Source organism: Kitasatospora sp. NPDC004745 (genome assembly GCF_042873275.1).
Lineage (GTDB): Bacteria > Actinomycetota > Actinomycetes > Streptomycetales > Streptomycetaceae > Kitasatospora.
Genome location: NZ_JBIALK010000022.1, coordinates 54,398 through 110,474, shown reverse-complemented (window position 1 = coordinate 110,474; position 56,077 = coordinate 54,398). Strand labels below are relative to the sequence as shown.

52 protein-coding genes and 1 pseudogene (1 of these 53 only partly in view) are annotated in these 56,077 nt (G+C 74.0%); 14 read left to right on the top strand and 39 right to left on the bottom strand.

Annotation, left to right across the window (positions count from 1 at the left end):
* A protein-coding gene (locus ACFYUY_RS29545; RefSeq protein ID WP_360213221.1) for an MFS transporter crosses the window boundary here: on the top strand, positions 1-459 show its final stretch. Its footprint begins 783 nt before the window's first position; 459 of the gene's 1,242 nt are visible here — the last part of the coding sequence; its start codon lies off the left edge, out of view; it ends in the stop codon at positions 457-459.
* A gap of 82 nt (positions 460-541) precedes the next feature.
* Here the strand turns inward: ACFYUY_RS29545 and ACFYUY_RS29540 are convergent, their stop codons facing one another.
* From ACFYUY_RS29540 to ACFYUY_RS29525, 4 genes are all read right to left on the bottom strand, one after another.
* Positions 542-1,258, bottom strand: a complete 717-nt coding sequence (locus tag ACFYUY_RS29540; RefSeq protein WP_360213223.1) for an ABC transporter permease — start codon at positions 1,256-1,258, stop codon at positions 542-544.
* Positions 1,259-1,382: 124 nt separating this feature from the next.
* A complete protein-coding gene (locus ACFYUY_RS29535) occupies positions 1,383-2,300 on the bottom strand; it encodes an ABC transporter ATP-binding protein (protein ID WP_387905138.1) in 918 nt (305 codons plus the stop codon).
* A 26-nt stretch (positions 2,301-2,326) separates the two neighbouring features.
* On the bottom strand, positions 2,327-3,229 hold the full coding sequence (locus ACFYUY_RS29530) for an ABC transporter permease subunit (protein ID WP_360213227.1): 903 nt from the start codon (positions 3,227-3,229) through the stop codon (positions 2,327-2,329).
* Entirely contained in the window at positions 3,213-4,211 is a 999-nt protein-coding gene (locus ACFYUY_RS29525; protein ID WP_387905135.1) for an ABC transporter ATP-binding protein, read from the bottom strand. Before ACFYUY_RS29525 ends, ACFYUY_RS29530 begins: the two co-directional genes overlap by 17 nt.
* Positions 4,212-4,385: 174 nt before the next feature.
* Between ACFYUY_RS29525 and ACFYUY_RS29520 the strand changes: the two genes are divergently transcribed.
* From ACFYUY_RS29520 to ACFYUY_RS29505, 4 genes are read left to right on the top strand one after another with little or no spacing between them, the layout of a single operon-like run.
* Complete coding sequence (locus ACFYUY_RS29520; protein WP_360213231.1) at positions 4,386-4,820, top strand: hypothetical protein; 435 nt, start codon at positions 4,386-4,388, stop codon at positions 4,818-4,820.
* Positions 4,821-4,851: 31 nt separating this feature from the next.
* Positions 4,852-7,143: a hypothetical protein gene (locus tag ACFYUY_RS29515; protein ID WP_387905132.1), complete on the top strand. Its 2,292-nt coding sequence runs from the start codon at positions 4,852-4,854 to the stop codon at positions 7,141-7,143.
* On the top strand, positions 7,140-7,691 hold the full coding sequence (locus tag ACFYUY_RS29510) for a hypothetical protein (RefSeq protein WP_387905130.1): 552 nt from the start codon (positions 7,140-7,142) through the stop codon (positions 7,689-7,691). Before ACFYUY_RS29515 ends, ACFYUY_RS29510 begins: the two co-directional genes overlap by 4 nt.
* On the top strand, positions 7,688-8,209 hold the full coding sequence (locus tag ACFYUY_RS29505) for a hypothetical protein (protein ID WP_360213237.1): 522 nt from the start codon (positions 7,688-7,690) through the stop codon (positions 8,207-8,209). The genes ACFYUY_RS29510 and ACFYUY_RS29505 overlap by 4 nt, the downstream gene beginning before the upstream one ends.
* A 65-nt stretch (positions 8,210-8,274) precedes the next feature.
* On the opposite strand, the gene ACFYUY_RS29500 is transcribed toward ACFYUY_RS29505, so the two are convergent.
* The 4 genes from ACFYUY_RS29500 to ACFYUY_RS29485 form a co-directional block, all read right to left on the bottom strand.
* Positions 8,275-8,871, bottom strand: coding sequence for a hypothetical protein (locus ACFYUY_RS29500; RefSeq protein WP_387905127.1), 597 nt, complete (start codon positions 8,869-8,871; stop codon positions 8,275-8,277).
* A 129-nt stretch (positions 8,872-9,000) separates the two neighbouring features.
* Positions 9,001-9,690 carry a hypothetical protein gene (locus ACFYUY_RS29495; protein ID WP_387905125.1) on the bottom strand — a complete coding sequence of 230 codons (690 nt, stop codon included), beginning with the start codon at positions 9,688-9,690 and terminating at the stop codon, positions 9,001-9,003.
* A gap of 94 nt (positions 9,691-9,784) precedes the next feature.
* On the bottom strand, positions 9,785-10,624 hold the full coding sequence (locus ACFYUY_RS29490; protein WP_387905122.1) for a hypothetical protein: 840 nt from the start codon (positions 10,622-10,624) through the stop codon (positions 9,785-9,787).
* Positions 10,621-11,196, bottom strand: coding sequence for an RNA polymerase sigma factor (locus tag ACFYUY_RS29485; protein ID WP_387905120.1), 576 nt, complete (start codon positions 11,194-11,196; stop codon positions 10,621-10,623). Before ACFYUY_RS29485 ends, ACFYUY_RS29490 begins: the two co-directional genes overlap by 4 nt.
* A 56-nt stretch (positions 11,197-11,252) precedes the next feature.
* Between ACFYUY_RS29485 and ACFYUY_RS29480 the strand changes: the two genes are divergently transcribed.
* Positions 11,253-12,176, top strand: a complete 924-nt coding sequence (locus ACFYUY_RS29480; RefSeq protein ID WP_387905118.1) for a serine/threonine-protein kinase — start codon at positions 11,253-11,255, stop codon at positions 12,174-12,176.
* A 102-nt stretch (positions 12,177-12,278) separates the two neighbouring features.
* On the opposite strand, the gene ACFYUY_RS29475 is transcribed toward ACFYUY_RS29480, so the two are convergent.
* Both ACFYUY_RS29475 and ACFYUY_RS29470 read right to left on the bottom strand, forming a co-directional pair.
* Complete coding sequence (locus tag ACFYUY_RS29475) at positions 12,279-12,680, bottom strand: DNA-binding protein (RefSeq protein WP_387905116.1); 402 nt, start codon at positions 12,678-12,680, stop codon at positions 12,279-12,281.
* Positions 12,677-12,925 (bottom strand): hypothetical protein, encoded by a 249-nt coding sequence (locus ACFYUY_RS29470; RefSeq protein WP_387905114.1) that lies wholly within the window; start codon positions 12,923-12,925, stop codon positions 12,677-12,679. Before ACFYUY_RS29470 ends, ACFYUY_RS29475 begins: the two co-directional genes overlap by 4 nt.
* A gap of 62 nt (positions 12,926-12,987) precedes the next feature.
* Between ACFYUY_RS29470 and ACFYUY_RS29465 the strand changes: the two genes are divergently transcribed.
* Positions 12,988-13,875: an LLM class flavin-dependent oxidoreductase gene (locus ACFYUY_RS29465; RefSeq protein WP_387905113.1), complete on the top strand. Its 888-nt coding sequence runs from the start codon at positions 12,988-12,990 to the stop codon at positions 13,873-13,875.
* Between the two features lie 36 nt (positions 13,876-13,911).
* On the opposite strand, the gene ACFYUY_RS29460 is transcribed toward ACFYUY_RS29465, so the two are convergent.
* Positions 13,912-14,187 carry a hypothetical protein gene (locus ACFYUY_RS29460; RefSeq protein ID WP_360211912.1) on the bottom strand — a complete coding sequence of 92 codons (276 nt, stop codon included), beginning with the start codon at positions 14,185-14,187 and terminating at the stop codon, positions 13,912-13,914.
* 231 nt (positions 14,188-14,418) lie between these two features.
* Here ACFYUY_RS29460 and ACFYUY_RS29455 point away from each other — a divergent pair, with 231 nt between their 5' ends.
* The gene (locus tag ACFYUY_RS29455; protein WP_387905111.1) at positions 14,419-15,270 is read left to right on the top strand and encodes an HAD family hydrolase; all 852 of its coding nucleotides are present in this window, start codon (positions 14,419-14,421) and stop codon (positions 15,268-15,270) included.
* A gap of 64 nt (positions 15,271-15,334) precedes the next feature.
* On the opposite strand, the gene ACFYUY_RS29450 is transcribed toward ACFYUY_RS29455, so the two are convergent.
* From ACFYUY_RS29450 to ACFYUY_RS29385, 14 genes are all read right to left on the bottom strand, one after another.
* On the bottom strand, positions 15,335-16,234 hold the full coding sequence (locus ACFYUY_RS29450; RefSeq protein ID WP_387905109.1) for a phosphate ABC transporter ATP-binding protein: 900 nt from the start codon (positions 16,232-16,234) through the stop codon (positions 15,335-15,337).
* A 38-nt stretch (positions 16,235-16,272) separates the two neighbouring features.
* Positions 16,273-17,187, bottom strand: a complete 915-nt coding sequence (locus tag ACFYUY_RS29445) for a class E sortase (RefSeq protein ID WP_387905107.1) — start codon at positions 17,185-17,187, stop codon at positions 16,273-16,275.
* Positions 17,184-19,088, bottom strand: coding sequence for a phosphate ABC transporter substrate-binding protein PstS (locus tag ACFYUY_RS29440; RefSeq protein ID WP_360211920.1), 1,905 nt, complete (start codon positions 19,086-19,088; stop codon positions 17,184-17,186). The genes ACFYUY_RS29445 and ACFYUY_RS29440 overlap by 4 nt, the downstream gene beginning before the upstream one ends.
* Before the next feature lie 173 nt (positions 19,089-19,261).
* Positions 19,262-20,488, bottom strand: coding sequence for a phosphate ABC transporter permease PstA (pstA, locus tag ACFYUY_RS29435; protein ID WP_360211922.1), 1,227 nt, complete (start codon positions 20,486-20,488; stop codon positions 19,262-19,264).
* Positions 20,489-20,636: 148 nt separating this feature from the next.
* Positions 20,637-21,668, bottom strand: coding sequence for a phosphate ABC transporter permease subunit PstC (gene pstC, locus ACFYUY_RS29430; RefSeq protein ID WP_360211924.1), 1,032 nt, complete (start codon positions 21,666-21,668; stop codon positions 20,637-20,639).
* A 183-nt stretch (positions 21,669-21,851) separates the two neighbouring features.
* Complete coding sequence (locus ACFYUY_RS29425) at positions 21,852-24,569, bottom strand: hypothetical protein (RefSeq protein WP_387905103.1); 2,718 nt, start codon at positions 24,567-24,569, stop codon at positions 21,852-21,854.
* A 235-nt stretch (positions 24,570-24,804) separates the two neighbouring features.
* The gene (locus ACFYUY_RS29420; RefSeq protein WP_387905100.1) at positions 24,805-25,395 is read right to left on the bottom strand and encodes a hypothetical protein; all 591 of its coding nucleotides are present in this window, start codon (positions 25,393-25,395) and stop codon (positions 24,805-24,807) included.
* 90 nt (positions 25,396-25,485) lie between these two features.
* Positions 25,486-26,523, bottom strand: a complete 1,038-nt coding sequence (locus ACFYUY_RS29415) for a PstS family phosphate ABC transporter substrate-binding protein (protein ID WP_387905097.1) — start codon at positions 26,521-26,523, stop codon at positions 25,486-25,488.
* 325 nt (positions 26,524-26,848) lie between these two features.
* Positions 26,849-27,253: a hypothetical protein gene (locus ACFYUY_RS29410; protein ID WP_360211932.1), complete on the bottom strand. Its 405-nt coding sequence runs from the start codon at positions 27,251-27,253 to the stop codon at positions 26,849-26,851.
* Positions 27,243-27,578: a hypothetical protein gene (locus ACFYUY_RS29405; RefSeq protein WP_387905095.1), complete on the bottom strand. Its 336-nt coding sequence runs from the start codon at positions 27,576-27,578 to the stop codon at positions 27,243-27,245. Before ACFYUY_RS29405 ends, ACFYUY_RS29410 begins: the two co-directional genes overlap by 11 nt.
* Before the next feature lie 329 nt (positions 27,579-27,907).
* Complete coding sequence (locus ACFYUY_RS29400) at positions 27,908-29,731, bottom strand: GAF domain-containing protein (RefSeq protein WP_387905093.1); 1,824 nt, start codon at positions 29,729-29,731, stop codon at positions 27,908-27,910.
* Between the two features lie 52 nt (positions 29,732-29,783).
* Positions 29,784-33,287, bottom strand: coding sequence for a thiol reductant ABC exporter subunit CydD (cydD, locus tag ACFYUY_RS29395; RefSeq protein ID WP_387905090.1), 3,504 nt, complete (start codon positions 33,285-33,287; stop codon positions 29,784-29,786).
* Between the two features lie 4 nt (positions 33,288-33,291).
* Complete coding sequence (cydB, locus tag ACFYUY_RS29390; RefSeq protein ID WP_360211940.1) at positions 33,292-34,317, bottom strand: cytochrome d ubiquinol oxidase subunit II; 1,026 nt, start codon at positions 34,315-34,317, stop codon at positions 33,292-33,294.
* A 19-nt stretch (positions 34,318-34,336) separates the two neighbouring features.
* On the bottom strand, positions 34,337-35,881 hold the full coding sequence (locus tag ACFYUY_RS29385) for a cytochrome ubiquinol oxidase subunit I (protein ID WP_387905088.1): 1,545 nt from the start codon (positions 35,879-35,881) through the stop codon (positions 34,337-34,339).
* Between the two features lie 416 nt (positions 35,882-36,297).
* Here ACFYUY_RS29385 and ACFYUY_RS29380 point away from each other — a divergent pair, with 416 nt between their 5' ends.
* Positions 36,298-37,119: a DUF4037 domain-containing protein gene (locus tag ACFYUY_RS29380; protein WP_387905086.1), complete on the top strand. Its 822-nt coding sequence runs from the start codon at positions 36,298-36,300 to the stop codon at positions 37,117-37,119.
* Here ACFYUY_RS29380 and ACFYUY_RS29375 read toward each other — a convergent pair.
* The 8 genes from ACFYUY_RS29375 to ACFYUY_RS29340 form a co-directional block, all read right to left on the bottom strand.
* Positions 37,116-38,477 carry an EF-hand domain-containing protein gene (locus ACFYUY_RS29375; protein WP_360211944.1) on the bottom strand — a complete coding sequence of 454 codons (1,362 nt, stop codon included), beginning with the start codon at positions 38,475-38,477 and terminating at the stop codon, positions 37,116-37,118. The two genes, ACFYUY_RS29380 and ACFYUY_RS29375, sit on opposite strands and share 4 nt — an antisense overlap.
* Positions 38,470-39,081, bottom strand: coding sequence for a Uma2 family endonuclease (locus ACFYUY_RS29370; protein ID WP_387905084.1), 612 nt, complete (start codon positions 39,079-39,081; stop codon positions 38,470-38,472). The genes ACFYUY_RS29375 and ACFYUY_RS29370 overlap by 8 nt, the downstream gene beginning before the upstream one ends.
* 233 nt (positions 39,082-39,314) lie before the next feature.
* Complete coding sequence (locus ACFYUY_RS29365) at positions 39,315-40,322, bottom strand: LAETG motif-containing sortase-dependent surface protein (protein WP_387905082.1); 1,008 nt, start codon at positions 40,320-40,322, stop codon at positions 39,315-39,317.
* A gap of 206 nt (positions 40,323-40,528) precedes the next feature.
* Entirely contained in the window at positions 40,529-42,031 is a 1,503-nt protein-coding gene (locus ACFYUY_RS29360) for a sensor histidine kinase (RefSeq protein ID WP_387905079.1), read from the bottom strand.
* 12 nt (positions 42,032-42,043) lie between these two features.
* A complete protein-coding gene (locus tag ACFYUY_RS29355) occupies positions 42,044-42,871 on the bottom strand; it encodes a response regulator transcription factor (protein WP_387905076.1) in 828 nt (275 codons plus the stop codon).
* A 188-nt stretch (positions 42,872-43,059) separates the two neighbouring features.
* Positions 43,060-43,533 carry a carboxymuconolactone decarboxylase family protein gene (locus ACFYUY_RS29350; protein ID WP_360211954.1) on the bottom strand — a complete coding sequence of 158 codons (474 nt, stop codon included), beginning with the start codon at positions 43,531-43,533 and terminating at the stop codon, positions 43,060-43,062.
* A 163-nt stretch (positions 43,534-43,696) separates the two neighbouring features.
* Entirely contained in the window at positions 43,697-43,888 is a 192-nt protein-coding gene (locus ACFYUY_RS29345; protein ID WP_387905073.1) for a DUF397 domain-containing protein, read from the bottom strand.
* The gene (locus ACFYUY_RS29340) at positions 43,881-44,747 is read right to left on the bottom strand and encodes a helix-turn-helix domain-containing protein (RefSeq protein WP_387905071.1); all 867 of its coding nucleotides are present in this window, start codon (positions 44,745-44,747) and stop codon (positions 43,881-43,883) included. The genes ACFYUY_RS29345 and ACFYUY_RS29340 overlap by 8 nt, the downstream gene beginning before the upstream one ends.
* A gap of 248 nt (positions 44,748-44,995) precedes the next feature.
* On the opposite strand from ACFYUY_RS29340, the gene ACFYUY_RS29335 reads away from it, so the two are divergent.
* Both ACFYUY_RS29335 and ACFYUY_RS29330 read left to right on the top strand, forming a co-directional pair.
* Complete coding sequence (locus tag ACFYUY_RS29335) at positions 44,996-45,358, top strand: ATP-binding protein (RefSeq protein WP_360211960.1); 363 nt, start codon at positions 44,996-44,998, stop codon at positions 45,356-45,358.
* A complete protein-coding gene (locus ACFYUY_RS29330; protein WP_360211962.1) occupies positions 45,355-45,498 on the top strand; it encodes a hypothetical protein in 144 nt (47 codons plus the stop codon). Before ACFYUY_RS29335 ends, ACFYUY_RS29330 begins: the two co-directional genes overlap by 4 nt.
* Positions 45,499-45,559: 61 nt before the next feature.
* Here the strand turns inward: ACFYUY_RS29330 and ACFYUY_RS29325 are convergent, their stop codons facing one another.
* The 5 genes from ACFYUY_RS29325 to hisC form a co-directional block, all read right to left on the bottom strand.
* A complete protein-coding gene (locus ACFYUY_RS29325) occupies positions 45,560-46,270 on the bottom strand; it encodes a hypothetical protein (RefSeq protein WP_360211964.1) in 711 nt (236 codons plus the stop codon).
* 7 nt (positions 46,271-46,277) lie between these two features.
* Complete coding sequence (locus ACFYUY_RS29320; protein WP_387905066.1) at positions 46,278-47,498, bottom strand: ABC transporter permease; 1,221 nt, start codon at positions 47,496-47,498, stop codon at positions 46,278-46,280.
* Positions 47,495-48,298 (bottom strand): ABC transporter ATP-binding protein, encoded by an 804-nt coding sequence (locus tag ACFYUY_RS29315; protein WP_360211968.1) that lies wholly within the window; start codon positions 48,296-48,298, stop codon positions 47,495-47,497. Before ACFYUY_RS29315 ends, ACFYUY_RS29320 begins: the two co-directional genes overlap by 4 nt.
* A 2-nt stretch (positions 48,299-48,300) precedes the next feature.
* On the bottom strand, positions 48,301-49,713 hold the full coding sequence (locus ACFYUY_RS29310) for an efflux RND transporter periplasmic adaptor subunit (protein WP_387905063.1): 1,413 nt from the start codon (positions 49,711-49,713) through the stop codon (positions 48,301-48,303).
* 332 nt (positions 49,714-50,045) lie between these two features.
* Complete coding sequence (gene hisC, locus ACFYUY_RS29305; protein ID WP_360211972.1) at positions 50,046-51,125, bottom strand: histidinol-phosphate transaminase; 1,080 nt, start codon at positions 51,123-51,125, stop codon at positions 50,046-50,048.
* 334 nt (positions 51,126-51,459) lie between these two features.
* On the opposite strand from hisC, the gene ACFYUY_RS29300 reads away from it, so the two are divergent.
* The 3 genes from ACFYUY_RS29300 (at position 51,460) to ACFYUY_RS29290 (ending at position 55,075) form a co-directional block, all read left to right on the top strand.
* Entirely contained in the window at positions 51,460-52,617 is a 1,158-nt protein-coding gene (locus ACFYUY_RS29300) for a LacI family DNA-binding transcriptional regulator (RefSeq protein WP_078859964.1), read from the top strand.
* A 113-nt stretch (positions 52,618-52,730) separates the two neighbouring features.
* Complete coding sequence (locus tag ACFYUY_RS29295) at positions 52,731-53,963, top strand: metallophosphoesterase (RefSeq protein ID WP_360211974.1); 1,233 nt, start codon at positions 52,731-52,733, stop codon at positions 53,961-53,963.
* 251 nt (positions 53,964-54,214) lie between these two features.
* Positions 54,215-55,075: a hypothetical protein gene (locus ACFYUY_RS29290; RefSeq protein WP_360211976.1), complete on the top strand. Its 861-nt coding sequence runs from the start codon at positions 54,215-54,217 to the stop codon at positions 55,073-55,075.
* Positions 55,076-55,470: 395 nt separating this feature from the next.
* Here the strand turns inward: ACFYUY_RS29290 and ACFYUY_RS29285 are convergent.
* Positions 55,471-56,077, bottom strand: a pseudogene (locus ACFYUY_RS29285) (hypothetical protein); the annotation flags it as partial.

Genomic DNA, 56,077 nt, shown 5'->3' with positions numbered 1-56,077 from the left:
GGCATGGACCGCGGCGAGGCCGGGCTGGTCTTCGCCTTCTCCAACCTGGTGCAGGTGGCCGGCGCCTTCCTGGTGCCGCTGCTGGCCGGCCGGATGACCGACCAGCGCGTGCTGGCCGTCGCCATGGCCGGGCTGAACGGCCTCGGCATCGCGCTGCTGCTGGTCGCGCCGGTCTCCGGCGCCTGGGTGGCGGCGGCGATCCTGGGCGTCGCCCAGGGCGGTTCGCTCGGCCTGGGCCTGGCCTTCATCGTGCTGCGCACCCGCAGCGCGGCCGGTGCCGCCCAGCTGGGCGGGATGTCGCAGGCGATCGGCTACCTGGTCGCGGCGGCCGGACCGGTCGGCGCCGGGGCGCTGCACCAGCTCACCGGCGGCTGGACGACCACCCTGGTGCTGATGCTGGCGCTGGTCACCGTGGTCGGCGCGGCCGGCTGGGGCGCGGGCCGCAACCGGACGCTCTGAGCACCGACCGTCCGGCGCCCCGGACCGGGGCCGCCGGGCGGGAGCGCCGGACAGGGGCGCCGGACAGGGGCGCCGGCAGGCCCTACTCCTCCCCGGCCAGGGTCAGCCCGGCCAGCTTCACCGAGGCCAGCACCGTCGCCGCGACGGTGACCACCAGCAGCAGCGGCACGGCCACCCCGAAGGACACGTCCGCGCCGATCGCGGCGTCCCCGGCGACCGCCTCGGCCACCGACCGGCCCCACTGCTGGACGCTCAGCGTCCGGGCGCCCGAGACGAAGTTGCCGATCAGCGACTCCCAGACCAGCGCGTAGGCCAGCCCGGCCACCACCGCGTGCCGGGTGACCACGCCGAGCAGCAGGAACAGCGCGCTGTAGGCGGCCCCGGCGACCAGCACGGCCACCGTGTAGCCGAGCGCGACCCCGTCCCGGGTGCCGTACAGCAGCAGGCCGGAGAGCAGCGTCGGGACGGCGGCGAACACCCAGGTGGTGCCGATCGCCACGGCCAGCTTGGTGGTGACGATCTGCCACCGCGGCAGCGGCTTGGCCAGCAGGTAGACGATCGAGCCGTCGTCGATCTCGGTGGCGATCACCCCGGTGCCGACCACCAGGCCGAGGATCGGCACCAGGGTGCCTAGGCCGAGCTGGCCGAGGATCTTGACGGTCAGCTCGTGCGCGTTCCCGTCGGAGCCGCCGGCCAGGGCGGACACGAGCAGCAGCAGGGCGGGGACCACCAGCAGCAGGAGGCCGCGGCGGCGGCCCAGCAGGCCGCGCAGGGTCAGCCGGGCGACGGTCGGGTTCATGGTCGGTCGGCCCTTTCCTGGGTCCGGTACGGGAGGGGGTCGGCGGCGTGGGCGGGGCGGCCCGGGCGGCCCGGGTGACTCGGGCGGCCGGCGCGGCCCGGGCCGACGGCGCGGCGCGGGCGGCTCACGTCGAGACCAGGTAGGAGAAGACGCTCTCCAGGGACTCGTCCGCCGGAGCGACGGTGAACAGCCGGATGCCCGCGTCCCGGGCGACCCGGGGCAGCAGCGTCGTGAAGCCCTGGAAGTCCACCGCCTCGATCCGCAGCGCCCGCTCCCGCTCGTCCACCTCGATGCCGGTGGTGGAGCCGTCGGCGATCAGCGCGGCCGCCAGCCGGCGGTCGTCGCCGGACCGGACGAGGTAGCGGTGCGGGCGGTCCGTCATCAGTCGGCGGATCTTCCGGAAGTCGCCCGAGGCGGCGTGCCTCCCGGCCACCACGACCTCGATGTGGCGGGCCAGTTGCTCGACCTCCTCCAGGATGTGCGAGGAGAACAGCACCGTCCGGCCGTCCGCGCCGAAGCGGCGCAGCAGCTCCATCAGCTGGAGGCGCTGGCGCGGGTCCATGCCGTTGAACGGCTCGTCGAGCAGCAGCACGGCCGGGTCGTGGACCAGGGCCGAGGCCATCTTGACCCGCTGCTTCATGCCCTTGGAGTACGTCCCGGTGCGGCGGTCCTTCGCGTACGCCATCTCCACCAGGTCCAGGGCGCGGCGGGCGGCGGCGCCGGGCTGGGCGAGGCCGTGCAGTTCGGCGTTGGCGAGCACGAACTCCCAGCCCGTCAGGTAGTCGTACATCGACTCCCGTTCGGGCACCAGACCGATCTGCCGGTACACCTCCTGGTTGCGCCAGGTCGGCGCGCCGTCCAGGGTGACCGCCCCGCCGGACGGCGCCAGGAAGCCGCTCATCATGTGGATCAGGGTGGACTTGCCCGCGCCGTTCGGCCCGAGCAGGCCGGTGATGCCGGGCCCGATCGACATGCTGATGTCGTTGACGGCGACCACGTTCCCGAACCAGCGGGAGACCTTGTCGATGCTGATGGTGGCCATGGCGCCCTCTCACACTCCTCGGTTCGTCAGACGCTGCGGTAGCGGCGCAGCAGCAGCCCGTACGCGGCGGCCGGGACGGCCAGCGCGGCCACCAGGAAGACGGCCGCGCCGAGCCCGCCGGGCGCGTGCATCCGGCCGTCCACGCCGCCGACCGAGAAGAGCTGGTTGGTCAGGCTCTCCACCAGGTCGTTCGGCGAGAGCAGCGCCGCCCACTGGACGGAGTCCGGGACGGTGAGCTCGGTGGCGGTGCCGATCCTGGTCAGCACCGCCACCACGACCGAGCTGATCGTCAGGTAGCCCATGATCCCGGCCACCCCGAAGCCGCGGCGCGGGGTGGCCGCGGCGATCACCATCGCCACCGAGGTCGGCACCAGGGCGTACAGCGCCGCGGCGAGCAGGCCGGACAGGAAGTGCCCGGTGTTGTGCCCGAAGTCCAGCCGGCCGAGCAGCGCGCCCAGGTAGAGGACCGTCAGCGGCGCCGCCATCAGCAGGAACTGGGCGCAGACCATGGCCGCGAACTTCGCCCGGACGTAGTCGGCGCGGGTGATCGGGCGGGAGAAGTACAGCGGGACGGTGTGGTACCTGAGGTCCCGGGAGAGCAGCACCGGCGCCTGCGAGGCCAGGAAGATCGCCACGATCGGCCCGAACAGCGACAGGTAGCGCGCGTAGTCCAGCGGCAGCTCGGCGGCGCCGGTCGCCAGCGCGACCGCCACCATGACGACGGCGGGCATCGACACCACGCCGAGGACCAGCATCGGCAGCACCTTGGACCTGCCGGAGCGCCCCAGCCCGTACGCGGCGCGCAGGCTCTGGGTGAACAGCGAGCGGGTCGCGTAGCCGCGGCCGAGCCGGGGGCCGGTGTAGCCCCGGTAGCCGATGTCGTGGATGACGCCGGAGTCGGCGGCCCCGGTCTCAGGAGGCAGCGGCATCGTCCGTCCCTCCCCTGCTGTCGTCGGTGAAGAGTTCGGCGACCCGGTGGCGGCGCTGCTCCAGCCGGACCAGGCCGAGGCCCAGGCCGGCGACGGTGTCGCGGATGGTGTCGTAGGTGTCCTCGCCGGCCAGCCGGACCAGCAGCAGGTGCGAGCCCTCGGACTGGACGGACAGCCCGGCCGCGGCCAGCCGCTCCCGGACGGCCCCGCCCGGCTCCGGGAGCCGGTCCTCCGGGTGGTCGGTGACCTCGACGGCGAGCACGGCCGTCGCCTCCGTGAAGGAGGCCGTGGACGAGGACCGCAGCAGCGTGCCGCCGTCGATGACGACCAGGTGGTCGCAGGTGCGCTCCAGCTCGCCGAGCAGGTGGGTGGTGACCAGCACCGAGATCCCGAAGTCGGCGTGCACCCGGCGGATCAGCGCCAGCATCTCGTCCCGGCCGGCCGGGTCGAGGCCGTTGGTCGGCTCGTCCAGCAGCACCAGCCTCGGGTCGTGCACCAGCGCCTGGGCCAGCTTGACCCGCTGCTTCATGCCGGTGGAGTACCCGCCCATCGGCCGGTACCGCTCCTCGTACAGGCCGACGTGACGCAGCACGTCGGCCGTGCGCTCGCGGGCGGCGGTGGCCGGCAGCCCGGCCATCCGGGCCATGTGCACCACGAACTCGGTCGCCGAGACGTCCGGCGGCAGGCAGTCGTGCTCGGGCATGTAGCCGACCCGCTCGCGGATCTCCGAGCCGCGGGTGGCGACGTCCAGCCCGAGCACCTCGCCGCGACCGGAGGTCGCCGGGGCCAGCCCGAGCAGGATCTTGATGAGGGTGGACTTGCCCGCGCCGTTGGCACCGACCAGGCCGACCACGCCCGGCTGCACCTCGACGGTGAGCCGGTCCAGGGCGGTGACCCGGGGGAACCTCTTGGTGAGGCCGTCCGTCTTGATGACAGCAGTGGACACGCCCTCAACGTAACGGCGTTGCGGGGAAAGGGCCATGAGCTGGAATGACGAGCCGATCTGCTGCTGCGGTATGACGGCGCGGGCCCGCTCCCCTAGGGGGTGCGCTCGTGCGCCACCGGTCGGCAAACCCCGAACGCGCTTGTACCCTGGTCGAATTCTTTGCCAACGGGGGTGCCGGAGCGCTGCGCCGGCACGGAGGGGGAGAACGACATGGCGGACCGGGCGACGGCCTTCGACCGGATGATGAACCCCTGGGCGTACGACGCGGACGGCAACCTCACCGCGCAGGCCCGGGCCCAGGAGAGCGCCCGCACGCAGATCAACTCGGCCCAGGCGCCCGGCGGCGGGGACGGCGGCGGCTTCGCCGCGGACCCCACCGTGCTCGCCACCGCGGGCGGCAACTCCGACCAGATCCACGCCCGGCTCAACACCGACGGCCGGGGCGCCGACGAGGCCACCGCCAAGGTCGCCACCGGGCTCGCCAACTGGAGCACCGGCCGGGCCGCCCAGGCCGCCGCCACCACCTGGGACCAGCAGGTCGCCGCGCTCGGCGCGACCATCGGCCAGATCACCCAGGCGCTGAACACCAGCGCCGCCAACTACCGGCAGAACGAGTCGGCCGTGCAGCACGACCTCAACCCCTGAGCCGGACCGGACTCCTGAGAGGACGACAGCCGTGGTCGACTTCCACGAACTCAGCACCGCCCGGTTCGACGTGCTGGAGAACGCCGCCACCGCCTGGACCACCGCCGCCCAGAAGCTCAAGTCGATGGACGACGACTGGAACACCACCGTGGTCGGCAAGATCTTCTCCGTCTGCTGGGCCGGCCCCGCGGCCGACCAGGCCAGACCGGGCCTCAAGCGCACCAACGAGCAGCTGACCGCGGCGGTGACCGAGGCCAACGCGCTCGCCTCGCTCTTCAAGGACGCCGCCACCGAGTTCCAGGCGGCGAGGTCCAAGCTGGAGAAGGCCGTCGCCGACGCGGTGGCCGCCGGACTGACCGTGGGCCCCGACGGCACCGTCAGCTGGCCGCCGGCCGACCAGGCCACCCGGCACGACCCCGACGGCTACCGCGACTACCAGAACGAGTACCGGGGCAAGGCCGAGACCGCGCGCAACGCGATCGACGCCGCCGTCCAGGAGGCCACCGCCGCCGACGAGCGGATCGCCTACGCGCTGCGCTCCGACACGAGCACCGACCCGCAGAAGTCCTTCAACGCCCGGGCCATCGGCGGCGGACCGGAGGCGGACGGCAGGCGCGCCGCCCTCCTCGCCGCCCGCGGCGGCGACATCGGCGACGCCGAACTCACCGAACTCAACTCGCTGCTGGCGGCCCACTCGGGCGACCCGAAGTTCGCCGTGGCGTTCTACCAGGACCTCGGACCGGGCGGACTGATCAAGTCCTGGAACAGCATGGTCGGCGACCCGGCGCACTACCGGGACCCGAACGACCCGCGCTGGAAGGCCTACCAGGAGCTCCAGAAGAACCTCGGCCTCAACCTGGCCACCGCCACCCGCACCGGCAACGAGCCGCACCTGTCCGACGAGTGGGCCGCCGCCCTGCGCAAGGCCGGCGCCCAGCCCGTCTGGGACAAGCCGATGCGGCCGACCGGCCTGGACTACGTGCCGTACGGCTACCAGGTGCTCTCCGGCATCCTGGCCACCGGCGACTACGACCCGCACTTCCTCGGCCCGATCGCCGAGCACGTCACCCAGCTCGACACCAGGGACGACAAGTACTGGCCCGCGCCGCCGCCCTCCGTCGCCGACCGGGTGCACGGCTTCAACCTGCTCGGCGGCCCCGAGGCCGGATCCGGCTTCCGGCCGACCACCGCGATCCTGGAGGCGCTCGGCCACAGCCCCGAGGCGGCCAACGCCTTCTTCACCGGCCAGGCGACCGCCTACCACGAGGACGGCACGGTCGACCCGGGCGGCCGGCCCAAGCCGGCGGACTACTTCGACTACTACGTCCACGACAAGGAGTGGATCCCCGACACGGGCTCGCGGGACCCGGACCTCGCGGCCAAGACCCGCCTCGGCGGCCCCGCCGCACTCGGCCACGCCCTGGAGGCCGCCACCACCGGCCACCCGTACGACGGCCCGGCCGCCGTCCCGCCGACCCCGCACACCGCACAGCAGGCGGGCCTGATGCAGCGGGTGGTCGACACCTTCGGCACCCACGGCGACCACGGCGCGCTCGACGAGATCAAGGGCGACGGCAGCCTCGCCCCGATGCGGACCAGCCTCGGGCACATGACCGCCGAGTACATCGGCGACGTCCAGAACGCGCTCTCGCACACCACCGACCTGCCCGTCAACGGCTCGCCCGCCTCCCTGCGGGACGCGCCGGTCAGCGGACTGCTCGACGCGCTGGGCCGCGACCCGGACGCGTACGGCGCGGTGACCAACGCCAACCAGGCCTACACCACCGCCGTCATCCGCGGCCACATGGACGCCGGGCAGACCGACTTCGCCCGGCTGCAGGCCGACATCGACCACACCAGCCGGGCCGGCGGGGTGGTCAACGGCGTCCTCAACGAGGCCCGGGTCGACGAGGTGCACAACCAGCACGCCGCCTCCGACAAGGAGTACAACGACGCGCTGGAGACGAACGTCGGGTACGCCAAGGACGCCTTCAACAGCACCATCGGCTCGGTGACCGAGAAGATCCCGCTCGGCGGCGAGATCTCGGGCGCGATCGTCGACTCCATCGCCGACAGCGTGATCGAGGCCAACTCCCGCGACACCACCGAGGACGGCCGCCAGGAGGCCCGCAACTTCAACGACGACGCCAAGAACGGCGCCGCGACCGGCGCCCAACAGGCCGTCCGCGACGCGGCCGTCGGCTCCGGCCTCGGCTACGACGACGTCCGGCGGCTCGCCGACAGCGCCGGCGACCGGGCGCTCGACGGCTACACCACCGGGGTCGCCGACGGGCTCAGCGCCAACGCGAAGGGGAGTTCGTGACCGGGCCCGGAGGCCGGTGGGTCCTGCCCGCCGCACTCGCGGCGGCGGTGGTCGCCGCGGGCGCCGTCGGTTACCTGGACTGGCGGGGCCACCGCCCGGCCGACGCACCCGGCCGCGCGGCCCGCCTCTGCGGGCTGCCCACCGGCGCCGGCACCCCGCTCGGGCGCCTGCTGCCGGCCGGCGGCCAGGACGTCGAGGAGGAGCGGACCGGCCGCACCGGCGTCGACCCGCGCAGCTGCACCATCCGGGTCGACGGCCGCACCGCGCTCACCCTCACCGCCGTCCGGCGCGACGGCGAGGCCGTGCTCCCCCCGGAGGCCGCCGGGCACCCGGACGCGCACGCCTTCGACGCGGGGAGCGTGGCCGCCTCCTGGAGCGGCGGCGCCGCCGTCTCCGACTACTGCACGGGCGGCCACGTCGCCCACGTCCAACTGGCGGTCACCGCCGACGGGGCCGCCCCGGCGGGCGGCGACGGCCCGCGGCGGACGGACCTGGAGCAGATCGCCCGGGACGGGCTGCCGACGAGCAAGAAGGACGTCTGCCGGTGAGGCACCCACGACCACTGACCGCGGGCCTGACGGCCCTGCTGCTCGGCGGCGGCCTGCTCGGCTGGCACGCGTACCTCGACCGCACCGGGTACCGGCCGCCGGCCGTCTCGCTGTCGCACGACGAGTGCCGGGGCGCCCTGGCCGACCCGGGGGTCGCCGAGCTGCTGGGGCGCACCCCCCGGGTCTTCGCGAACACGCGCTACCTGGCGCCGCAGCCGGACTCCCGGCCCGTCCTCGACTGCGACGTCACCGGGCAGGGCGGCCGGACGCTGTTCGCCTCGGTGACCGACGGCGCCGGCGGCATCAGCGGCGACGGCATCGGGGTGGCGGTCTTCGGCTGCACCCTGAACGGCCGGACCGAGCCCTACCAGGCCGTCCTCAGGCTCACCGAGGACGGCGTCCGGCCGGCCGGCGGCCCCGGCCGGGAGCGGATGGGCGAGCTGGTGACCGGCTTCGCGGAGCGGGCCGCCGCGACGTTCGGCTGCGCCGGGGGTGCCGGGTCGCTCACCGTGCGGTGAGCGACCCGGCGCCCTCTGCCCGACCCGGCACCCTCTGCCCGACCCGGCGGCGGGTGCGCGACCCGTCAGGAGTGCGCGCGCTCCCACAGCTCGGTGACCTTGCCGGAGGCGTCGATCGCCACCTTGTAGTCGCCGACCGAGCAGGGGTAGGAGCCCTTCTCGTTGTACGGCGAGGCGAGGCACTCGCTGATGTGCTTGACCAGGTCGGCCAGGTTGACGTCCTTCGGCGGGGCCAGCACCGAGCTCAGGTGGCCCTTGGCGGTGGGCGCGAACGGGGCGGTCTTCTCGGCGCCCACCGGGTCGAAGCCGACGTCGTTGACGCCGCAGACGTCCTTGGTGTCCTTGTAGACCAGGGCGGTCGCGCTGGTGCCCTTGACCGGGTAGATCCACTTCTGCCCGGCCGGCAGCGGCCCGTGGGTGCAGAAGCCCTCCGGCTCCCCGTCGGCCGTGCCCGACGGCTTGGCGGTCGGCGCCGGCTTGCCCGTCCCGGCGGGGGACGGTGCCCCCGTGCCGGGCGCGGCCCCGGTCGGCGCGGCCGTGGCGGCGGTGCTCGGCGCGCTGCCCTGGCCCTGGTCCGACGCGTTGTCCGGCCCGCAGGCCGAGAGCCCGAACGCGGCGGCGGCGACCAGCGCGGTGGTGAGCAGTCTCCTGGAAGAAGGCATGACGAATGAACCCCCGTTTAACACATGATCAGATTGAAGGTGCGGCCGACAGACTAGCGCCTCCCCCGCGCCCCCTTCCGGAAGATGTCCGGGGCCGGCTCCGCCCGGCGGCGGAGCCGGCCCCGCCGTTCAGGAGGAGAGCCGCTTCAGGGCAGCGGTGGCGATGCTCTCGACGGAGTTCGGGGCGCCGGCGGCCCGGCCGGTGAGCTCGACGACGGCGACCTTGCTGCCGCTGCGCAGGACCGCGACCCCGCCGCCGGCGACGCCGTCGCCGCTGTAGGCCGGGTACCAGCGGGCGGTACCGCCGGGGACGGTCAGGGTGTGGGCCGCGCCGTAGTGCCAGTGGCCCGCGGGCTCGTCCTGGCAGTCCTGGACGAGCGCGACGAGCTGCTTCTCCCAGGTGGCGGCCTCGGCCCCGGTGGGGGCGCTCGCGGCCGACTCGGTCAGGAGGCCGTCGGTGTCGAGGGTCCAGGCCACGGAGGCGTACGCGGTGGCCCTGCCCTCGGTCAGGTCGCGCATCGTCTCCTCGCCGGAGCACGCGGACAGACCCTGACGCCCGGTCAGCACGACGGTCGCGCCGACCGGGTTCAGCCCCTGCCGGACGGCGTCCTCGCTCTGGACGAGGGCGGCGGAGCCGAGTCCGGGCGCGGGGGCCGCGACCGCAGCCGGACGGGCGGCGCCCTGCGCGGCCCCGTCGGCGGTGGCCGACGGGGTGCCGACGACGCCGACCGTGATCAGTGCGGCGGCGAAGCAGGCCGCGGCGGCGGCGACCCGGTTGCGGCGAACGGACTTCTGCTGGACGGCCTGGTTCTCGGTCATCTGGTCCCCCTGCTGGTCGGGACGCCTGCTGCGTCCTCGTACAACCGGGGAGATGCCGCCGGAGGAGGGAATGTTGGAGCCCCGACCGGCTGTTTCACAGCTGTGACAGAGCGGTCCTGACGACGCGGTCCATCGCGGCCGTCCCCAGGCAGGCGTGGACCTCCAGCACCCCGTAGTGGCTGCCGCTGCGCAGCACGGCGATGCCCCCGCAGGGCTCCTTGCCCTCGGGCGCCCTGCCGGTGGTGTTGAAGGCTCCCGGGTAGAGGCCCATCCAGCTCGCGGTGACGTCCGGGGCGAGCTGCAGCGTCGTGGTCCTTCCGTAGACCCAGTGCCCTGGCGGTTCCTCCTTGCAGGGCACCTCCTCCAGCAGCAGACGCTCGGTGAGGCTCTGCGCCAGGGAGGGGCTCGGGGCCTCGGCGGCGACCTCGCGGGCGACCTGGTCGACGCGGTCGGCGGCCGGCGGGGGGTCGCCCGGGTTGGTGCGGGGGCTGGTCACCAGTTCGCGGGAGTGGGCGCCGGGCCCGCCCAGGGTCTTCTTCTCGCCGGAGCAGGCCGTGTCGGCGTAAACCCCGTCGCCGTACCGGTCGGTGACGTGGATCTGCCCGATGCCCACGTCCGGGCTGAACGCCGCGGGTTCCAGGAGGTTCGCGGTCGTCACCGGCCCGGTCGCATCGGTCGGCGAGGCGGAGTCGGATCCGGAGGCCGAGGACGCGGGCGCCGACCCGCCGGGCGTCGCGGGAGCGGAGGCGGCCCGGGACGCCCCGCCGACCGTGGTGGCCTGCCCCGCTGCCGGGTGGGCGGTGGTGCCGGGTGGCGGCGGCAGGACGAAACGGCCGGTCGCCAGCCCGAGCGCGGCGGCTGCCACCAGGGCGGCGACGGCGGACCGGGGCCGGACGACGGCACGGCCGCCGCCCGCCACGGGGCCGCCGTTCACAGGCCGGGGGCCAGACGCCCGCGCATGAAGCGACGGGCCTGGTGGATGCGGTCCCTGACCGTGCCCAGCGGGGTGTCCAGCTCCTCGGCCACCTGCGCGTAGGTCAGGTCGCCCAGGTCGCGCAGCACGAAGGACTCCACCAGGGTCGGGTGCTGACGTTCCAGCGCGCCCAGCGCCTCCATCAGGTCCAGCCGCGTCCCGGCGATGACGCTGGTGGTGCGCGGGTCGACGGAATCGGGGAGGTCGGCGTGGCTGTCCTCGGCGCGCCGGCGCATCGAGCGGTAGGTGGACCGGGCGGCGTTCGAGGCGATCACCGTCACCCAGCCCAGGAAGGAGCCGCGGCCGCCGTAGTCGCCCAGGTGCGTGCTGATGGACAGCAGCGCGTCCTGCGCGGCCTCCTCCGCGTCGGCGTGGTGCGGCAGGAAGCGCGAGCAGCGGCGCAGCACCACCGGCCGCAGTTTGGCCAGCAGGTACTCCCTCGCCCCCGGGTCCCCCGCCTGAGCAGCCGCCACGAGCCGTTCCAGCTCGCCGTCCTCGAACACCCGGATCCCCCGTTCCGTCCCGCCCGGCATCCCGCTCGTCGAACGGGAGTTCCGCGCTCCCCCCGACTCCGGCAGAATGCTGCCACATGCGCAAGCTCGGCCGTTACCTCCTCACGGAGCGGCTCGGAGCCGGCTCCTTCGCGACGGTCTGGAAGGCCTACGATCCGGAGCTCGACACCGAGGTCGCGGTGAAGGTGCTGGCCGAGAACTGGGCCGCCAACGCCGATGTGCGCGAGCGGTTCCTGACGGAGGCGAGGCTGCTGCGCCGGATCGCCAGCCCGCGGGTGGTCCGGGTGCACGACGTCGGGGTGCAGGAGGACCGGCCCTACTTCGTCATGGACTACGTACCCGGCGGCACCCTCGCGGACCGGGTCGGGCGGTGCGACCCGCAGGAGGCGCTGCGGCTGGCCGCGGAGGCGGGCTACGCGGTCCAGGTCCTGCACGAGGCGGGCGTGGTGCACCGCGACGTCAAGCCGTCCAACCTGCTGCTCGCCACCGGCCCGGTGCCCGCCGCGGTGCTGGTGGCGGACCTGGGCAGTGCGAAGCAGCTGGCCGACGCGTCCGGGCTGACGGTGACCACGGGCACACCCGCGTACATGGCACCGGAACAGGCCTTCCAGACCGGCGGGTTCGACGGGAGGGCCGACGTGTACGCGCTGGCCGTGGTGGCCTACGAGCTGCTGACCGGGCAGAAGCCCTTCGGCCCCGGCGGGCGCGCCACGGCCCTGATGACCGACCGGCCGACCGCCTCGACGCTGTCGGCGCTCCCGGCCGGAACGGAGCTCCCACCGAACGTCGCCCTGCTGCTGCGGACCGCGATGTCCGTCGATCCGGCGGACCGACCGCCGACCGCCCGGGCCTTCGCGGACGCGCTGCTGGCTCCGGCCCCGCAGCCCCCGCCTCCGCGGCCGGCCCCGGAAGGCCCCGGGTGGCTGACCCCGCGCGCGGTCTGCCTGACGTCGGGCGCGGTGTTCACGGCGACGGCCCTGCTGAGCTGGCTCCAGCGCTGATTCCGACGGTGACCCGGTCCGCACCGCCGGATCCGGGAGCCGGCCACCGGACACGCGATCCGTCAGGACGGAGTGCGCGGCCCGTCCGGGCCTCGCTCCGACTCAGATCCCGACGAGCCGAACCCGGGTGCCGCAGAGCTTCGCCATGTCGTCGACGTCCGACGTCAGCACCGCTACCGGTCCGGGCTGGCGGAGCGCCATCTCGGCGACGGTGGCGTCGATCGCGTACTTGTGGCCGTGCAGGCCGGCCTGCTTGAGCAGTGCCGCAGCGGCCCGAGCCGCCTGTTCGGTGACCGCCTCCACCTTGACCTGGGAGAGAATCCAGTTCAGCCGGGGAGTGTTCACTCGTGCGTGCGCCACCTCCACGATGGTGTTGGAACAGACCACCAGGTCAGCCGCCATGGTGTGGAAGGACCGGAGCATCGCGAGCACGCCCCGGTCCTGCGAGATCCAGGCGGACAACCCCTGGGAGTCCAGGACGACGGTCTCGATGCGGTTGGTCACGCCGCGTTCGCCGAGGACTCGGACTCGGCCGATCCGAAGATCCGGGATTGGGCGGTCGCCAGTTCCTCATCGGTGAACTCGCCGTGCTCGTCCTCGTGGCGGCGTAGTTCCTCCGCGAGCAGTTGGTGACGGATCTGGCGGGCGACGGCTTCCGCCACATAGCCGGAGACGTTGTCGGTGAGCTTCTTGAGCTCGGCCACCTGCTCGGACGGCAGAGTGACCGTGATGCGGGTAGTAGCTGCCATGAGGCGAGCATACTGCGGTGTGCGCCACGTCGGCGGCCGTTGGGCGGCGTAGGGTCGGCCCTATGCGTCTGAGCACCGTGATCCTCCCCATCCACCGGTGGAGCGAGGGGCAGAAGATCTGGCGGCGGGCCGAGGACCTCGGGTTCCACGCCGCGTACACCTACGACCACCTGTCCTGGCGGTCGTTCCGCGACGAGCCCTGGTTCGGCTCCGTCCCGACCCTGACGGCGGCGGCGTGCGCGACCGAGCGGATCCGCCTCGGGACCCTGGTCACGTCGCCGAACTTCCGGCACCCGGTGACCCTGGCCAAGGAGCTGATCACGCTGGACGACGTGTCCGGCGGGCGGGTGACGCTGGGGATCGGGGCCGGCGGGACGGGCTTCGACGCGACGGCGATGGGGCAGGAGGCGTGGTCGCCGAAGGAGCGGGCGGACCGGTTCGGCGAGTTCCTGCCGCTGCTGGACGAGCTGCTGCGCACCGACGCGACGACCCGCGAGGGCACGTACTACTCGGCGGTCGAGGCGCGGAACGTCCCCGGGTGCGTGCAGTCGCCGCGGGTGCCGTTCTACGTCGCCGCGACCGGGCCGCGCGGGCTGCGGCTGGCGGCCGAGCACGGGCAGGGGTGGGTGACGTACGGGGACCCGAAGGGGCCCGCGGACGTGCCGGTGGAGCAGGCGCCCGCGGTGATCGCGCAGCAGATCGCGAAGCTGACGGCGGCCTGCGAGGCGAAGGGCCGGGACGTGGCCGCGCTGGAGAAGGTGCTGCTGCAGGGCTCGACGGCGGAGAAGCCGCTGGCCTCGCTGGACGCCTTCGTCGACTGGGCCGGGACGTACCGCGAGCTGGGGATCACCGAGCTGGTGGTCCACTGGCCGGTGCCGGACTCGATCTTCGAGAACGACCTCGCGGTGTTCGAGCGGATCGCCACCGAGGGCCTCGCCCAGCTCACGTAGTCGGCGGCCGGATCGCCGGGGCGGCCGGACGCCCGGCTACGGGTGCGGGCGGGTGCGCTGGGCCGGGAACCGGGACTCGGGGGCGCGGCGGGCGATCTCGGCGAGGGCGTGGAAGAGGACGTCGCCGAGCAGGACCGGCTCGCGCGAGGCCTCGGGCGCGAAGTCGGGTGCGACGTCGGACGGGGAACCGGACGGGGAGCCGGACGGCGGGTCGGGCGGGGAGTCGTCCCGTACGTCCGGCGGGCGGCCGGGGCGGGCGGCGGCGGGCGGGGCGGTCACGGGGTGCTGCTGTCCGAGCTGGCGAGTGGGCATGGCTCTTCCTGCCGACGGGGACACCGTCCACAGTCCTGCCCGCCGCCCCGGGCAGGACACGCCGGCCACCGGGGAATAGGCCGGAAACGGCGCCTCGGGGACCGAAAGCGGGCTCGCGGGCGGACGGCACCCGGCCGTGACGCGGACGGCGGGCGGCCGGGAGGAGTCCGGGAGACGGCCCGCGGGCCCCGCCGGGCGACCGCAACCTCGGCGGTGACCGGCGCCGTACCCATGGGCGAAGATGGACCGGTGACCGAACCGCGCACCGCTCCCCGCCTCATCGCCACCGACCTGGACGGCACCCTGCTGTGCGCCGGCGGCACCGTCAGCGAACGCACCGCAGCGGCCCTGGCGGCGGCGGAGGCGGCCGGGGTGCAGGTGGTGTTCGTGACCGGGCGGCCGCCGCGCTGGATGCAGCAGGTGAGCGCGCACATCGCCGGCCACGGGCTGGCGATCTGCTCGAACGGGGGCGCGGTGGTGGACGTCCGGCGCGGCGAGCTGCTGGAGTCGTTCCCGCTCCCGGCCGCGACGGCGCTGGAGGTGGTGGAGGTGCTGCGGGCCAAGCTGCCCGGCACCTCGTTCGCCTTCGAGTACCCGGCCGGGTTCGCCCGCGAGCCCGGGTACGAGGTGCCGATGTGGGGCGAGGACGAGGACCATCCGATCGGCCCGGCGGAGGAGCTGCTGGGGGCCGGTGGGGCGGTCCGGGGCCTGTTCAAGCTGCTGGCCAAGCACCCGGACCTCGACCCGGACAAGCTGCTCTCGGAGGCCCGGGAGGCGGCCGGGCACCTGGCCGAGATCACCCGCTCGGCGCCGATCCCGCTGCTGGAGATCAGCGCGCCCGGCGTCACCAAGGCCAGCACGCTGGCCCACTGGTGCGCCGGGCATGGGATCGACCGGAGCGAGGTGGTGGCCTTCGGCGACATGCCGAACGACCTGGAGATGCTGGACTGGGCGGGCACCGCCTACGCCGTCGCCAACGCGCACCCGCAGGTGCTGGCGGCGGTGGCGCGGCACACCGTGAGCAACAAGCAGGACGGCGTCGCGGCGGTGCTCGAGGAGCTCCTCGCCCTCCCCCGGAGCTGACGGCCGGGCCCGGCCGGCGGATCCCGGCGGCCGGCTCCGGTCCCGCCGATCCCGGCGGCCGGCCCTACCCGAAGCGGCCGTTGACGTAGTCCGAGGTCCGCTGGTCGCGCGGGTCGCCGAAGACCTGTGCGGTCGGCCCGGCCTCGACGATCCGCCCCGGGGTGTCGTGGGTGGCCAGGAAGAACGCGCAGGTCTGCGAGACCCGCTGGGCCTGCTGCATGTTGTGGGTGACGATCACGATGGTGAGCCGCCCGCGCAGTTCGGCGATGGTCTCCTCGACCCGCCGGGTGGAGGTGGGGTCGAGCGCCGAGCACGGCTCGTCCATCAGCAGGATGTCCGGCGAGACCGCCAACGACCTCGCGATGCACAGGCGTTGCTGCTGCCCGCCGGAGAGCGCGCCGCCCGGGGTGTGCAGCCGGCCGGAGACCTCCTCCCAGAGCCCGGCCCGGCGCAGGCTGGTCTCCACGAGGTCGCGGCGTTCCTCCTTGGACACCTTGATCCCGGCGAGCTTCAGCCCGCTGGCCACGTTGTCCTGGATGGACATCGCCGGGAACGGGTTGGGGCGCTGGAAGACCATGCCGATCCGGCGCCGCACCTCGGCGGGGCGCCGCCCGGGGCGGTAGACGTCGTCCCCCTCCAGCAGCACCTCGCCGGAGAGGGCGGCGCCGCGGACCATCTCGTGCATCCGGTTGAGGATCCGCAGGTAGGTGGACTTGCCGCAGCCGGACGGGCCGATCAGCGCGGTGACCTCGCCGGCCGGCATGGCGAGCGAGACCCGCTCCAGCACCTTGTGGGTGCCGAACCAGGCGGAGACCTCGCGGGTCTCCAGCCCGGCCAGCGGCCCGCCGGGGTGCGCGCCGGGTGGCGTCGGCGGGAGGGTGAGGGTGTCGGCGACCGGGTCCACGGCCCCGGCGCCGGTCGTCGGGCCGGCCGCCGGGAGGTCGGTGATCGGCAGGTCGGTCATCGGTGCATCCGTCATCGGTACGGGCCTCCGGGCGCGCGTCAGTAGAGGTTGGGCAGCAGGGCGGCGGCGTTCTCGTAGACCGCCCAGAGCAGGGCGGCGACCACCGGCGCGGCGCTCAGGTAGGCGGCCGAGCGCCGCCAGTGGCGGGCCAGCAGGAGCGCGCCGACCACCGCCCCCAGCAGGCCGAGCGACCACAGCTGCAGCGCGGCCAGCGCGCCCTTGTCGGCGGCCAGCGCCTTGTCGTAGGCGACGGTCGCCGGCCGTCCGCCGGGGTTCTGCTCCGGGTCGCCGTCCAGCCGGGCGCCGATCATCACGGTGGAACCGGGGATCCAGTCGGAGTCCCCGGTGACCAGGACGAGCCGGTTGCGGACCGGGTCGCTGATCGGGTGGTCGCCGTCGCCGTACACGTTGACGGTGTAGCTGAACTTCCCCTGCCCGGTGGTGGCCTCGATCCGGTCGCCGACCCGCAGCTCGGAGAGCCTGGCGAACGGCGCGCCGAAGGTGGCGCCGCGGCCGAACACGACGGCCACGCCGCCCTGGCCGGGCAGCGCGGTGTCGCGGCGGTGGCCGGGCCCGCGCATGAGGTCCCGGCCGGTGGTGCCCTCGACCACGACGGCCTGGTGCAGCCCGATCGCCGGGATGTCCAGCAGGGCCACCGGGGCGCCGTCGGCGGCCGTCCCGGTGGGTGCGACGGCCCGGGCGAGCTGGTCGCGGAAGGTCTTGTGGGCGGTGGACTGGTAGTGCCGCTCCTGCAGGTGCGAGAGCGTGAACAGGTAGCCGACGAAGCCGAGGACGAGCGCGGCCAGCAGGCTGGCCGCCCAGGCGCCCTGGAGGAAGCGGCGGCGGGCGGGGGTGACGGCGGGCCGGGGTGCCGGGCCCGCGGGCGGTGCGCCGGCGGGCCCGGCCGGCCGCGCGGGGGCGGCGGCCGGCTTCTCCAGCACGGGGGCGGTCACGAGGTGCCGTCCGAGGACTTGCGCCGGCGCAGCAGGCGCCGGCCGAGCAGCGGCGGGACGAGCACGACGGCGAGCAGTTCGACGGCGGTGAGGGTGCTCAGCGTCCAGTCCTCGGGTTTGCCGGCGACCTCGACCACGTTCGCCGCGACCTCGCCGCCGGCCCGGGCGCGGGCCACCACCTGGCCGGTCTGCGGGTCGATCACGTCCTCGGTGGTCGGGTCCTCGCCCGGGGCCGCTCCGCCGGCCGCGTTCGGGTCGCCGGCGGCGGCCGCGTCGCCGCCACCGGCGGCACCCGCCCCGCCGGACCCGGCGGTGCCGCCCGTCCCGCCGGTACCGCCCGCACCACCGGTGCCGGCCCCGCCGGACCCCCCACCGGTGCCGCCGCTGCCGCCGGTGCCGCCCGCGGCCGTGCCGGCGCCGGTGCGCGCACCGCTCCCGCCACCCGAGCCGCCGGTGCCGCCGGCCCCGCCCGCCGCCGCCGAGCCGCCCGTGCTGCCGGCGCCGCCGGTCGAGCCACCGGAGCCCGAACCTGTCTTGACCGGCTGGCCGTTCTGCACGGTGCAGTCCAGCGGGGTGCCCTGCTTGTCGCAGGGGCTGGGCTGCGGGGCGTTCTTGAGGACGGTCAGTTCACCGGCCGCGTTGAAGGTCGGGTTGGGGCAGTTGGCGAGGGTGTTCGGGTCGACCTTGCTGGCGTTGCCCGGGATGCTCTTGGTCTGCAGCAGTCCGCCGCGGACCAGTCCGCGCGGGATCGGCGAGTAGCCGAGGCCGTCGGCCTCGCCCTGGCCCTCGCAGAGCACGTAGTCGAGGAAGCGGCTGAGCGCGCCGCCCTTGTCGTTGGTGAACCGCGGCGGCGGGGGGAGGGCCGCCCCGGCCCGCGGCACGATCAGGTAGCTGTAGCTGGAGATCGGGTAGGCGCGCGGGTCGTCCATGGTGTAGACGCCGTCGAGGTTCTGCTGCAGGTAGTTCGGGTCGTTCGGCGCGGTGCCGTCGTCGACGCCGCGGATCCTGGCGGCGGTGAGCGCCACGGCCACGTTGGAGGCCGTCGGCAGGGAGTAGTACCCGGCCTGGTTGAGCACCTTCACGACCGGCCAGTTGCTGCGCTTGGCGAAGGCGTACTCGTCGTAGCCGATGGTGCCGACGTTGGAGGAGGCCTTGATGTAGCCGGCCACCACGTCGGAGCCGTTCTGCGCGACCATCCGGCCGGAGGACGGGAAGAACTCGGTGTAGTCGCCGCAGGTGACGCCGTTGACCGACGTGCAGTAGTCGTCCCACTGGGCCTTGTGGGTGTGCTCCATCCACCGGGTGAACTGCGCGGTGGCGCCGGAGCCGTCGGAGCGGATCACCGGGGTGATCTGCAGGCTGGGCAGGGCCTTCCCGTAGTCGGCGGTGATCCTCGGGTCGTTCCAGTTGGTGATCTTCCCGGTGAAGATGTCCACCACGCTCTGCGGGGAGAGCCGCAGGTCGCGGACCTGCTTGCCGCCGACGACCAGGTTGTACATGAAGGTGGTGCCGCCCGCGGTGATCGGCACGTAGGAGAAGCCGTAGGTGGGGTTCTCCGGCTCGCCGGAGCCGGAGCTGTGGCCGGACTGGCCGAGGCCGGTGTCCGGCGCGGAGCGGAACGGCACGTCGGAGGCGGTGAAGTCGTCCTGGCCGATCGACCACTGGTTGCGGCCGGCCGCCGAGCCGACCGGGTTGAAGTTGATCTGGATGCCCTGCGAGGCGACGTCCTGGCGCCACTGGTCGATCGCCGGACCGGCCCAGCTGGAGCCGTCGGCGCTCAGCGCGACCGCCGCGTACGCCGGGGTGCTCAGCCCGGTCAGCAGGGAGGCCGCGGCGAGCAGCAGGGACAGCAGCCCCGCGAGCAGCCGGGCCACGGAGCGCCTTGCGGCCTCCCGGAACATGGGAACTCCTCTGGTACGGAGGGTGGTCGGTCGGGTCGCCGGCACCGGGCCGGCGGATCGGGGCGCCGGCGCTGGGCCGGCCCGGTGGGTCTCCGGCAGGTCGCCGGCCCGGTGGGTCGCCGGCAGGTCGCCGGCCCGGTGGGTCGCCGGCAGGTCGTCGGCCCGGCCGGACATCAGCGCCTCCTCGGCCGGAGCCCGTACGGGGTGGCGACGGCGTGCGCGGCGGCCGCCTCCAGGCGGCGGGCCTCGCGGGCGATCCGGCGCTTCTGGGCGCGGGTCAGCTGCCCGGGCCGGCGGCCGCCGAGCACCCGTGCGGTGACGAAGAGGATCAGCACGACGCCCATCAGGGTCAGTCCGGCGGCGAAGCCGCGCGCGATCATGCCGTCGTAGGGCTGCTTGACGTAGTTCCAGATGTACAGCGGCAGCGAGACCTGGTGCTCCTCGAACGGGTTGCCGTTGAACTGCGAGGTGAAGCCGGAGGTGAGCAGGACCGGCGAGGTCTCGCCGACGCCGCGCGCCATGCCGAGCACCACGGCCGTCACCAGGCCGGGCCGGGCGGTCGGCAGCACCACGTTCCACACCGTCCGCCACTGGCTGCCGCCCAGCGCGTACGAGGCCTCGCGCAGGGTGCCCGGCACCAGCCTGATGACCACCTCGGCGGCCCGGGTGACGATCGGCATCATCATCACGGTGAGCGCCAGCGAGGCCGCGAAGCCGCTCTTCTCGAAGCCGAAGGTGATGATGACGACGCCGAGGATGAAGAGTCCGGCCACGATGGACGGCAGTGCGGTCATCGCCTCGACCAGGGTGCGCACCGGGCGGGCCATCCGGCCGCCGACCTCGGACATGAAGACCGCCGCGGCGATCCCCAGCGGAACGGCGAACAGCGTCGCCAGGCCCAGCTGTTCGAGCGATCCGACGACGGCGTTGAGGGCGCCGCCCGAGGTGATCGGGTTGAGCGGCCCGGTGTGCTCCATCGACTCGGTGAAGAAGTTGAGGTGCTGGGCGGCCTCGTAGCCGCGGCTCGCCACGTAGCCGATCTGGTCGACGATCAGGGCGACCACGAGCGCGCCGGAGCTCCAGGCGACCACGCCGACCAGGCGGTCCCGGACCATCATCCGGTTCCACTGCAGCCGGCCGAGGCCGTAGTAGCCGAGCAGGAAGAGCAGGTACCAGCAGACCAGGAAGCCGAAGGCGCCGCTGAACGGCAGGATCCGCTCGTACAGCATCCAGACCAGGCCGAGCGAGCCGGTCAGCGCGCCGGCCACGGTGAGGACGTCGTCGCGGGTGACGCCGCCGAGCCGGACCCGCTTCTCGGGCCGGGGCGGGGCGGGCGCCGCGGGCGCCGGGTCGCCGGCGGGCCCGGGCGCCGCGACCGGCGGCAGGTCGAGCGTGGTCATCGGGTGGTCCCTTCACGGTGGGTCTCGCGGTGGGTCGCGCGGGCTGCCCGCCGGTGCGGGTGGCGGTCCTGGTGACGGTCCCGGCGGTGGCCCGGTCGACGGCTCGGGTGGCGGCTCGGGTGGCGGTCCTGGTGACGGTTCGTCATGGTCAGTCCGCCGTCGCCGAGCCGGAGCGGGACCGGTTGATCACGAAGCCGGCCGCCACGTTCACCAGCAGGGTGAGCGCGAACAGCACTAGCCCGGCCGCCATCAGCGCGGAGAGGGAGAGCCGGTCCGACTCACCGAACCGCAGCGCGATCAGCGCGGAGATCGAGTTGGCGCCGTTCTCCAGCACGTGGGTGATGGCCTTGAAGTTCGGCGAGATGATCAGCGCGACGGCGATCGTCTCGCCCATCGCCCGGCCGAAGCCCAGCATCACCGCGCCGATCACCCCGCCGCGGCCGAACGGCAGCACCACGGTGCGGACCATCCCCCAGCGGGTGGAGCCCAGCGCGTAGGCGCCCTCCCGCTCGCCCTGCGGCGCCTGCGAGAAGACCTCCCGGCTGAGCGAGGTGATGATCGGGATGATCATCAGGGCGACCACCACGCCGGCGATGAAGGTGGACGAGGTGTACGAGGTCCCGATGTCACCGGTGCGCACCTTGAGGAAGGGGACGGTGTCGCCGAGGTGGTTGGCCAGCCAGCGGACGAACCCGATGATCCTCGGCTGCAGGAAGAACAGGCCCCACAGGCCGTAGACGATGCTGGGGATCGCCGCCATCAGGTCGACCAGCGAGATCAGCGCGGCCCGCAGCCGCACCGGCGCGTACTCGGCGATGAAGACGGCCGTGCCGAGCGCCACCGGGACGGCGATGACCAGCGCGATCACCGCGATCAGCAGGCCGTTGGGCAGGACGGCGGCGATGCCGAAGTTGTGGGCGGCGGTCTGCCACTTCTGCTCGGTCAGGAAGGACCAGCCGACGACCCGCAGGGCGTCGGTGCCGCGCAGCACCAGGAAGAAGGCGATCAGCCCCATGATCGCGAAGACCGAGAGGCCGGCCAGCCGCAGCACCCCGCGGAAGACCCGGTCGCCGGGGGTCGCGGGGGAGGTGATGGCGCGCGGGACGTCGGGGTCGGGGCGGCCGTCGCGGCGCGACGGTGCTCCGTCGTGCGGTGCCGCGGGCTCGGCGGCGGCTGTCATGGTCTGCTCTCCGTGCTCGGGAACGGGGTGCTCGGGAACGGGGTGCTCGGGGAACGCGCTCGGGGAACGCGCTCGGGGAACGGCGCGCTCGGAAACGGCGGATCCGACGAACGGCGTGCGCGGCGGGCCGCGGGCTCGGCGGGGCCGGGACGGCGGCCCCGCCGAGCACCGCGCGCCGCGGTCTCAGCCCCTGCGGCGCAGTCGCGCCCACTGGGCCCGCACACCGGCCAGGGCCTTGGCCCCCGCCGGGGTGCCGCCGAGGAACAGCGCGGCCGGTCCGCCGACCAGCAGCACCAGGCCGGCGATCAGGGCGACGGGCAGCAGCAGCCGGGCGGTGCCGGGCCGGTCGGGCGCGGGGGCGCCGGCCGCGACCGGGGCGGCGGCCAGCGGGCCGCCGGTGGCCGCGGGGGTGGCGCCCGGGGTGGCCTTGGCCGCCACCGGGGCGGAGGTGGCCGCGCCGCCGGCCGTCGCGGCGCTCCCGGTGCCACCGGAACCGAGGCTGCTGCCGGTGCCCGTGGAGCCGGTCGTGGAACCGATCGTCGAGCCGGTGGTGGAGCCGGTGGTGGAGCCGCTGCCGCCGGTGGCGTCCCCGGTGCCGGTCGCTCCGCCGCTCCCCGTGGCACCGGTGGCGCCGCCGTCGCCGGACTGGCCGGTGCCGCCGGTCGCCGCGGTGCCGCCCGCGGTGGTACCGCCCGTCGAGCCGGCGCCGGTGGCGGTCCCGCCGCCGTCGGGAGCGGTGGTCGGGGGCTTCGGCTCGGTGGTGGGCGCGGGCGGCGTCTGGTTGCCGGGGTAGCTGCCGTCCTGGGCCGAGACGTGCTTCACCGCGTCCTGGGCCTGGGCGAGCTGGGCCTGCGTCAGTCCGAGGAAGCCCGGTGCGAGCCGGCCGGGCTCGACGCCGTAGAGCTGGCCCCAGCCCGGGTCGGTGACCTTGCCGAGGAAGGTGGCCACGGCGGCGCTCTTCTCGGCGGACAGGCCCGCGGTGGGGACCATCGCGTACTGCACGGCGGTCAGCGGGTAGGCCCGCTGGTCCCGCGCGAAGTCGCTGCCGGCCTGCCCGTAGGGGAGGGTCTGGGTCCCGGTGAGGGCGTCGACCGGCATGTCCGCCACGGCGGCGGCGAAGCCGGACCGGTCGGGCTGGACGAAGCCGCCGGCCGGGTTCCTCAGCGCGGCCTCCGGCAGGCTGTAGGCCTGGGCCTGGCCGGCGTCCATGATGGCGAACAGCCGTCGGCTGCCCTGGGGTTGCGCCGGGCGCTTCTGGTAGTTGCCGTTGAGGATGTTGGAGGAGAGCGCCGTCATCCGGTTCTGCAGGATGGTCCGGGAGACGTCGACCAGACCGCCGAGGGTCGGGTTCCACTCCAGCTGCTTCCAGATGCCCGCGGCGTCCTTGCCGCCGGGGACGCCGGAGTTGTCCTGCCGCTGGAGCGCCTCGACCGGGTAGCCGGTGAACGCGGGCCGCAGGTAGAAGGTGTCGACGTGCATGCCCCACTGGTCGGGCGCGCCCTGCAGGAACTGGGCGGCGTCCGGGTCGGCGGCGATCCAGGAGGTCAGCTGGTAGGTGAGGTCGGTGGTGCCGCCGACCACGGTCGGGGTCAGCTCCTCCGGCGAACTGCAGTTCGGCCAGTGCAGGTTGGCGCTCTCGGGGTTGAGCGCGCGGAACTCCGGGTCGGCGAAGAGGCAGTTGGGGTTGCCCTCCACGGAGGGGATCACCGGGCCCAGCGCGGCGTACGACTGGGTGAGCATCTTGGCGAGCAGCCGAGCGTTCAGCTTCATGTCCCGGATCTGGCGGCCGGTGGTCGGGTCGTCGACCACGTACACCACGGAGATGCCGGTGCTGGCCAGCGGGGCGTAGACGTACGGGCGGGGCGCCGGCGAGCGGTCGGGCCGGGCGACCAGGGCGAGGTCGGTGCCGGTGCCGGCCAGGAAGTCGGCGCGGGCCTGCGGCTCGCCGGTGGCGATGATGTACTGCAGCGACATCGGGGAGCTGCCCAGGCAGAGCCCGGTCCGCCACTGCTGCATGGTCCGGTTGGCCATCTCCAGGCCGGCGGTGCTGAAGGACGCCTGCTGGACCTTGCAGTCGGCGGGCGCCGGGGCGAAGTCCAGCGGGACCACCACGTGGTTGCGCCAGGCGCACTGCTCGTTGGCGTTGTTCCCGGTGACCCAGTTCTCCACGCCCTGCATGACGCTGTCGGTCGCCGCGTAGAAGAAGAAGCCGTCGTCGTCGATCGCGTGGTTGTCGCAGTTCGGGACGCCGTTCTGCTCCTGGTGGAGGTCGAGCGGGTCGCCGCCGTAGTTGGGCTCGACGACGATCGAGCACTTGTGCTGCGCGTCGCAGCCCAGCGTGGGGGCCTGCTGGCCGGTGAGGATCTCGATCGAGGCGGCGCCGGAGCCGTCCGGGCCGGTCGGGGCGATCACCGCGTTGGACGGGAAGTCGGGGGCGTTGCCCGCCGCCGGGAACTTCTGCTCGAAGCCCTTGTCCCGGTCACCGCCGTACAGGGTGCTGCCGTAGCAGTCGGTGATCGCCGGGTCCTCGCCGCGGCACTGGTAGATCCGGACGGGGTACATCGCCTTGTCCGAGTAGGGCTGGACGACCGTCACGGGCTCGCCGCCGGGCCGGCCGACCGTGGGGGTGAAGCCGCTCCAGGAGACCTGCACCACCTGGTTGGTCAGGTTGCCGGTCTGCGAGACCGTCACGCTGCCCTCGGGGCCGTAGCTGCCGCTGGCCGGCTGCCACACCTTGGGCCCCGTGACCGTGGTGGAGCCCGCCGCGTGCGCCTGCGGGGCGGTGCCCAGGCCGAGCGGGACCACCGCGATCGCCGCCACGACCGCCCAGACGAGGGTCAGCGCCGACAGGCGCCGGCTCCACCTCCCCCGGTGTCCGGGGTCGGGTTCGCGGATTCTCATGGCGGGCACCTCCGGGGGTTGCGGCCGCCGCGGCGGCACGAGGGTCGGTCGCGCTGTGATCGATGGCTCCGGTGCGTACCATTCGGCCAGCCGGACATGGCCGGATCGGGTCGACCGGGTGTACGAGACCACAACGCGACGACTCCGCACCGGAGTTGGGAACTCCGAATGCGGACGGGCCCGCGCCGAGGCGCGGACCCGTCGACCTGCGGCGAAGCCGCCCCGAAACTGCCGGTCAGCTTCCCTGGGTGAAGGTCAGCGCGAGCGAGCCGACCGACTGGCCCTCGGTGAAGAAGCTCGTCCCGAGCTTGGCGTCGAGGTACTGCGCACCGGCCGCGTCCACCTGGAGGCTGGAGGCCGAGAGGTTCTGGGTGGTGCCGGTCCGGCCGATCACGTTGTCGCCCGCCGGGTCCAGCAGCGCGACGGACGTGGTGCCGCCGACCGGGACGGCGTTGATCTGCCAGGTGTCGACGTGGAAGTCCAGCTGCTTGAACGTCACGCTCTTGCCGTTGGCGAGGTTGACGAAGAGCAGGCCGCCACCGAGGTTCACGTCCCCGTAGAACTGCGGGATGTTCGCGGCGCCGCCGGTCACCGGGAAGGTGGTGGTGAGGCCGGTGGTGCTGTCGTAGGCCGGCGCCGCCGGCTGCAGCGGGACGACCAGGATGCCCTTGAGGGCGGCCTGGGCCAGGAAGGTGGCGTCGTTGGTGATCACCGCGCTGCCGGTGGACGGCGTGGCCGCGTCGGCGGCGGCCGCACCGCTCAGGCCGGTCACGGTGAGGACGACGGCGGCGCCGGCTGCGGCCAGGCGTGCGCGCGATCTTGCCATGCGGAGCTCCTTGGGAGAGGTGGTGTGGCTGTCGGTGCGGCCGGCGGCCACGGGCGCGGGGCCCGTGGCCGCCGGGTGGAGCGGGACGGCTCAGGAGTGGGTGGCGCTACCGCAGGCGAAGGACGGCAGCGGCAGGAAGCCGTAGCTCTTGATGTCCGCGGAGCCGCTCTTGCAGATCCAGCCGGTCGGGCCGAAGATCGCGCGCAGGGCGGTGCCGTGGGTGTCGGTGGCGATCCACTCGGCGTGGCGCACGACGTTGTAGACCACGCGGCCGTACGCGGTGGCGGCGTAGCTGGAGCTGATGACCTTGTTCACGGTGTCGACCGGGGCGATGCCGTTCACGCTGCGGATGGTCAGCGGGCCCTGGACGTCGGAGCCGCTGCCCTTGCCGAAGTACACCTGGCCGATGTAGTGGGCGACGGAGTAGGGCACCAGGATGTCGGCGTCGTTGAGGACCGGGTCGGAGCCCTGGTTCTCCTGGACACCGGTGGTGACGCAGGCGCCCGGGGTGACGGCGGTGCCGCCGCCGATGGCCTGCAGGAAGAAGGAGCGGGTGCCGGAGCTGGCCTGCGGCAGCTGGGGCTTGATGGTGGCGGAGGAGAGCGACGGGTCGATCTGGTTCCACTTGGTGACGGCGCAGGTGTAGATGTCCTTCAGGTTGGCCGTCGTCAGGTTGGCCGGCGCGTGGCCGCCGGTGCCCAGGGCCGCCCAGGAGACCGCGTCCTTCGCGTAGGCGATGAAGTCGTCGGTGGTCGGGTCGGTGGCCGCCGGGCCGCGCGAGGAGCGGGCGAAGTCGACCGTGGCGCTGGTGTTGGTGTTCAGCGCGGTGATGCCGGCGCCGGAGCCGTTCGGGCGGGCGATGGAGGTGGCGCCCGTCTTGGTGGTGATCGGCGAGGTGCCGGTGGCGTCCCAGCTGTAGAGCCGCGGCGCGGTGGTGCCGGCCACCGTCGCGTTGTAGTCGGTGGAGAACTGGTTCAGCAGCGCCTGGGTGGTGTCCGAGCCGACGCCGACGATGTCCTGCGCGGCCGGCAGCGAGGCCGGGTCGGCCAGGGCGGTGCCGCTGGCGACGGTGGCCAGGGAGGTCGCGAGGGCGGCGACGGTGAGCAGCTTGGCAGCGGTCTTACGCATGTTTCTCTTCCTCCGGTGGGAGAGACGTCCATCGCGTGACCCGGACTCCGGTGGGAGTGCGGGGCCGGTGGCCGCGTCCGCGGCGGCCGCTCCGGCAGTGCCGATCCTGTCCGGCGGGCAGGTTCCGCCGGAAGGGTGGTCGAGGGCGGGTCGGGAATGTCGACTCATCGCTTCGACGAGGTTTAGCCACTGGTCAGGAGGCTCGCGGTGGACCGGTGACGGGTGCCCCGGCGGCCGGTGACGTTCTTCTCCAGGTGGCGACTCGGGGTGTTGCCGGATACCTGCGCTTTACCCGGACTGCACGTGCGGACCGGCCGGGCACGGCCTACAGCGGCCAGCGGGCGTCCCGCCCGGCGCGCCGCGACTCCTGCCCGAGCCACTGGAGTCCGGCCAGGAAGCCCTCCACGCCGGCCTGGCACTGGTCGCGCCGGAGGTACCCGCGCGCGCTGCGGGCGACCGGAGCGGGTTCGACGGCGGCCCGCCGGGTGCTGCGCACCGGCAGGTGGGCGGACCACGCCCACTGGCGGCCCTCGGACTGGACGACCGAGCACCGCAGTGCAGCCCGTTCGATGAGCAGTTCCCGTACCGCCTCGGCGAGTTCCTCCTCGCTGCGGTAGGTGCGCACGCCGACGCCGAGCGGCCGGCCGTTGGCGGCGCGCAGCGCCCAGCCGAGGCAGCGGTCGGGTGCGGGGACGATCAGCAGCCGCGGACCGCGCCGCTCAGCGGCCATCGGGGCGTCTCAACGGCACCGTCTTCGAAGGGAGTTCGCGGGGCGGTAGCTCGCGCGCGGGTTGTTTGGCGAGCAGCACGACGAAGCGCCGGAAGGCGTTCTGACAGGTCGCGTACCGCTCGTACGCGCGGCTGGAGCGCACCTCCGGGAGGGTGCGCGAACCGGGGATGACCCAGATCCAGCCGATGCCGTCCCGGACGTGGGTGATCCGCGCGGTGAGCTCGGCGGCGCCCGCCCGCAGCCCGTCGAAGCCGCGTTCGGCCTCGCCGGGCGTGTCGAACGTGGCCGGGGTGATCGCCACCACCCGCCCGTTCGGCGCCTTCAACTGCCAGCGGTACCGACCGTCCGGGGCTCGCTCGGCCCTGAACCCGCCTCGATGTGCCCCTGCTGCGGTGTGACCGCGGCCCGACGCGTCCACTGCTCCCCCCGTCCGGTTTCCCCTCCGAGACGGGAGCAAAGCTATGTGTGCACACAGACCCACGGAAAGCCCAAAACGTTCACAACTTGCGCTGTTGGTCGGGAAGTTCTCCCTCGTTTAACTTTCACCCGCCGGCGGGGTGAGGGTGGTGCGCCCGGGCCGGGAGGGGCCCCGGAGCACCCCCGGAGCGACCCGCAAGCGGAACCGGAACCGACCGCTCCAGGGTGCGGAACCGGTCAGAACCGGGCCGTCCAGCGGACCCTGGTGCCCCTCCCGTGCGGCCCGGCCTCGTGCCAGGCGTCCCCGCCGAGCGCCTCGGCCCGCCGGGTCAGGTTGCGCAGGCCGCTGCGCCGGCCGCCCTCCGGGATGCCGACGCCGTCGTCGGTCACGGTGAGCAGCACCCCCGGCCGGCCGGCCCGCTCCAGCGACTCCGGATCGCCGCTGACCGGCCGGCCGGTGTCGCCCAGGTGCACGGTCGCGTCGATCTCCACCCCGACCCGGGAGGCCCGCGCGTGCCGGGCCGTGTTGGAGAGCATCTCCCGGAGCGCAGCCAGGAGTTGACGGCCGGTCCGCTCGCCCACCAGGCTCTCCACCGGCCCGACGAAGCTCACCGAGGGCTTGAACCCGAGCGCCGCCGCGGCCTGGCTGGCCTCCCGGAGCACCCGGGTGCGCAGGGTGTCCGGGGCGTCCCCGTGGTTGTCGTGCTGGAGCGCGTAGATGGTTGTGCGGACCTCCTGGATGGTGGCGTCCAGCTCGTCCACCGCGTTGCCGATGCCGACCTTCACCTCCGGGACGACGGACCTGCGGGCCGCGCTCTCCAGCATCATCCCGGTCGCGAACAGCCGTTGGATCACCAGGTCGTGCAGGTCCCGGGCGATCCGGTCGCGGTCCTGGAAGACGGCCAGGCGCTGCTGGTCGCGCTGGCCCTCCGCGAGCCGCAGGGCCAGCGCGGCCTGCGAGGCGAAGGTCTCGGCGAGCTGCTTCTCGGCGTCGGTGAACGGCAGCGCACCGCGCGGACGCCAGACGCAGAGCCCGCCGAGCACCCGGCCCGCGGCGACCATCGGGACGGCCATGGACGGGCCGAACCCGCGGGCGACCCGGATCACCACCGTCGGATCGCTGGACATGTCGTCCAGGTAGACGCTCTCCCCGGCGAGCAGCCGGGCCGCGAGGCCGCCCTCGGGCAGCAGCTCGCCGCGGACGAACTCGGCGGCCTCGCCGGAGGCGTGGGCGACCCGCATCTGACCGTCGCCCGGCCGGCCGTCGCCGCCCTCCACCGGGCCGGTCGGCAGCAGGATCATGCCGAGCGCGGCGTCCGCCAGCTCCCGCACCTGTTCGGCGGCGACGGTCAGCGCGGTCTCGGCCTGGTCGGTGGAGAGCAGCGCGGTGGTGACGGCGGCGGCGCCGGCGATCCACCGCTCCCGCCGCCGGCCCTCCTCGTACAGCCGCGAGTTCTCGATCGCCACGCCGGCCGCGGCGGCGAGGGCGTGGACCACCTGCTCGTCCTCGGGGGTGAAGGCGCCGCCGCCCAGCTTCTCGGTGAGGTAGAGGTTGCCGAACACCTCGTCGCGGATCCGGATCGGCTCGCCGAGGAAGGTCTTCATCTCCGGGTGGTGCGGCGGGAAGCCGGAGGAGCGCGGGTCGGCGCCGAGGTCGGTGAGGCGCAGCGGTTCGGGGCGGTCGATGAGCGCGCCGAGGATGCCGCGGCCGGCCGGGAGTTCGCCGATGGCGGCGGCGGTGGCGTCGTCGACGCCGACGTGGATGAAGTCGGCCAGGCCGGTGCCGCCGGGGGCGATCACGCCGAGCGCCGCGTAGCGGGCGTCGACGAGCTCGGCGGCGCCGGTGGCGATCCGGTGCAGGGTGGCGTGCAGGTCGAGCCCCGCCCCGATCGAGACCACCGCCTCCAGCAGCCGCTGCATCCGGTCGGTCACCGCGGCGGCCGACTGGAGGCGTTCCGCGACCTCGGTGACCAGCGTGTCCAGGCCGAGCGAGGCGATCTCGGGCACCCGGTGGGGGGTCGGCTCGGGGGCGGCCGCGGGGAGGTCTGGCGTGGGGTCCATGAAGAAGAGCCTAGTTTGTACGGTTTTCAGCCGAAGGACGGCACGACGGCGGTCAGGACCCCACCGGCTCCAGCAGCCCGTCCGCCTCCCGCTCCCGCCGCCACATCGCGTGCAGCCGCCCGTCCCGGTCCGCGAGCAGCTCCGACCAGCGGCCCCGCTCGGCGACCCGGCCGCCGTCCAGCACCAGCACCTCGTCCACCGTGGTGTCGTCCAGCCCGGCCAGCCGGTGGGTGATCAGCACGGTGCTGCGCCCCGCGGTGGCGGCCAGCAGGTCGGCGGTGAGCGCGTCGGCGGTGGGCAGGTCGAGGTGCTCGGCGGGCTCGTCCAGGACGAGCACCGGGAAGTCCGCCAGCAGGGCCCGGGCCAGGGCCAGCCGCTGCCGCTGGCCGCCGGAGAGCCGGGCGCCGTGCTCGCCGACCATGGTGTCCAGGCCCTGCGGCAGGCGCTCCGTCCAGTCCAGCAGGCGGGCGGCGGCGAGCGCGGCGCGCAGCTCGTCCTCGCCGGCGCCCGGGCGGGCGAGACGCAGGTTCTCCCGCAGCGAGCTGTCGAAGACGTGGGCGTCCTGCGCGCAGAGCCCGATCACCCGGCGGACGTCCTCACCGGCGAGCGCGCGGCCGTCCACCGCCTCCGGGCGGCCTGCGGCGAAGGTGACGGCGCCCTCGCCCGGCTCCAGGAACCGCAGCAGCGCCTGGGCCAGGCTGGTCTTGCCGGAGCCGGAGGGGCCGACCACGGCGATCCGGCGCCCGGGGGACAGGTCGAGGTCCACCCCGGCGAGCGCGTCCGCCGCCTGCCCGGGGTGCCGGACGGTCAGCCCGCGCACCGCGACCGGCAGCGGGTGCTCCGGCAGCGCGACGGGCTCGGCCGGCTCGGCCACCGCGGCCTCGGCCTGCAGCACCTCGTCGAGCCGGGCCCGCGCGGCCCGGCTGCGCTGACGGGCCTGGACGGCCTGCGGCATCCCGGTGACCGCCTCGAAGGCGGCCAGCGGGGTGAGCACCACGACGGCCAGGCAGACCGGCGCCAGCGCGCCCGCGCGCACCCCCTGGACGCCGACCGCGGCCGCGGCGGCCACCGTCAGCCCGGTGAGCAGTGCGATCAGCCCGGTGCCGAGCGCCGTGGTGGCGGCGGAGCGGGCGGCCAGCCGGGTGAGCGCGGCGTCGGCGGCCCGGACGGCGGCGAGCCGGCCGGGCAGCGCGCCGGCGACGGTGAGTTCGGCGGTGCCCGTGAGGGCGTCGACGACGGCGGTGGCGAGCCGGCCGCGGGCCGGGGCCTGCCGCCGTTCGGCGCCGGCCGACCACCGGGCGGCGAGGGCCGGCACCAGCACGCCCGCGAGCAGCAGGCCGAGCCCGAGCACCGCCCCGGCGGCGGGCAGGAACGCGCCCATCGCCACCACCGCGGCCAGCGAGACCGTGCCGGCCACCGCGGCCGGCAGCCGCCAGCGCAGGTAGTGGTCCTGGACGGCGTCGACGTCGGCGACCAGCCGGGAGAGCAGGTCGCCGCGCCGGAAGGCGGGCAGCCCGGCCGGGGCGAGCACGGTCAGCCGCCGGTAGACGGCGGCCCGCAGGGTGCCGAGGGTGCGCAGCACGGCGTCGTGCGAGACGAGCCGCTCGGCGTAGCGGAAGACGCTGCGGCCGATCCCGAAGGCCCGTACGGAGGTGACGGCCATCATCAGGTAGAGCACCGGCGGCATCTGGGAGGCCCGGGAGATCAGGTAGCCGGAGGTGGCCATCAGGGCCACGGCGCAGCCGAGGGCGAGCGCGCCGAGCAGGACGGCGAGCGCCAGCCGGGGGGTGGCGGCCGCCGGGGCCGCGGGCTCCTCGTCCGGGGCCGGGGCGTCGGTCGGCCGACCGCTGTGCGCGAGCGGGGCGGGCGCCGGGGCGGGTTCCCCGGCGGCGGGCGGCCCGGCGACGGGGCCCGCCAGCCGGACCCGCTCGTCCGCGACGGCCAGCAGGGCCGGCCGGTGCGCGACCACCAGCACGGTGCGGCGCCGGTCCTCGGCGAGCCCCCGCACGGCGTCCACGACGGCGGCCTCGGAGGCGCCGTCCAGGTTGGCGGTGGGCTCGTCCAGGAGGACCAGGGGGCGGTCGTCGGCGAGCAGCACCCGGGCGAGCGCGAGCCGCTGCCGCTGTCCGGCGGAGAGCCCGGCGCCGTCCTCGCCGAGGGGCGCGTCCAGGCGGGTGACGAAGTCGAGCGCGTGCGCGGCCCGCAGGGCCTGCCAGAGCTGCTCGTCGTCGGCGTCCGGGCGGTGGAGCCTGAGGTTCTCGGCGACGGTGCCGGCGAACAGGTGCGGGTGCTGCGGCACCCAGGCGATCTGCCGCCGCCAGCCGTCCGGGTCCAGCTCGGCGAGGTCGTGGTCGCGCCCGTCGGCGGCGGTGATCCGCACGGTGCCGGCGTCCGGCGCGGTGAGGCCGAGCAGGACGGCGACCAGGGTGGACTTGCCGGCCCCGCTCGGCCCGGTGAGGGCGGTGGTGGTGCCCGGGCGCAGGGTGAGGGCGGCGCCGTCCAGCGCGGGCTCGGTCCGGCCGGGGTGGCGGACGACCAGGCCGCGGGCGGTGATCACGGCACCGGTGAGGTCGGGCGCGGGCCGCGTGCCGGCCGCGGGCGGCGGGGTCTCCAGCACCCGGAAGATCTCGTCGGCGGCCGTCAGCCCCTCGACGCTGGAGTGGTAGAGCGCGCCGACCTGGCGGATCGGGAAGTAGACCTCGGGGGCGAGGACCAGGATCATCAGCCCGGTCTCCAGGTCGAGCGTGCCGTCGACCAGCCGGAAGCCGACGGTGACCGCGACCAGGGCGACCGAGAGGGTGGCGAGCAGCTCCAGCGCGAAGGAGGAGACGAAGGCGATCCGCAGGGTGCGCAGGGTGGCCCGGCGGTAGTCGGCGGTGATCCGGGCGATGGTGGCGGCCTGGGTGCGGGCCCGGTTGAACACCTTGAGGGTGGGCAGCCCGGCCACCACGTCGAGGAAGTGGTGCGAGAGCCGGGCCAGGGTGTCCCACTGCCGGTCCATCCGGGCCTGGGTGGCCATCCCGATCAGCACCATGAACAGCGGGATCAGCGGCAGCGTCGCGGCGATGATCGCGGCCGAGGCCGGGTCGGCGCCGACGATCCGCAGCAGCACGATCACCGGGACGACCACGGCGAGCGCCAGTTGCGGCAGGTAGCGGGAGAAGTAGTCGTCCAGCGCGTCGACGCCGCGGGTGGCGAGGGTGGTGAGCTCGCCGGTGCGCCGGCCCGCCAGGTAGGCCGGGCCGAGCGCGGTGGCGTGGTCGAGCAGCCGGCGCCGCAGGGTGGACTTCACCCGGGCGACGGACCGGTGCGCGGTGAGCTCGGTGAGCCAGCCGACCAGCCCGCGCCCGACGGCCGTCAGCACGAGCAGCAGCAGCGGCGCGGTCAGCTCGCCGGTGGTCGCGCCGCGCTGGAAGCCGCGGACGACGATCTCGGCGATCAGACCGGCCTGCGCGACCACCAGGGCCGCGCCCGCCGCGCCGAGCAGGACCGATCCGGCGAGGAAGGCCCGGGTGGTGCGGGCCTGGGCGAGCAGTCGGGGGTCGACCGGCTTCACGGCGTCACACCTGTTCGGGCGCGGCGGCCGGGGCGTGCCCGGGGATGTGCTGGACGCCGATGCGCTTGCGGAACACCCAGTACGTCCAGCCCTGGTAGAGCAGCACGAGCGGGGTGAACACCGCGGCCACCACGGTCATCAGCTTCAGCGTGTACGGCGAGGAGGCCGCGTTGCCCACGGTCAGGCTCCACCCGTCGTTCAGGGTCGACGGCATGACGTTCGGGAAGAGCGCCAGGAAGAGCATCCCGACGGCGGCCACGATGGTCGCCCCGGAGAGGACGAACGCCCAGCCCTCGCGGCCCAGCCGGGTGGCCACCAGGGCGCCGACCAGCGCCAGCACGGCCGCCACCAGGGCCACCAGGCTGCGGCCGTTGCCGCTGTCGCCCTGCGTCCAGACCAGGAAGACCAGCGCCAGCACCGCGGCGGCCAGGCCGGTCCGCAGCGCGGCCGCCCTGGCCCGCTCGCGGATCCCGCCGACGGTCTTCAGCGCCGCGAACACCGCACCGTGGAAGGTGAACAGGCTGAGCGTGACCAGGCCGCCGAGGATCGCGTACGGGTTGAGCAGGTCCCAGAAGGTGCCGACGTAGTTCTTCTGCGCGTCGATGTCGACGCCGCGCACGATGTTGGCGAAGGCCACGCCCCACAGGAAGGCCGGGATCAGCGACGTCCAGAAGATCGCCTCCTCCCAGTTCCGCTGCCAGCGGGCGCCCTCGCGCTTGGCCCGGTACTCGAAGGCCACGCCGCGCACGATCAGGCAGACCAGGATGACCAGCAGCGGGACGTAGAAGCCGCTGAACAGCGTCGCGTACCAGTCCGGGAACGCCGCGAAGGTGGCCCCGCCGGCGGTCAGCAGCCAGACCTCGTTGCCGTCCCAGACCGGGCCGATGGTGTTGATCAGCACCCGCCGTTCGGCGGTGTCGCGGGCGAGCGGCTTGGTGAGGATGCCGATCCCGAAGTCGAAGCCCTCCAGGAAGAAGTAGCCGATCCACAGGACGGCGATCAGTACGAACCAGACGTCGTGGAGTTGCATGTCAGATCCCCTGTGGTCCTCAGTAGGCGAAGGCGAGAGGCTTGTCGGCCTCGTCGTCCGCGGACGGGCCGCGCAGCGACGGGTCCTTCGCGGGCGGCTGCTCGGTCACCACCGGCCCGGCCTTGGCGTACTTGACCAGCAGCCGGACCTCGACGACGGCGAGGATCGCGTAGAGCACGGTGAAGGTGGTGAGGGCGCCGATCTGGGTGCCGACCCCGACGTTGGGGGAGACCGCGTTCGCGGTGGTCATCAGGCCGAAGACGGCCCAGGGCTGACGGCCCATCTCGGTGAAGATCCAGCCGAAGCTGTTGGCGATCAGCGGGAACCCCATGGTCAGGATGCCGATCCGCCAGCTCCACCTGGTGAGGAACGGCCCCAGCTCCCGCCCGGGGGTGAGCATCAGCCGCGGGACCTCGGTGTCGCCGGTGCGGAACTCCGGCCGCAGGAACAGCCTGCGGCGGGTGGTCCAGAGCCCGATCACGCCGGCCACGAAGGAGGTCATCCCGAAGCCGATCATGAGGCGGAAGCCCCAGTAGGTGACGAAGATGCTCGGGATGTAGTCCTTGGGGTCGCCCCCGTACCTGGCGGCCTCGGCGGCCGCGGTGTCGTTGATGCCGGGGACGGAGGAGTTGAAGTCGCTGTGGGCGAGGAAGGACAGTATCCCGGGGACCTCCAGCTCGACCGAGTTGTGGCCCTTGCTCACGTCGCCGACCGCGAAGATCGAGAACGGCGCCGGCGACTGGGTGTCCCAGAGCGCCTCGGCGGCGGCCATCTTCATCGGCTGCTGCTCGAACATCACCTTGGCGAGCGAGTCGCCGCTGAGCGCGGTGCCGGCGCCGAAGACCACGGCGAGCACCAGGCCGAGCCGCAGCGAGGTGCGCATCACGGCGGTCCTCTTCGGGTCGGCGCCCTCGGGCCGGCGCTTGGCCCGCCAGAGGTGGAAGGAGGCGATGCCGACCACGAAGGCGGCCCCGGTGAGGAAGGCGGCGGTCAGGGTGTGCGCCACCACGGTCAGGGTGGTGTTCTGGAACAGGACCTTGGTGATGTCGGTGAGCTGCGCCTTGCCGGTGGCCGGGTCGATCGTGTAGCCGACGGGGTGCTGCATCCAGGAGTTGGCCGCGAGGATGAAGTAGGCGGAGAGCACGGTGCCCAGCGCGACCATCCAGATGCAGGCGCAGTGCAGCTTCTTCGGCAGCTTGTCCCAGCCGAAGATCCACAGGCCGATGAAGGTGGACTCGAAGAAGAAGGCGATCAGCGCCTCCATCGCGAGCGGGGCGCCGAAGACGTCTCCCACGAACCTGGAGTAGTCGGACCAGTTCATGCCGAACTGGAACTCCTGCACGATGCCGGTGACCACGCCCATCGCGATGTTGATCAGGAAGAGCTTCCCCCAGAACTTCGTGGCGTGGAAGTACTTCTCCTTGTCCGTCCGCACCCAGGCCGTCTCCAGGCCGGCCACGATGGCGGCCAGGCTGATGGTGAGCGGGACGAAGAGGAAGTGGTAGACGGTGGTGATGCCGAATTGCCATCGCGCGATGGTCTCGTGAGCGATTGCCAGTTCCACGTCGCCCTCTCTCCAACCTGCCCCGCGGGGCGCGTTTCGGACAAACTTCATCTATAGCTGCAGACCGGTATCCGGCCACGCAAGCTTGCCCGCTTGTGAACGTGAACACGTTCACAAGGAGCAGTATCCATCATGCTTACGGATGAATCGCAGGCGGGGTGGGGTTCGGACCGGCGATACCGTGCGTGGTGGAGCGTGGCGGTGCGCACAGTCTGCGGACACGCCCGCGGCGGCGACAACGAACGCCCGGGCAGATGCCGGCGCGGTCTTGGCCGATCCGGCGCTTGACAGCGCGGTGCCCGCGCCGGACCGGACGGCGCGGGCGAGAGCACCCTCGCACGCGCGTCCATGCCACGACCGTACGACGGACGGAAAATCCCGGCGAACGGGTTTCCCGCCGTGCCAGACTCGGCCCGATGCTGACGACGATCACCGACACCGCCGAACGGCTCGCCCGCATCCCCGGCGTGGTCGGCGTGACGCTCGGCGGCAGCCGGGCCCGCGGCGCGCACCGGCCCGACTCCGACTGGGACCTCGGCGTCTACTACCGGGGCACCCCCGACCTCGCCGCCCTGCGCACCCTCGCCGGTCCGGACGTCGAGGTGGCCGGGCCCGGCGAGTGGGGGCCCTGGGTGAACGGCGGCGCCTGGCTCACCGTGGACGGCACCGCCGTCGACTGGATCCTGCGCGACCTCGACCGGGTCGAACGGGTCTGGGCCGACTGCCGCGAGGGCCGCTACGAGGTCGGCGTCCAGGCCGGACACCCCCTCGGTTTCTGGTCCCCCTGCTACGCCGGGGAGCTCGCCCTCGGGCAGGTGCTCGCCGACCCGCGCGGCGAACTCACCGCCCTGCGGGCCGCGATGGCGCACTACCCCGAGGCGCTGCGCACCGCGCTCGTCGGAGCCGCCTGGGAGGCCGGGTTCCTCGTCGCGTCCGCCGGGAAGGGCGCGGCCCGCGGGGACGTCCTGCACGTCTCGCTCTGCCTCTCCCGCGCCGTCGGCGTCCTGGTCCAGGCGCTGCACGCGCACGACCGGCGCTGGTGCCTGAACGAGAAGGGCGCCCTCGCCGCCACCCCGCCCTGGTTCCGCGACCGCGCCGCGGCCCTGCTCGCCGCCCCCGGCGCCGACCCGGCGGCGCTGGCCGCCACCCTCACGGCGGCCGGCGCCCTGGCCGCCGACACCGCGGCGGCGCTCCGGGAGGACGCCCTCCCGGACCGGGGTCCGCTCGACACGCCCTAAGGGCGGCCCAGGAGTTGGGTGCCCGGGGTGGAGTCGGCGCGGGCCGTGAAGAACTCGGTGAAGCCGTGCAGGAACTCCTCCCGGGTGATCCGGCCGTCCCCGTCCGCGTCCAGCTGACGGAAGCCGTGCGACAGCTCGGCCGGATGCACGCGCGGACCGCCGAACACCACCCGGTACTCGTCCGCCTCCAGGAAGCCGCTGCCGTCGGTGTCCGCGGCGGCGAACACCGCCCGCAGCGCGGGCAGCAGCCCCTGCTCCAGGTAGGCCGGGTCCCGGTCGCAGCCCGCGACGGTGGCCGCCACGAACTCCTCCCGGCTGACCCTGCCGTCGCCGTTCGCGTCCATCGCCGAGCGCAGCTGCTCCCACCAGCCGTCGAAGGCCCGGTACACCCGGGCCTCACCCTCGTCGTCCAACTCCAGCTGCCAGCAGACGTTGTGCGCCATCGCCCGCAGGTCGTGCACGGTGATGAAACCGTCCCCGGTCTGGTCCAGCACCTCGCGGAAGAACCGGTCCAGCCGCGGCCCGCGGGCGTCCTGCCGGGGTGGGCGCCACCGCGGCGGCACCCGCTGCTCGTCCGGGGAGCGGAAGCGCAGCCCGTCCGGCAGCAGCGGGACGACGGCGCCGGCGCCCCGGTGCAACAGCCAGGAGAGCAGCGCCGCCCGGCGGGTCCGGACCAGCCCGAACCGCTCCCGCACCACCGGCGGCAGGTCGGCCACCGTCAGTGCGGTGACCGCCCGGGCCACCACCCCGCGCACCGCTCGCCACCCGGCGTCCCCGAGGAACCGGAGCCGGCGCGGCCGCGGCGCCCCGCGCAGGATGTCGTTCAGGAGGTAGCGGGTCGCCTCGTTGAACTCCAGCTCGCGGGCCACCCGGGCGAAGTAGCCGGGCAGCTCCGCGGCCGTCCCCGGCAGCTCGCCCTCCGGGAGGCCGAAGGCCGCCACCGCGTCGGTGAACTCCGCGTACACCAGCTCCAGTTGCCCGGCGTCGTACGGGTCCCCGCCGAGGCGGCGCATGGCGACCACGCACTCGAAGAGCGTCAGCAGCACCCACGCCCTGGTCGCCGCGTCCCCGGCGTCGTACGGGCGCCCGTCCGGCGCCGTCCCGCGGATCCGCTTGTGCGCCCGGTCCAGCCGCGCGACCTCCCGCCGCAGCGCATCGGCGTCCTGGTAGAACAGCCGCCGCCCGCTGCCCAGGGTGTGCTCCACCCGCCGCCAGGGGTGCGCCTGGTACGTGGAGTGCTCGGCCATGCCGGCCCCCACCACCGGATGCGCCGCCTGCAGCACCAGCAGCCGCCAGGCCACCAGGGCGATCCGCCATTCGGAGAGGTCCCGCCGGAAGGACGCCCCGCGCTCAGCCACGACGCTCCCCCGTGATCTCCGGACCGATCACGAAGCCCTTGGCCGGCCCCTCCGGGACCACGGCCTCCTGCCCGTACGGGACCCGGCTGGAGGAGGCGTAGGCCCGCCCCTCGGGATCGGGCCCGGTGAGGACGGTCACCGCACCGCCGTCGTCGTAGTCGTCGACGATCACGTACACCGGGATGCCGGCGGCGGCATAGGCGTGGCGCTTGAGGACGTGGTCGCGCCGGCGGTTCTCGGCGCCCGGAGAGACCGTCTCGACGACGAGGGCGACACCGGAGGCGAGGAGACCCTTGCCCTCCGGGTGGTCGATCTCCTCGATGTCCCGCCGGGCGACGAACACGTCGGGAATGAGCACCTTGAGCCCGTCGATGACGTTGCAGTCGTTCCCGGGCCTCCAGTCACCGCCGCGCAGGTGGACGAACAGGTCCTCCAGGAGCCGGTTGTCGACGTCGAAAACGCGGCTGCTGCCGGTGGGTGACACCGTGATCGTCCCCTCGATGATCTCCGCACGGAAGCCGTCGGGCAGATCCATGGAGTTCCATACCTGCCACAGCTGCTGGTCCAGGTTCACGACGGTCCTCTCGGCAACGAGCGCGCTCATGGGGACACCTCTCTCTCCCGTCCGGTCCGATCAGCTCGTACGGGCCCGCACAAGCAACGGCTGCACGGTCGCACACGACCGAGGGGCCGGGCGGGTGAACGGCGGGGGTTCACCCGATCGGGGCGTTTCGGGGCCGCAGACGCGGAACCGCAGGGCAGGCGGGAGGGCCTGCCCTGCGGTTCGGGGTGCCGTCGGTCCGCGTCCTCCTCCCGAGCGGGCGCGGACCGGGTGGATCAGGAGGAGCGGGCCGGCCGGCGGCGGGAGACGTACAGGGCGGCGGCGCCGAGTCCGAGGGTGAGGCCGGAGCCCAGGGCCAGGTACGGGGTGGCCGGGGTGGCACCCGTCTCCGCCAGCTCGGCGGTCGAGCCGGTGGCGGCCGTCCCGGTGGTGGCGGTCGACGCCGTGGGCACGGTGGTCGAGGTGGTCGAGGCGGTGGTCGACCGGTTCGAGGTGGTCGAGGTGTTCGTGGCGGTCGACGTGTTCGCGGCGGTCGAGGCGGTCGTCGCGGTGGTGCCGCCGCCGGTGGTCGCCGCCGCGGCGACGGTGTCCGAGGCCGGAGTGACGGCGGCGGGCTGCTGGGCCGGCTGCTCGACGGGCTTCTCCACGGGCTGGTCCACCGGCTTCTCGACCGGCTTCTCCGCCGGCTTCTCGGCAGCCGCACGCGCGTCGGCGAGCGCCTTGTCCGCGGCGGCCTCGGCGGCGGCCGCGGCCTTGGTGGCCGCCTGCGCGGTACCGATCTTCCGGAACGCCTCGACCTTGGCGTCGTCCAGGGCCGTGCCGGCAGCGGTCACCGCGGCCTTGGCCTCGGTGTCCGCGCGGATGGCGGCGTTGGCGGCGTCCATCGCCTTCAGCAGGCGCTCCCTGGCCGCGGGCCGCTCCTCCTCGGTCGACGCCCCGTAGGCGGTCATGGCCTCGTGGACCGCCTTGTCGGTGGCCTCCTTGGCCGCGGCGGCCGTCTTCGCGGTCTCCTTGGCCTGCTGGAACGTGCCCAGGTAGGGCTGCGGGTCCGCCAGGAAGGCCTGGGCCTTGGCCTGCGCGTCGGCCTCGGCGGCGACGGCGGCCCGGTGGGCCGCGGCCGCGTCGGCGGCGGCCTGCTCCAGTTCGGCGATCGTGCCGGCGTCGGCGCGGGTCTGCGCCGCGGCGGCCGGCGCGGCGAAGGCGGGCGCCGCGGACAGCACGGCTGCGGGCGAGATCACGGCGGCGACGAGCGCGGCCGAGACCAGTGTGCGGCGGATGGTCACGAGGACCCCTTTCGGGTCGGCGAGGGGGCGGAATCCGTGGCCCGGGCGATGATCGACAACCCGGCGCCGCTGATCATAGGCACACGGAATCTCCGCCCTCCATGCCGATTTCCGGCAATGAAAAGGGCTTTCCGACTGCTTGCTCGACAGGGGAATTGACGAGTCGACAATTCCGCCGGGCCGGACGGAAAGGCCTCAGGAGGCGCTCAGGAGACCCGGTCCCGGATGGTCGGCAGTTCGACCCGGAAGGTGGCGCCCGCGCCCGGGGTCGTGTCCAGGCTGAGGGTGCCGCCGTGCGCGCGGGTGAGCGCGGTGGCGATGGCGAGGCCGAGGCCGGCGCCGCCGCCGTCGTGCCTGCTGCGCGAGGCGTCGACGCGGTAGAAGCGGTCGAAGACCTGCTGCGCCTGCTCCTCGGTGAGCCCCGGCCCGGCGTCGGCGACCTCCAGCAGGCAGACGCCGCCCGTTCCGCCGACGCCGATCCGGACCGGGGTGCCGGGCGGGGTGTGCTTGACGGCGTTGCCGACCAGGTTGGTGACCACCTGGCGGAGCCGGGCCTCGTCCCCGAGGACGGGCGCCGCACCGGGGGAGCCCGCGCCGGACGGGCCGGTGAGCGCGACCGGGCGGGTCGGGTCGAGGGCGGTGAGGTCGTGCAGGGCGTCCGCGGCGAGGGTGCGCAGGTCCATCGGGGCGAGGTCGAGCGGCCGTTCCTCGTCGACCCGGGCGAGCACCAGCAGGTCCTCGACCAGCGCGCCCATCCGGACGGCCTCGCTCTCGATCCTGGACATCGTCCGCCGGACGTCCGACTCGGTGGGCAGCGCGCCCATCCGGTACAGCTCGGTGAAGCCCCGGATGCCGGCCAGCGGGGTGCGCAGTTCGTGCGAGGCGTCGGCGACGAACCGCCGCATCCGGGCCTCGGACTCGGCGCGGGCGGCGAAGGCGGCCTCGATCTGGGTGAGCATGCCGTTGAGCGCGATGGACAGCCGCCCGACCTCGGTGCCGGGCGAGAGCTCCGGCATCCGGTGGGAGAGCTCCCCGGCGGCGATCCGCTCGGCCCCCGCCTCGATCCGCCGCAGCGGCCGCAGTCCGGCCCGGACGGCGAACAGGCCGAGCGCGGCGATCAGCACCAGGACGGCGCCGCCGATCGCCAGGAAGGAGGTGCGCAGCTTACCGATGGTGGCGTCGATGTCCTCGCGCGAGACGGCGACCATCACGTAGGTGGGGGTGACCGCGGGCGAGGCGTACGCGCTGGGGCCGGTGCTGCTGCGCGGGCCCTGGAGCGGCAGGACGAGCACCCGCCAGCTGCGGTGGCCGCGCTGGTCGGGCAGGTCGAAGGGGGCGTCCGGCGCGGTCCGGGTGGGGTCGAGCCCGGCGAGCTGGGGTGCCGGGTCGCTGTCGGAGACGGGCTGGCGCATCACGGCCTGCACCTTGCCGTCCGAGGAGAGGAACTGGACGAGGTACTGGCTGGGCAGCATGCTGCGCCGGCCGGAGGCGGGCCGGGCGGGATCCCCGGTACCGGGCCGGGCCGGGGTCCGGTGCGACAGCGGCTGTCCGAACCGCTGAAGCTGCTGGTCGAGTTGTTCGACCAGCTGCATCCGGACGGTGCCGAGCACGACGGTGTCGCTGACCGCGAGACCGGTGGTGACCAGCCCGAGCGCGAGCACGAGCAGCCGGGCGCGCAGGGACAGCCGGGAGGAGAAGCGGGCGAACACCGGTCGGTCCGCTCAGCCCTGCGGGGGGCGACGCAGCGCGTAGCCGATGCCGCGCACGGTGTGGATCAGCTTGGGGCCGTGCGCCGGGCCGGAGTCGAGCTTGCGGCGCAGGTAGGAGATGTAGGACTCGACGATCGAGAGGTCGCCGCCGAAGTCGTAGGCCCACACGTGGTCGAGGATCTGCGCCTTGGAGACGACCCGGCCGACGTTGGCCATCAGGTAGTGCAGCAGCTTGAACTCGGTCGGCGAGAGCGCGACGGGCGTGCCGCCGCGGGTGACCTCGTGGGCGACCGGGTCGAGGCTGAGGTCGGCGACGATCAGCCGGCCGTCCTCGGCCGGTCCGCCGGAGCGCCGCAGGATGGCGCGGATCCGGGCGATCAGCTCCTCCAGGCTGAACGGCTTCGTCACGTAGTCGTCGGCGCCCGCGGCGAGGCCCTGGACCTTGTCGCCGACGCCGTCCTTGGCGGTGAGGAAGAGCACCGGGAGGTGGTCGCCGGGGTGGCCGTGGACCGGGCCGGCTATCTGGCCGCGGCTGGTGCGCTCGCGCAGCTTCTCGACGACGGTGAAGCCGTCGAGGTCGGGGAGCATCACGTCGAGGACGACGAGGTCGGGGCGTTCGACGGCGATCAGGTCGAGGGCTTCGGTGCCGCTGGCGGCGGAGGCGACCCGGAACCCGGAGAACCGCAGCGAGGCGGCGAGCAGCTCGCGGATGTTGGGTTCGTCGTCGACGACGAGCAGGAAGGCCTCGCCCGGGCCGCCGGCCACCGCGGAGCCGCCTGGTGTGGTGACAGTGCCTTGCACGGGGGTTTCGCCTCCCGGTCGGACGATGGCGTTCAGCATGAGGCTAGCCCGAGGAGGCTATGCGGCATCGATGAATGTTGGATTAACACCTTATCGGTCGGTTTTTGGACGGGAAACCCCTCAAGGGCAGCTTTGATGGTGTGCGCACGGGACGGGGGCTCCGGAAACGCCTCCCACGGCGTTCCCGGAACCCCCGGTCCCGGTCCGGCCCGTCCGGCCGGGCGTGCTCAGGCGAACTGGCCGGGCCGGTAGCTGCCTGCCGGCATCCGCAGGGCCACGTTGCCGCGGTTGAAGGCGTTGATCACCGCGAGGACGCCGACCAGGGCCGCCAGCTGCTCCTCGTCGTAGTGCTCGGCGGCGTTCGCCCACGCCTCGTCGGTGACCCCGGCGGTGCCGTCCGCGAGGCGGGTGCCCTGTTCGGCGATCTCCAGCGCCGCGCGCTCGGCCTCGGTGAAGACGGTCGCCTCGCGCCAGGCCGCGACCAGGTTCAGCCGGGTCGCCTCCTCGCCCGCGTGCACGGCGTCCTTGAAGTGCATGTCGACGCAGAATCCGCAGCCGTTGATCTGGCTGGCGCGCAGCTTCACCAGCTCCTGGGTGGCGAGCGGCAGGGTCGACTCCGCGAGCACGGCGTTCGCGGCGATGAGGTGCTTGTAGACCTTGCCCAGCAGCGGGCTGGCGAAGGGGTTCAGTCGGGCTTCCACGATGTGCTCCCTGGTGTCGTCGTGCGCTGTCGACCACTTGGACAGGACAGCCCGGCCGTCCGTGACATCCCTCCGGTGTGACCTGTGCCACCCGCGATCTGCAGGTCGACGACCCACCGCGCGGGAAGTCGGCCCATCCGACTTCCCGCGCGGCTACCGGAGGTCAGGGGCGGCGGTCGTACTCGCCGGCCTTCGCGGCCCGGAGGAGGGCGGCGAAGCGGGCCCGGGTGGTGTGGATGACGACGCCGCCGTCGTCGGACTCGCGGAGTGCGATCAGATCGTCGACGGAGCACACCTCGACGCACTCGGAGTTGGCACCGGAGTAACTGGACTTCTGCCAGCGCATGTTAGGCATATCGGCTTTCCATGTCCTTCTTGATGGATCGGATGAAGTCCCGGGACTCGTCCTCCGAGAGGGCCGCCGAGTCGATCCGGGCGAGCAGTGACCGGAAGCGGGCGGTGTGGGCCGGTGCGTCGAAGAGGACGTTGCCGACTCCCGAGTCCATCTGTGCGGTGTCGAGCTCCGGAATCGGGCCTTCGACGTACGTGAAGTTCTCGTGGGTGAGCGGAAGCGTGTCCACGTCGAACAGCACGACCCGGACCGAGTTGTTCGCCCGCTCGGAGGATTCGATGAGCGCGCCGAGTTGTTCGGCCTGGACCCGCGCCCCGCTGAACTGCATCCGCAGCGCCGCCTCGTGGATGTACGCGGCGTAGGGCACTTCGCCGGATCGGACGATCTTCTGCCGCTGCATGCGGAAGGAGGTTCGGAGGTCGACCTCGTGCTGAGGCAACGATGGGACGCTCCGGGCGAACACGGCCGAGGCGTAGGCCGTGGTCTGCAGCAATCCGGGGATGAACGCCATGGTGTACGTGGAGAGCCCGTGCGCCCGGCCTTCGATCTCGGCGATTTCGAGGAAGTCCTGGGCGAGTCGCCCGCGGTACTCCTCCCACCAGCCGCCCTTGTCGCGGTCCGTGATGATGTCGGCGAGTGCGTCGATCAGGGGCTCGTTGACGCACATGCACAGGGCGGCGATCGTCCGGAGGCGTTCGACGCTCACACCGGTCCTTCCGCTCTCCATCTGCGTCACATGCGCCGGGTTGATGCCCAGCGCACGGGCGAGCTGGCTACCGCCGAGGCCTGCCTGTTCCCGCATCCTGCGAAGTTCGGCACCCAGCCGCAGCTGACGGAGGGTCGGGTTCGGTCGAAGGGCCATGGGACCAGTCTGCCTCAGCGCAGCAGCCACGATCGGAGGAACTTCCCGCGGCTCGCCACAAATCTGTGGCGGGCTGCGCTATCGTCGTTTTCAGAGCGATCCGACGGATCGTCAGAGATGCCTATCCACCTGGCAGTAGGCGCGTGCTGCCCGCGCACCGAAGAGCAACCAGCCGACGTCCTGGCCTGGCTCACGGCGACATCCCCACCGCATCCCCTCTCCTCTCCTCTCCTCTCCCGGAGGTTCCCGTGTGCACCCGTAACTCCCCCTCCCTCACCCTCGCCCGGCAGGCCCTGCGGGACGCCCTCGCCCGATCGGGCTGGGACTCCGAGACCGTCCTCGCCGCCGAACTCGCCCTCGCCGAGCTGATCGTGAACGCCTGGCGGCACGGGGCCACCACCGCTCCGGTCGTCCTCTTCTCGCTGCTCGGCGGCACCCTCAGGGTCGTCGTCTCCGACGAGAGCGACGCGCTCCCCCAGCCCAGGACCCCGGCCGGTCTCGCCGAGACCGGCCGGGGCCTCCAGCTCGTCGAGGGCCTGACGCACCGCTGGGGCGTGGACCCGCAGAAGCGCGGCAAGAGCGTCTGGTACGAGCTGGACCGCGCCGCGTGAACCACCTCCGAGGGGTGGACCTCCTCGTCGGCGCCGTCCTCGCCGTCCTCCTCCTGCTCGCGATCGCCACCGTGGCACTCGGCGTCCTCGCCACGCTGCGGCTGCCGCGGCCGGACGACGACCGGGACGGGCTGCTCTGAGGACGCGTCGAGGCCCCCGCCCCGGAAGGGCGAGGGCCTCGCGGTCGTCCGGCCTGCCGGGTCAGCCGCCGGACGGGTTCCGGTTGCCCCCTCCCGCGCCGCCTCCGCCGAAGCCGCCGAACCCGCCGCCGGCTCCTCCGGCGGCGCCGGCCGCGCCCTCGACGAGCTGACTGGCCGTGTAGCCACCGTTGGCGTCGGGGGTGCCGACGACGGTCACGCTCTGGCCGGGGAGCAGGTCGGCGACCTTGCCCTCCTTGTTGAGCTGGACCTTCGTCGCGTCGCCGGTGGTGATCTTGACGGTGTTGCCGTTGGCGTCGGTGAGGTAGACGGTGGTGCCGTCGACGGCCTTGACCGTGCCGCGGGTGAAGCCCGCCTGCCCGCCCTGGCCCTGCCCCTGGCCGCCGGCGGCTCCGCCCTGGCCGCTCCGCCGGCCGCCGTTCTGCCCGCCGGCGTTCTGGCCGTTCTGGCCGTATCCGCCGCCCGCGGCACCGGCCCCGCGCTGCTGCCCGGCGGCGCCGGCCGCCGCACCGGCCGCCGCCGCGGCGCGCGGCGACGAGCCCTTCGTCGTCCCGTTGTTCTGCTGGTACCAGACCCCGCCCGCGAAGGCGCCGCTGGCGATCACGCCGCCGGCCAGCAGCAGGCTCAGCCAGGGCAGCTTGCGGCGCGGCGGCGCGGCCAGCTCGGCGGTGACGTCGCGGGCGTCCGGCGGGGTGGCGAGCAGGGCGACCTGCTCGGCCGGGCTGCTGGTCACCGTGGCGATCTCGTTGCTCATGGGGTCCCTACTCGTGCCGGAGGGCGTCGATCGGCCGCAGTGACGCGGCCCGGTTGGCGGGGTAGCTGCCGAAGAACAGCCCGATGGCGACGGCGATGCCGAACGCGCCGAGCACGGACTCGGGGATCACCACCGGCTTGATGCCGACGATGCTGAAGTGCGAGCCGGCGATGCCGGCGGCCACTCCGAGGCCGGCGCCGAGCACCGACAACAGGGTGGACTCGGTCAGGAACTGTCCGAGGATGACGGCCCGCGGGGCGCCGAGCGCCTTGCGGATGCCGATCTCCCTGGTCCGCTCGGTGACCGTCACCAGCATGATGTTGGTGATCCCGATCCCGCCGACGAGCAGCGAGATCGCCGCCACCGCGCCGAGCAGCACGGTGAAGGTCTTGGTGGTGCTCTCCCGGGCCGTGAGCAGTGAGGCCTGGCTGGTGATCCGGAAGTCGGCCTTGGTCGGGTCGGTGATCGCGTGGGTGCCGAGCAGCACCCGGGTGATCTCGGACTGGGCCGCGGTGGTGCTGTCCGCGGACGCGGCCTGCACCAGGATCTGGCTGACCGGGCCGAAGCCGGTGAAGGCGTTCTGCACGGTCGGCAGCGGGGCGACGACCACGTCGTCCGGGTCGGTGAAGCCCGTCCCGCCCTTGGCCGCCAGCACGCCGACCACGGTGAACGGGGTGCCGCCGAGGACGATGCGCTTGCCGACCGGGTCCTCGCCCGCGAACAGCTGCTTGGCGGTGGTGGCGCCGAGCACCGCGACCTTGCGCGAGCCGAGCACGTCGTCGTCCGTGAAGTACTCGCCGTGCGCGACCTTCTGGTTGGCGGTCTCGAAGTACGCCGGGTAGGTGCCGACGATCGAGCCGGGGCTGTACGAGATGTCCCCGTACAGCGCGGTGCCGCTGGTGGTCACCACGGGGGCGACCGACTTGATCGAGGCGGCGGCGTCGGCGTCGGTGGCCAGCGCCTTGGCGTCGTCGACGGTGAGCTTCCTGACCGCGGAGGCGGCGGCGCCGCGCGCCCCGCCGACCGCCGAACCGGAGCTGACGGTGAGCGAGTTGGTGCCGAGCGAGGTGATCGACTCCTTGACCGCCACCGACGAGCCGTTGCCGACGGCCAGCAGCAGGATCACGGAGGCGACACCGATCAGCACCCCGAGCATGGTGAGCGCCGAGCGCACCTTGTTGGCGCCCAGGCCGCCGACGGCGAAGCGGAGCATCTGCCAGAGGATCACGCCGGCACCCCCACTCCGTGCAGCATCGGCGGCGGCCCGTCCACCGGGGCCTGCCGGACGTCGCTGACGATCCGGCCGTCGACCAGCCGGAGCACCCGCTTGGCGTGCCGGGCGACCTCGTCCTCGTGGGTGATCAGGACGACGGTGCGGCCGGTGGTGTTCAGCGCGTCGACGAGGCCGAGGACCTCCTCGGTGGAGCGGCTGTCCAGGTTCCCGGTGGGTTCGTCGGCGAGCAGCATCGCGGGCGCGGTGACCAGCGCCCGGGCGACCGCCACGCGCTGCTGCTGACCGCCGGAGAGCTGGTTGGGCTTGTGCCCGGCGCGCTCGGCGAGGCCGACCAGGGAGAGCGCGGCCAGCGCCCTGCGGCGCCGCTCGGCGGCCCGGACGCCGGCGTAGGCGAGCGGCAGCTCCACCTGGGCGAGCGCGGTGGTGCGCGGGATCAGGTTGAAGGACTGGAAGACGAAGCCGATCTTGCGGTTGCGGACCAACGCGAGCTGGCCCTCGTCGAGGTGGCCGACGTCGATGCCGTCCAGCAGGTACCGGCCGCCGGTCGGGACGTCCAGGCAGCCGAGGATGTTCATCATGGTGGACTTGCCGGAGCCGGAGCTGCCCATCACGGCGACGTAGTCGCCTTGGTGGATGTCGAGGCTGACACCGAGCGGGCCGCCGGTCTCCGGGTCCTCCGGGCCGTGCAGGGCGTGCACGACGGCGTCGCCGTGCCCGTACGCCTTGGTGATGCTGCGCAGCTGGATGACCGGTGGCGGCGCCGCCGGGACGCGCTTGTCGATGACGTGACGCATGCTCAGCCCCTGCCGCCCCGGCCGGCTCCGCCGCCGCCGGTACCGCCACCGCCGCCGACGCCCGCCACACCGGCACCGGCGCCGCCGCGGCCGCCCTGGCCGCCGGCGCCCGGGAAGGAGGCGTTCGGGAAGCCGTTGCCGCCGCTGGTGGTGGGCAGCTCGACCCGGTCGCCCTCCTTCAGGCCGGAGACGACCTGGACGGTGGTGTCGCCCTCGACGCCGACGCCGACGGAGACCCGCTCGGTGGAAGCGTCCTGGTGGACCACGGTCGCGGTGCGGCTGGTGCCGGTGCCGGAGAGCGCGGCGGTGGGCAGCGACAGCGCGTTGTCCGCCTCGCCGGTGATCACCTGGACGGTGGCGCTGAGGCCGGTGCGCAGCGTGCTGGTGTCGCCGGTGATCTGCAGGGTGGCGGCGTACTGGACGGCCGACGAGCCGGCGCTGCCGGAGCCGCTGCTGGGCAGCGAGCTGACGGACAGGACGGTCGCGTTGAGCTTGGTGTCGGACTGCGCGTTCAGCGCGACGGTGGCCGCCTCGCCCTTCTTGAGCTTGAGCGAGTCCAGCTCGGAGAAGTTGGCGGTGACCTGCATCCCGGTCGGGTTGGTCAGCACGATGAACCCGCTCGGCGTGCCGCCCGAGGCGGTGCTGCCGCTCGACTTGGCCGTCGAGCCGGAGCTGCCGGCGGTGGACCCGCTGGAGCCGCCGGTGCCGACGGTGTCGCCGACCTTCGCCGAGACGGCGGCGACGGTGCCGTCCACCGAGGCGGTCAGGGTGGTGCCGGCCAGCGCGGCCTGGGCGTTGGAGAGGTTGGTCTGCGCGGTGGCGACCTGCTGCTGCGCCTGGGCGACGGCCGCGTCGTCGACCTTGGTGGTGGTGACGGTGGTGGTCTGCGGGGCGGGCACGGTGTTGGATCCGGACCCGCGTTCGCCGGAGCCGCCGGAACCGCCGGATCCGCCGCCGGCCGGGGCGGCCGGGGCCGTGGTGGTCGCGGCGGTGGGCGTCACCGGCACGGTGGTCGTGGTGGTGACGCCGGCCTGGGCCTTGGTGAGGTTGGCGTTGGCGGTGGTGAGGGCCGCCTGGGCGGCGTCCACCTGCTGTTTGGCGGCCGTGGTGTCGACGGTGGCGAGCACCTGGCCCTTCTTCACGGCGTCCCCGATCGCGACCTTGACCGCGGTGAGCCGGCCGCCGGTGGCGAAGTCCTGGGCCGCGTCGGTCGGCGAGACCAGGGTGCCGGTTCCGGACACGGTGGCCAGGACCGTTCCCTTGGACACGGTGGCCGTCCGGGCCGGGGCCTTGGCGGCGGCGGCGCTGCTGTTGCCGTTCAGGGTGGCGTACACCAGGGCGGCACCGCCCAGCAGAGCCACGCCGAGCGCGGAATTGACGAGGACGGCACCTCGCCGTCGCGGGAGCACCTTCATGGCGGACAGCTTTCCTGGGCGCTCTTGCGGAGTCCTGGGCGCCGGCTGGGAGGAAACTGGTGGGCCGGATCCGGGCATTCCGGGCGCAAGGACCGGATCACGCGGCCCGCTTGGCCGCGGCGTGGGCAGTCGTTGGCCGAACTCCCAGCGGGCTCCCAGCGATCCCCAGCCATCCGGCAGCGTCGCCGCCTGCTCCCGGGGCCCGGTGGCGCGGGGCGGGGCCGGCGGTCCGCGGGAACGCCGCAGGGGCGCACCGCGTGCGGTGCGCCCCTGCGGGTCGCTGCCGGCCCCGGGGGCCGGTGAAGGCGCCGCGGGCCGGTGACGGCGTCGGTTCAGAGCGCCTTGCGGAACGCCTCCGCCACCGAGAGGAAGATCGAGTTGCCCTCGGTCTCGCCGATGGAGACCCGCACGCCCTCCGGGAACGGCCGGACGATCACGCCCGCCTCGGCGCACGCGACGGCGAACTCCTGGGAGCGCTCGCCGAGCCCCAGCCAGACGAAGTTGGCCTGCGAGTCCGGGATGTCCCAGCCCTGGGCGCGCAGCCCGGCGACCACCCGGGTGCGCTCCTCGACCAGGGTGTCCACCCGCTCCATCAGCGCGGCCTCGGCGCGCACCGAGGCGACCGCCGCGTCCTGGGCGAGCTGGTTGACGCCGAACGGGACGGCGGTCTTGCGCAGCGCGTTCGCCACCGGCTCGTGCGCGATCGCGAAGCCGACCCGCATGCCCGCGAGGCCGTAGGCCTTGGAGAAGGTGCGCAGCACGCAGACGTTCGGGCGGTCCCGGTAGAGGTCGATGCCGTTGGGCACCTCGGGGTCGCGGATGAACTCGATGTACGCCTCGTCGACGACCACCAGGACGTCGGACGGGACGGCGTCCAGGAAGCGCTCCAGCTCGGCGCGGTGGATCACGTTGCCGGTGGGGTTGTTGGGGTTGCAGACGAAGATCAGCCGGGTGTTCGGGGTGATCGCGGCGAGCATCGCGTCCAGGTCGTGGTCACCGGACTCGGTGATGGGCACCGGGACGGGGGTGGCGCCGGCCACCTGGGTGATGATCGGGTACGCCTCGAAGGAGCGCCAGGCGAACATGACCTCGTCGCCGGGGCCGGCCGTGGCGAGGATCAGCGACTGGGCGACGCCGACCGAGCCGGTGCCGGTGGCGATGTGCTCGGCGGGCACGCCGAAGCGCTCGGCGAGCACCTCGGTCAGCCCGGTGACGGCCATGTCGGGGTAGCGGTTGAACGAGCCGGCCGCCGCGACCGCCGCCTCCAGCACGCCGGGCAGCGGCGGGTACGGGTTCTCGTTCGAGGACAGCTTGTAGGCGTCGGCGCCGGCCGGCTTGCCGGGCTTGTAGGTGGGGATGCCGTCGAGGGTCGGCCGCAGCCGCGGGCCCTGCGCTGACGTACCACTGCTCACGGTCGTACTCCTTCTTCTCTCTCCGGTGCGCTCGCCCGTCACCGGTGGGATCGCCACCGTGCCCCGGGATCTCGGAACGCGCCCGGACCACCCCGGTCGGGTGCCTTGAACGATACCGACCGCGCTCACCCGTAGGGGTGAGATGCCCGGTCGGCCGATGGGCGCAGATCAGCCATTCTGCCGGGTTCCTTTGGCACATGTCAGAGGTAAGACGGCTGGTTTCGTACGGGTATCGAAGGAGCGCACCCCGGCTCACTCGCGGAGAAACGTATCTCCAAGGGCTCCCGATGCGCCGGTCACAGACCCTTGTCAGGAGCCATACGATCGGTCCGCCATGACAGCAGCAGCCAACCAGAGCGGTCGGCGTCCCACCACCTCGCGGCGTCTGGAGCGGGCCGGCATCCGGGATGTGGCAGCAGCCGCCGGAGTGTCGATCACCACCGTCTCCGACGCGCTGAACGGCAAGGGCCGCCTGCCCGACGAGACCCGCAGCCGGGTGCGCGAGGTCGCCGAGCGCCTCGGCTACCGCCCCTCGGCGGCCGCCCGCACCCTGCGCACCGGGCGGTCCGGCCTGATCGGCCTGACCGTCACGACCTACGGCGAGGAACCCTTCACCTTCACCGAGTTCGCGTACTTCGCCGAGATGGCCCGGGCCGCCACCAGCGCGGCGCTCGGCCGCGGCTACGCGCTGGTGGTGCTGCCCGCCTCCTCCCGGCACGACGTCTGGGGGAACATCGCCCTCGACGGCACCGTGGTGATCGACCCGCCCGACCAGGACCCGCTGGTCAGCGAGCTGTACCGGTCCGGCGTCCCGGTCGTCAGCGACGGCAAGCCCGGCAACTGCCCGGTCACCGCCTGGGTCGACAACGACCACGAGGCCGCCGTCCTCGGCATCCTCGACCACCTCTCCGAGGCCGGCGCCCGCCGCATCGGCCTGCTCACCGGCACCAGCACCGACACCTACACCCGGCTCTCCACCGAGGCCTACCTCGGCTGGTGCGCCAAGGTCGGCCAGGAGCCGGTCTACGAGGCGTACCCCGCGCACGACCCGGCCGCGGGCGCCGTCGCCGCCGACCGGCTGCTCGCCCGCCCCGACCGGCCCGACGCCGTCTACGGACTGTTCGACCCCAACGGCACCGACCTGCTCGCCGCCGCCCGCCGCTACGGCCTGCGCGTCCCGGACGACCTGCTGCTGGTCTGCTGCAGCGAGAGCGACGTCTACGCCGCCACCGAGCCGCCCATCACCACGCTCTCGCTCAAGCCCCGCCGGATCGGCACCACCGTCGTCAACCTGCTCATCGACGCGATCGAGGGTGTCGACTCCGGCACCGGCGTCGACATCGCCCGGCTCTTCCCGCCGCGGTTCCGCACCGCCGGGACGGGCCCGCCCCCGGGCACCCTGATGCCGACCGAGCTGATCGTCCGCGCGTCCTCCCAGCGCCGGAGCCCGCGCACCACGGTCAGCCCGCCCCGGCCCCCGGGCGAGGTCTAGACCATAACGAGCCGGGACAAAACGGACCATGCGGGCGGCCCGGCTGACGCTCCGGAGGATTGGATACCCACCAGGTGACGACGCCGGGAGAGTGGTCTTCCTATGATGGGCGGATGACACCCGAGGACCGCTTCCCCGGGCCTGAACACCCCGACTCAGGCCCCCGCCACCAGCCGGACCTCGACGTGCTGCCGTACGGCACCTACTACGAACCGGAGCCGGCCACCGGCTACCCGGGCACGCCGTACGACGCGGAGACCTACAGCGGCTACGGCGGCGCCCGCTACCTGGAACAGCACTGGCCCGACGACGGACAGGGCCACGGCCACACCGTGCACGCCCAGGAGCACGGCCAGGAACACGCCCAGGCCTTCGCCCACCAGGACCACCCCGGCTACGAGCCGACCCTGCCCGACCAGCCCTCCCCGGCCCTCCAGCTGCCCGGCCGCGACGACCCGCCGACCATCGAGCTCGGCCCGCCGCTGCCCGACCCCTCCGCCCCCAGCTACCCGTACCCGGCCCCCGGCCCCGGCGAGCCCCCCGGCCCGCTCTACGTCGTCGGCGACGTGCACGGCTACCTGGAGGAACTCCGCGCCGAGCTGCGCCACCAGGGCATCATCGACGCCGACGGCCACTGGTCCGCCGGCCGCTCCCGGATCTGGTTCCTCGGCGACTTCACCGACCGCGGCCCCGACGGCATCGGCGTCATCGACCTCGTCATGCAGCTCGCCGCCGAGGCCGCCGCCGCCGGCGGCTACTGCCGCGCCCTGATGGGCAATCACGAACTGCTCTTCCTCGGCGCCGCCAGGTACGGCGACGAACCCGTCCAGTCCACCGCCGGCACGGCCTCCTTCCTCGCCGCCTGGCGCCTCAACGGCGGCCAGCAGCACGACCTCGAACGCCTCGAGGCGCACCACATCAGCTGGCTCTCCCGGCTCCCCGCCATCGCGCTGGAGGACGGCCACCTGCTGCTGCACTCCGACACCACCGCGTACCTGGAGTACGGCGAGTCCATCCCCGACGTCAACGACGCCGTCCACAGCCTGCTCGCGGACGAGGGCGTCGACGAGTGGTGGGACTGCTTCCGCCGCTTCACCAAGCGCTTCGCCTTCCGCGGCGACGCCGGGCCGACCGCCGTCCACGAGCTGCTCGACACCTACGGCGGCACCCGCATCGTGCACGGCCACAGCCCCATCCCGTACCTCACCGGCGCCGTGCACGCCGACGACGGCCAGCCCCCGCACATCCCCGGACCCTACGTCTACGCGGACGACCTCGCGGTGGCCATGGACGGCGGCGTCACCATGGAAGGGCGCCTGCTCGTCGCCCGACTGCCCGTCAACTGACCACCCCGCCGGGAGGCTTCCGGGCCCCGCCGGGAACACCTGTTCCCGGCGCCCGGGCCGCCGCGTGCGCGCGGCCCGGGGCGCGAAATTCCGGAAACCGACTGTCAGCACGGCCGCGCCCGCCCCTACCATGAGGCACACCACACCCGGCCGCCCGTCCGGCGGCCCGCCTCCGCGCCCGTTCCGGCGTCCCGGACGGCCCCCGCGGCCCCCGGGGCGGAGCGAACGGGGTCCGCACGAACGGGGTCCCCATGAACAACCCCCCGCCACTGCTCGCCGAGGACCGCCCGGAATACGAGCGCCTCCTCGCCGAAGCCCTGCGCGACCGCACCGTCCTCACCGCCCTGCGCGCCCCCGGCGCGCTCACCACCGACCAGCTCCGCGTCCGTGCCCTGCGCGACGCCGACACCATCGCCGCGGCCGCCGGCACCGAGTACGCGCACTACACCCGGCTGCGCGACGACCTGCGCGCCACCCCGCCCGTCCCCGAGGGCACCGAGCCCACCGCCCCCGGACTGCTCACCCAGCTGCGCTCCGCCGACGGCGGCGCCGGGCTCTTCCCCGTCCTCACCGTGCTCACCCCGATCCTCGCCTGGGCCGCCGCCCTCGTCCTGCTGCTGATCGGCTACCTGCTCCGCGCCGCCGACCCGGAGCTCGTGCTCGCCCGCTCCCTGCTCACCGCGGGCTGGATCGCCCTCGCCGCCGGCGTCGCCGCGATGGCCGTCGGCATCATCGGGCTGGTCCTCACCGCCGTGCGGGACGGCGCCGGAGCGGCCCCGGCCGGCACCGACCCGGAACTCGCCGCCGAACTCGCCGACGCCCGCCGGGAGTGGCGCACCGCGCTGCGCGACCGCGGCCTGCTGCCCTACCTGCACGCCGGCCTGCCGGCCGTGCCCGCCGCCCCCGCCGCGGGCGGGCCCGGCGTCCGGCCCGAGTTCAGCAGCCCCGACTTCACCGGGCCCGGCTACAGCTCCCCCTCGTTCACCAGCCCCGGCCCCGACGGCAGCGGCGACCCGGGCGTCCCCGGCCCGCGCCCCGCCTTCACCACCCCCGACTTCACCGGGCCCGGCTACAGCTCGCCCTCCTTCACCAGCCCCGACGACGTCCCCTGAGCCGGGGACGCGCACCGGCCCGAGGACGCCCCCGGGCCCGACCGGGCACCGGTCGGCCGCTGTCCCCCGACCCGGCCGGGGCACCGCGTACGCCGTCGCCGACGCTCACGCGCGGGCCGGGCAACCGGTCGAGGCGTTCCCCCGCCCGTCGGAGCGAGCCCACCGGCGGCCGCGCGCCCCGACGGGACCGCCCCGACAGAACGCCCCGGGAGGTGGCGGACCGCCCGGGGCGGTGCGACGGACCGGAGCGCCCGGCTCGGCTGGGACCGGAACGCGACGGGGCGCTGCTCCCCCGAAGGCCGTGGGCCTCGGGGAGCAGCGCCCGTCAGTCGATGCACAGTCCGTCGGTGGGAAGTGGACCCGCTCCGAACGCTCGACGACCGTCCCTGCGAGGGCTAGTGCCGACGCCGAGCTGCGGCTCGTCCGCTGCGCTTGACGAGGATGAGGATCGAACCTCCCAGGAGGACGGCGGCCGCCGAGCCGACCGCCATGACGATCGACTTGCCGGAGCCGGTGGCAGCGAGCGCTTGTCCCGACTCGTGCGGACGCACGACCGGCACACCCTGCTCATGACCGCCGTTGCCGTTGCCGTGGTCGGCCGGAACGTTGCCGTGACCGCCTTGGCCGTGCCCCTGATCACCCTGCTCGTGACCGCCGTTGCCGTTGCCGTGGCCGGTCGGAACGTTGTCGTGACCGCCTTGGCCGTGCCCGTGATCCCCCTGTTCGTGACCACCGTGCCCGCCCGGAGACTGGGGCGGACCGGCCGGGCCTGCCGGACCGGAAGGGCCTGCCGGGCCAGCCGGGCCAGCCGGGCCAGCCGGGCCGGGCGAACCATTGGCACCCGGCGAACCGTTGGCACCCGGCGAGCCATTGGCACCCGGCGAGCCATTGGCACCCGGCGAACCGTTGGCACCCGGCGAGCCATTGGCACCCGGCGAACCGTTGGCACCCGGCGAGCCATTGGCACCCGGCGAACCGTTGGCACCCGGCGAGCCATTGGCA

Excerpts from the sequence above, each read along its gene's own strand:
- ACFYUY_RS29410 (WP_360211932.1), bottom strand. The coding sequence starts at position 27,253 with ATGGCCGCTGAGCGGCGCGGTCCGCGGCTGCTGATCGTCCCCGCACCC.
- ACFYUY_RS29440 (WP_360211920.1), bottom strand. The coding sequence starts at position 19,088 with ATGTTCCGGGAGGCCGCAAGGCGCTCCGTGGCCCGGCTGCTCGCGGGG.
- ACFYUY_RS29415 (WP_387905097.1), bottom strand. The coding sequence starts at position 26,523 with ATGCGTAAGACCGCTGCCAAGCTGCTCACCGTCGCCGCCCTCGCGACC.
- ACFYUY_RS29495 (WP_387905125.1), bottom strand. The coding sequence starts at position 9,690 with ATGACCGAGAACCAGGCCGTCCAGCAGAAGTCCGTTCGCCGCAACCGG.
- ACFYUY_RS29295 (WP_360211974.1), top strand. The coding sequence starts at position 52,731 with ATGACACCCGAGGACCGCTTCCCCGGGCCTGAACACCCCGACTCAGGC.
- ACFYUY_RS29520 (WP_360213231.1), top strand. The coding sequence starts at position 4,386 with ATGGCGGACCGGGCGACGGCCTTCGACCGGATGATGAACCCCTGGGCG.
- ACFYUY_RS29340 (WP_387905071.1), bottom strand. The coding sequence starts at position 44,747 with ATGGCCCTTCGACCGAACCCGACCCTCCGTCAGCTGCGGCTGGGTGCC.
- ACFYUY_RS29420 (WP_387905100.1), bottom strand. The coding sequence starts at position 25,395 with ATGGCAAGATCGCGCGCACGCCTGGCCGCAGCCGGCGCCGCCGTCGTC.
- ACFYUY_RS29500 (WP_387905127.1), bottom strand. The coding sequence starts at position 8,871 with ATGCCTTCTTCCAGGAGACTGCTCACCACCGCGCTGGTCGCCGCCGCC.
- ACFYUY_RS29425 (WP_387905103.1), bottom strand. The coding sequence starts at position 24,569 with ATGAGAATCCGCGAACCCGACCCCGGACACCGGGGGAGGTGGAGCCGG.
- ACFYUY_RS29355 (WP_387905076.1), bottom strand. The coding sequence starts at position 42,871 with ATGCTGAACGCCATCGTCCGACCGGGAGGCGAAACCCCCGTGCAAGGC.
- ACFYUY_RS29290 (WP_360211976.1), top strand. The coding sequence starts at position 54,215 with ATGAACAACCCCCCGCCACTGCTCGCCGAGGACCGCCCGGAATACGAG.
- ACFYUY_RS29325 (WP_360211964.1), bottom strand. The coding sequence starts at position 46,270 with ATGAGCAACGAGATCGCCACGGTGACCAGCAGCCCGGCCGAGCAGGTC.
- ACFYUY_RS29315 (WP_360211968.1), bottom strand. The coding sequence starts at position 48,298 with ATGCGTCACGTCATCGACAAGCGCGTCCCGGCGGCGCCGCCACCGGTC.
- pstC (WP_360211924.1), bottom strand. The coding sequence starts at position 21,668 with ATGACAGCCGCCGCCGAGCCCGCGGCACCGCACGACGGAGCACCGTCG.
- ACFYUY_RS29380 (WP_387905086.1), top strand. The coding sequence starts at position 36,298 with ATGCTGACGACGATCACCGACACCGCCGAACGGCTCGCCCGCATCCCC.
- ACFYUY_RS29310 (WP_387905063.1), bottom strand. The coding sequence starts at position 49,713 with ATGAAGGTGCTCCCGCGACGGCGAGGTGCCGTCCTCGTCAATTCCGCG.
- ACFYUY_RS29530 (WP_360213227.1), bottom strand. The coding sequence starts at position 3,229 with ATGCCGCTGCCTCCTGAGACCGGGGCCGCCGACTCCGGCGTCATCCAC.
- ACFYUY_RS29400 (WP_387905093.1), bottom strand. The coding sequence starts at position 29,731 with ATGGACCCCACGCCAGACCTCCCCGCGGCCGCCCCCGAGCCGACCCCC.
- ACFYUY_RS29370 (WP_387905084.1), bottom strand. The coding sequence starts at position 39,081 with ATGAGCGCGCTCGTTGCCGAGAGGACCGTCGTGAACCTGGACCAGCAG.
- pstA (WP_360211922.1), bottom strand. The coding sequence starts at position 20,488 with ATGACCACGCTCGACCTGCCGCCGGTCGCGGCGCCCGGGCCCGCCGGC.
- ACFYUY_RS29485 (WP_387905120.1), bottom strand. The coding sequence starts at position 11,196 with ATGCCGGGCGGGACGGAACGGGGGATCCGGGTGTTCGAGGACGGCGAG.
- ACFYUY_RS29300 (WP_078859964.1), top strand. The coding sequence starts at position 51,460 with ATGACAGCAGCAGCCAACCAGAGCGGTCGGCGTCCCACCACCTCGCGG.
- ACFYUY_RS29480 (WP_387905118.1), top strand. The coding sequence starts at position 11,253 with ATGCGCAAGCTCGGCCGTTACCTCCTCACGGAGCGGCTCGGAGCCGGC.
- cydB (WP_360211940.1), bottom strand. The coding sequence starts at position 34,317 with ATGCAACTCCACGACGTCTGGTTCGTACTGATCGCCGTCCTGTGGATC.
- ACFYUY_RS29535 (WP_387905138.1), bottom strand. The coding sequence starts at position 2,300 with ATGGCCACCATCAGCATCGACAAGGTCTCCCGCTGGTTCGGGAACGTG.
- ACFYUY_RS29470 (WP_387905114.1), bottom strand. The coding sequence starts at position 12,925 with ATGGCAGCTACTACCCGCATCACGGTCACTCTGCCGTCCGAGCAGGTG.
- ACFYUY_RS29540 (WP_360213223.1), bottom strand. The coding sequence starts at position 1,258 with ATGAACCCGACCGTCGCCCGGCTGACCCTGCGCGGCCTGCTGGGCCGC.
- ACFYUY_RS29465 (WP_387905113.1), top strand. The coding sequence starts at position 12,988 with ATGCGTCTGAGCACCGTGATCCTCCCCATCCACCGGTGGAGCGAGGGG.
- ACFYUY_RS29460 (WP_360211912.1), bottom strand. The coding sequence starts at position 14,187 with ATGCCCACTCGCCAGCTCGGACAGCAGCACCCCGTGACCGCCCCGCCC.
- ACFYUY_RS29345 (WP_387905073.1), bottom strand. The coding sequence starts at position 43,888 with ATGCCTAACATGCGCTGGCAGAAGTCCAGTTACTCCGGTGCCAACTCC.
- ACFYUY_RS29450 (WP_387905109.1), bottom strand. The coding sequence starts at position 16,234 with ATGACCGACCTGCCGATCACCGACCTCCCGGCGGCCGGCCCGACGACC.
- ACFYUY_RS29455 (WP_387905111.1), top strand. The coding sequence starts at position 14,419 with ATGGGCGAAGATGGACCGGTGACCGAACCGCGCACCGCTCCCCGCCTC.
- ACFYUY_RS29525 (WP_387905135.1), bottom strand. The coding sequence starts at position 4,211 with ATGGCCCTTTCCCCGCAACGCCGTTACGTTGAGGGCGTGTCCACTGCT.